This window comes from Mesorhizobium sp. M1143 (assembly GCF_040318435.1).
Taxonomy (GTDB): domain Bacteria; phylum Pseudomonadota; class Alphaproteobacteria; order Rhizobiales; family Rhizobiaceae; genus Mesorhizobium.
On the sequence record NZ_JAMYMJ010000035.1, the window covers coordinates 1 to 57224 of the forward strand.

The 57224-nt window shown below is 63.9% G+C and carries 51 protein-coding genes, 1 other RNA gene and 2 pseudogenes (1 of these 54 running past the window's edge); 12 read left to right on the top strand and 42 right to left on the bottom strand.

The window, feature by feature from the left end:
• The first annotated feature begins 229 nt into the window (after nucleotides 1-229).
• Entirely contained in the window at nucleotides 230-1936 is a 1707-nt protein-coding gene (locus NKH35_RS21280; RefSeq protein ID WP_352916283.1) for an ATP-dependent helicase, read from the top strand.
• A 318-nt stretch (nucleotides 1937-2254) separates the two neighbouring features.
• On the opposite strand, the gene NKH35_RS21285 is transcribed toward NKH35_RS21280, so the two are convergent.
• The 5 genes from NKH35_RS21285 to NKH35_RS21305 all read right to left on the bottom strand — a co-directional run bounded on the left by NKH35_RS21285 (nucleotide 2255) and on the right by NKH35_RS21305 (nucleotide 7242).
• A complete protein-coding gene (locus NKH35_RS21285) occupies nucleotides 2255-3295 on the bottom strand; it encodes an ABC transporter permease (RefSeq protein WP_023668309.1) in 1041 nt (346 codons plus the stop codon).
• Entirely contained in the window at nucleotides 3292-4089 is a 798-nt protein-coding gene (locus tag NKH35_RS21290; protein ID WP_023668308.1) for an ATP-binding cassette domain-containing protein, read from the bottom strand. The genes NKH35_RS21285 and NKH35_RS21290 overlap by 4 nt, the downstream gene beginning before the upstream one ends.
• Nucleotides 4090-4175: 86 nt before the next feature.
• Nucleotides 4176-5189 (bottom strand): substrate-binding domain-containing protein, encoded by a 1014-nt coding sequence (locus NKH35_RS21295; RefSeq protein WP_023682113.1) that lies wholly within the window; start codon nucleotides 5187-5189, stop codon nucleotides 4176-4178.
• Between the two features lie 116 nt (nucleotides 5190-5305).
• A complete protein-coding gene (locus NKH35_RS21300; protein WP_023690893.1) occupies nucleotides 5306-6211 on the bottom strand; it encodes a sugar phosphate isomerase/epimerase family protein in 906 nt (301 codons plus the stop codon).
• Nucleotides 6211-7242: a Gfo/Idh/MocA family protein gene (locus NKH35_RS21305; protein WP_352916285.1), complete on the bottom strand. Its 1032-nt coding sequence runs from the start codon at nucleotides 7240-7242 to the stop codon at nucleotides 6211-6213. The genes NKH35_RS21300 and NKH35_RS21305 overlap by 1 nt, the downstream gene beginning before the upstream one ends.
• Before the next feature lie 194 nt (nucleotides 7243-7436).
• On the opposite strand from NKH35_RS21305, the gene NKH35_RS21310 reads away from it, so the two are divergent.
• Nucleotides 7437-8462: a LacI family DNA-binding transcriptional regulator gene (locus NKH35_RS21310; protein ID WP_023682116.1), complete on the top strand. Its 1026-nt coding sequence runs from the start codon at nucleotides 7437-7439 to the stop codon at nucleotides 8460-8462.
• Between the two features lie 27 nt (nucleotides 8463-8489).
• On the opposite strand, the pseudogene NKH35_RS21315 reads toward NKH35_RS21310, so the two are convergent.
• Nucleotides 8490-8805: pseudogene (locus NKH35_RS21315) on the bottom strand (ferritin family protein).
• Between the two features lie 224 nt (nucleotides 8806-9029).
• Here NKH35_RS21315 and NKH35_RS21320 point away from each other — a divergent pair.
• Nucleotides 9030-10493 (top strand): annotated as a pseudogene (locus NKH35_RS21320) (esterase-like activity of phytase family protein); the annotation flags it as partial.
• Between the two features lie 90 nt (nucleotides 10494-10583).
• On the opposite strand, the gene NKH35_RS21325 reads toward NKH35_RS21320, so the two are convergent.
• The gene (locus NKH35_RS21325) at nucleotides 10584-11372 is read right to left on the bottom strand and encodes a L,D-transpeptidase (RefSeq protein ID WP_023668302.1); all 789 of its coding nucleotides are present in this window, start codon (nucleotides 11370-11372) and stop codon (nucleotides 10584-10586) included.
• 198 nt (nucleotides 11373-11570) lie between these two features.
• On the opposite strand from NKH35_RS21325, the gene NKH35_RS21330 reads away from it, so the two are divergent.
• Complete coding sequence (locus tag NKH35_RS21330) at nucleotides 11571-13043, top strand: MATE family efflux transporter (protein ID WP_352916288.1); 1473 nt, start codon at nucleotides 11571-11573, stop codon at nucleotides 13041-13043.
• A gap of 3 nt (nucleotides 13044-13046) precedes the next feature.
• Here NKH35_RS21330 and NKH35_RS21335 read toward each other — a convergent pair whose 3' ends face one another.
• Nucleotides 13047-14255 carry an MFS transporter gene (locus NKH35_RS21335; protein WP_023682119.1) on the bottom strand — a complete coding sequence of 403 codons (1209 nt, stop codon included), beginning with the start codon at nucleotides 14253-14255 and terminating at the stop codon, nucleotides 13047-13049.
• 153 nt (nucleotides 14256-14408) lie between these two features.
• Here NKH35_RS21335 and NKH35_RS21340 point away from each other — a divergent pair, with 153 nt between their 5' ends.
• Nucleotides 14409-14984, top strand: a complete 576-nt coding sequence (locus tag NKH35_RS21340) for a TMEM175 family protein (protein ID WP_023682120.1) — start codon at nucleotides 14409-14411, stop codon at nucleotides 14982-14984.
• Between the two features lie 12 nt (nucleotides 14985-14996).
• Here the strand turns inward: NKH35_RS21340 and NKH35_RS21345 are convergent, their stop codons facing one another.
• Entirely contained in the window at nucleotides 14997-15278 is a 282-nt protein-coding gene (locus NKH35_RS21345; RefSeq protein ID WP_023668298.1) for a hypothetical protein, read from the bottom strand.
• A gap of 131 nt (nucleotides 15279-15409) precedes the next feature.
• Here NKH35_RS21345 and NKH35_RS21350 point away from each other — a divergent pair, with 131 nt between their 5' ends.
• Nucleotides 15410-16276 carry an SDR family NAD(P)-dependent oxidoreductase gene (locus NKH35_RS21350; RefSeq protein WP_352916291.1) on the top strand — a complete coding sequence of 289 codons (867 nt, stop codon included), beginning with the start codon at nucleotides 15410-15412 and terminating at the stop codon, nucleotides 16274-16276.
• Nucleotides 16277-16302: 26 nt separating this feature from the next.
• Here the strand turns inward: NKH35_RS21350 and NKH35_RS21355 are convergent, their stop codons facing one another.
• The 3 genes from NKH35_RS21355 to NKH35_RS21365 form a co-directional block, all read right to left on the bottom strand.
• Complete coding sequence (locus NKH35_RS21355) at nucleotides 16303-16734, bottom strand: low affinity iron permease family protein (protein WP_023750938.1); 432 nt, start codon at nucleotides 16732-16734, stop codon at nucleotides 16303-16305.
• A 382-nt stretch (nucleotides 16735-17116) separates the two neighbouring features.
• Nucleotides 17117-17758, bottom strand: a complete 642-nt coding sequence (locus tag NKH35_RS21360; RefSeq protein WP_023733062.1) for an LbetaH domain-containing protein — start codon at nucleotides 17756-17758, stop codon at nucleotides 17117-17119.
• A gap of 60 nt (nucleotides 17759-17818) precedes the next feature.
• Nucleotides 17819-18337, bottom strand: coding sequence for a CreA family protein (locus tag NKH35_RS21365; RefSeq protein WP_023753104.1), 519 nt, complete (start codon nucleotides 18335-18337; stop codon nucleotides 17819-17821).
• A 182-nt stretch (nucleotides 18338-18519) separates the two neighbouring features.
• On the opposite strand from NKH35_RS21365, the gene NKH35_RS21370 reads away from it, so the two are divergent.
• From NKH35_RS21370 to NKH35_RS21380, 3 genes are all read left to right on the top strand, one after another.
• Nucleotides 18520-19095 (top strand): SCO family protein, encoded by a 576-nt coding sequence (locus tag NKH35_RS21370; RefSeq protein WP_023712445.1) that lies wholly within the window; start codon nucleotides 18520-18522, stop codon nucleotides 19093-19095.
• Nucleotides 19096-19177: 82 nt separating this feature from the next.
• Nucleotides 19178-20050 (top strand): 50S ribosomal protein L11 methyltransferase, encoded by an 873-nt coding sequence (locus NKH35_RS21375; RefSeq protein ID WP_023821774.1) that lies wholly within the window; start codon nucleotides 19178-19180, stop codon nucleotides 20048-20050.
• A gap of 105 nt (nucleotides 20051-20155) precedes the next feature.
• Nucleotides 20156-22000 (top strand): aminopeptidase P family protein, encoded by a 1845-nt coding sequence (locus NKH35_RS21380; RefSeq protein ID WP_352916295.1) that lies wholly within the window; start codon nucleotides 20156-20158, stop codon nucleotides 21998-22000.
• A 155-nt stretch (nucleotides 22001-22155) separates the two neighbouring features.
• Here the strand turns inward: NKH35_RS21380 and NKH35_RS21385 are convergent, their stop codons facing one another.
• Nucleotides 22156-22452 (bottom strand): AzlD family protein, encoded by a 297-nt coding sequence (locus NKH35_RS21385; protein WP_023741691.1) that lies wholly within the window; start codon nucleotides 22450-22452, stop codon nucleotides 22156-22158.
• Nucleotides 22449-23177 (bottom strand): AzlC family ABC transporter permease, encoded by a 729-nt coding sequence (locus NKH35_RS21390; protein ID WP_352637157.1) that lies wholly within the window; start codon nucleotides 23175-23177, stop codon nucleotides 22449-22451. Before NKH35_RS21390 ends, NKH35_RS21385 begins: the two co-directional genes overlap by 4 nt.
• A gap of 112 nt (nucleotides 23178-23289) precedes the next feature.
• Between NKH35_RS21390 and NKH35_RS21395 the strand changes: the two genes are divergently transcribed.
• A complete protein-coding gene (locus NKH35_RS21395; RefSeq protein WP_023688040.1) occupies nucleotides 23290-24048 on the top strand; it encodes an SDR family NAD(P)-dependent oxidoreductase in 759 nt (252 codons plus the stop codon).
• 22 nt (nucleotides 24049-24070) lie between these two features.
• Here the strand turns inward: NKH35_RS21395 and NKH35_RS21400 are convergent, their stop codons facing one another.
• From NKH35_RS21400 to mraZ, 21 genes are all read right to left on the bottom strand, one after another.
• Nucleotides 24071-24763: a DUF2461 domain-containing protein gene (locus tag NKH35_RS21400; RefSeq protein WP_352637159.1), complete on the bottom strand. Its 693-nt coding sequence runs from the start codon at nucleotides 24761-24763 to the stop codon at nucleotides 24071-24073.
• Complete coding sequence (gene ligA, locus NKH35_RS21405) at nucleotides 24763-26967, bottom strand: NAD-dependent DNA ligase LigA (RefSeq protein ID WP_352637161.1); 2205 nt, start codon at nucleotides 26965-26967, stop codon at nucleotides 24763-24765. The genes NKH35_RS21400 and ligA overlap by 1 nt, the downstream gene beginning before the upstream one ends.
• Nucleotides 26968-27078: 111 nt before the next feature.
• Nucleotides 27079-28752: a DNA repair protein RecN gene (recN, locus tag NKH35_RS21410; RefSeq protein ID WP_023690878.1), complete on the bottom strand. Its 1674-nt coding sequence runs from the start codon at nucleotides 28750-28752 to the stop codon at nucleotides 27079-27081.
• Between the two features lie 218 nt (nucleotides 28753-28970).
• Nucleotides 28971-29840, bottom strand: coding sequence for an outer membrane protein assembly factor BamD (locus NKH35_RS21415; protein WP_023668284.1), 870 nt, complete (start codon nucleotides 29838-29840; stop codon nucleotides 28971-28973).
• Nucleotides 29841-30103: 263 nt separating this feature from the next.
• The gene (gene lpxC / locus NKH35_RS21420; protein WP_023668283.1) at nucleotides 30104-31051 is read right to left on the bottom strand and encodes a UDP-3-O-acyl-N-acetylglucosamine deacetylase; all 948 of its coding nucleotides are present in this window, start codon (nucleotides 31049-31051) and stop codon (nucleotides 30104-30106) included.
• Between the two features lie 271 nt (nucleotides 31052-31322).
• Nucleotides 31323-32981: a cell division protein FtsZ gene (gene ftsZ, locus NKH35_RS21425; RefSeq protein ID WP_023744605.1), complete on the bottom strand. Its 1659-nt coding sequence runs from the start codon at nucleotides 32979-32981 to the stop codon at nucleotides 31323-31325.
• Between the two features lie 66 nt (nucleotides 32982-33047).
• A complete protein-coding gene (gene ftsA / locus NKH35_RS21430; RefSeq protein ID WP_023688034.1) occupies nucleotides 33048-34355 on the bottom strand; it encodes a cell division protein FtsA in 1308 nt (435 codons plus the stop codon).
• Nucleotides 34352-35293, bottom strand: coding sequence for a cell division protein FtsQ/DivIB (locus NKH35_RS21435; protein WP_023682134.1), 942 nt, complete (start codon nucleotides 35291-35293; stop codon nucleotides 34352-34354). The genes ftsA and NKH35_RS21435 overlap by 4 nt, the downstream gene beginning before the upstream one ends.
• Entirely contained in the window at nucleotides 35281-36207 is a 927-nt protein-coding gene (locus tag NKH35_RS21440) for a D-alanine--D-alanine ligase (protein WP_023668279.1), read from the bottom strand. Before NKH35_RS21440 ends, NKH35_RS21435 begins: the two co-directional genes overlap by 13 nt.
• A 303-nt stretch (nucleotides 36208-36510) precedes the next feature.
• Nucleotides 36511-37476, bottom strand: a complete 966-nt coding sequence (gene murB / locus NKH35_RS21445; protein WP_352812621.1) for a UDP-N-acetylmuramate dehydrogenase — start codon at nucleotides 37474-37476, stop codon at nucleotides 36511-36513.
• Nucleotides 37473-38879, bottom strand: a complete 1407-nt coding sequence (murC, locus tag NKH35_RS21450; protein WP_023668277.1) for a UDP-N-acetylmuramate--L-alanine ligase — start codon at nucleotides 38877-38879, stop codon at nucleotides 37473-37475. Before murC ends, murB begins: the two co-directional genes overlap by 4 nt.
• Nucleotides 38879-40003: an undecaprenyldiphospho-muramoylpentapeptide beta-N-acetylglucosaminyltransferase gene (gene murG / locus NKH35_RS21455; protein WP_023699607.1), complete on the bottom strand. Its 1125-nt coding sequence runs from the start codon at nucleotides 40001-40003 to the stop codon at nucleotides 38879-38881. The genes murC and murG overlap by 1 nt, the downstream gene beginning before the upstream one ends.
• 1 nt (nucleotide 40004) lies before the next feature.
• Nucleotides 40005-41156 (bottom strand): putative lipid II flippase FtsW, encoded by a 1152-nt coding sequence (gene ftsW / locus NKH35_RS21460; protein ID WP_023668275.1) that lies wholly within the window; start codon nucleotides 41154-41156, stop codon nucleotides 40005-40007.
• Nucleotides 41156-42556: a UDP-N-acetylmuramoyl-L-alanine--D-glutamate ligase gene (gene murD, locus NKH35_RS21465; RefSeq protein ID WP_352812623.1), complete on the bottom strand. Its 1401-nt coding sequence runs from the start codon at nucleotides 42554-42556 to the stop codon at nucleotides 41156-41158. Before murD ends, ftsW begins: the two co-directional genes overlap by 1 nt.
• A gap of 8 nt (nucleotides 42557-42564) precedes the next feature.
• A complete protein-coding gene (gene mraY / locus NKH35_RS21470; protein WP_352916300.1) occupies nucleotides 42565-43647 on the bottom strand; it encodes a phospho-N-acetylmuramoyl-pentapeptide-transferase in 1083 nt (360 codons plus the stop codon).
• 18 nt (nucleotides 43648-43665) lie between these two features.
• Complete coding sequence (locus NKH35_RS21475) at nucleotides 43666-45099, bottom strand: UDP-N-acetylmuramoylalanyl-D-glutamyl-2,6-diaminopimelate--D-alanyl-D-alanine ligase (RefSeq protein ID WP_023741697.1); 1434 nt, start codon at nucleotides 45097-45099, stop codon at nucleotides 43666-43668.
• Nucleotides 45096-46550: a UDP-N-acetylmuramoyl-L-alanyl-D-glutamate--2,6-diaminopimelate ligase gene (locus tag NKH35_RS21480; protein ID WP_352916303.1), complete on the bottom strand. Its 1455-nt coding sequence runs from the start codon at nucleotides 46548-46550 to the stop codon at nucleotides 45096-45098. Before NKH35_RS21480 ends, NKH35_RS21475 begins: the two co-directional genes overlap by 4 nt.
• Nucleotides 46551-46604: 54 nt before the next feature.
• Complete coding sequence (locus NKH35_RS21485) at nucleotides 46605-48329, bottom strand: peptidoglycan D,D-transpeptidase FtsI family protein (protein WP_352712346.1); 1725 nt, start codon at nucleotides 48327-48329, stop codon at nucleotides 46605-46607.
• Nucleotides 48330-48343: 14 nt separating this feature from the next.
• On the bottom strand, nucleotides 48344-48736 hold the full coding sequence (gene ftsL, locus NKH35_RS21490; RefSeq protein WP_023682142.1) for a cell division protein FtsL: 393 nt from the start codon (nucleotides 48734-48736) through the stop codon (nucleotides 48344-48346).
• A 4-nt stretch (nucleotides 48737-48740) separates the two neighbouring features.
• Nucleotides 48741-49757, bottom strand: coding sequence for a 16S rRNA (cytosine(1402)-N(4))-methyltransferase RsmH (gene rsmH / locus NKH35_RS21495; protein WP_352668065.1), 1017 nt, complete (start codon nucleotides 49755-49757; stop codon nucleotides 48741-48743).
• Nucleotides 49754-50227 (bottom strand): division/cell wall cluster transcriptional repressor MraZ, encoded by a 474-nt coding sequence (gene mraZ, locus NKH35_RS21500; protein WP_023682144.1) that lies wholly within the window; start codon nucleotides 50225-50227, stop codon nucleotides 49754-49756. Before mraZ ends, rsmH begins: the two co-directional genes overlap by 4 nt.
• 402 nt (nucleotides 50228-50629) lie before the next feature.
• Here mraZ and NKH35_RS21505 point away from each other — a divergent pair, with 402 nt between their 5' ends.
• Nucleotides 50630-51745 (top strand): cystathionine gamma-lyase, encoded by a 1116-nt coding sequence (locus NKH35_RS21505; RefSeq protein ID WP_352916306.1) that lies wholly within the window; start codon nucleotides 50630-50632, stop codon nucleotides 51743-51745.
• Between the two features lie 8 nt (nucleotides 51746-51753).
• Here NKH35_RS21505 and NKH35_RS21510 read toward each other — a convergent pair whose 3' ends face one another.
• From NKH35_RS21510 to NKH35_RS21540, 7 genes are all read right to left on the bottom strand, one after another.
• Nucleotides 51754-52047, bottom strand: coding sequence for a type II toxin-antitoxin system RelE/ParE family toxin (locus NKH35_RS21510; protein ID WP_023668265.1), 294 nt, complete (start codon nucleotides 52045-52047; stop codon nucleotides 51754-51756).
• Nucleotides 52044-52328 (bottom strand): type II toxin-antitoxin system ParD family antitoxin, encoded by a 285-nt coding sequence (locus NKH35_RS21515; protein WP_023688026.1) that lies wholly within the window; start codon nucleotides 52326-52328, stop codon nucleotides 52044-52046. Before NKH35_RS21515 ends, NKH35_RS21510 begins: the two co-directional genes overlap by 4 nt.
• A gap of 180 nt (nucleotides 52329-52508) precedes the next feature.
• Nucleotides 52509-52906, bottom strand: an RNA gene (gene rnpB, locus NKH35_RS21520) — RNase P RNA component class A.
• Nucleotides 52907-52957: 51 nt separating this feature from the next.
• Nucleotides 52958-53662, bottom strand: a complete 705-nt coding sequence (locus tag NKH35_RS21525) for a lytic transglycosylase domain-containing protein (RefSeq protein ID WP_352758104.1) — start codon at nucleotides 53660-53662, stop codon at nucleotides 52958-52960.
• A 184-nt stretch (nucleotides 53663-53846) separates the two neighbouring features.
• On the bottom strand, nucleotides 53847-54614 hold the full coding sequence (locus NKH35_RS21530; RefSeq protein WP_352916309.1) for an N-acetylmuramoyl-L-alanine amidase: 768 nt from the start codon (nucleotides 54612-54614) through the stop codon (nucleotides 53847-53849).
• Nucleotides 54611-55330: a J domain-containing protein gene (locus NKH35_RS21535; protein ID WP_023668261.1), complete on the bottom strand. Its 720-nt coding sequence runs from the start codon at nucleotides 55328-55330 to the stop codon at nucleotides 54611-54613. The genes NKH35_RS21530 and NKH35_RS21535 overlap by 4 nt, the downstream gene beginning before the upstream one ends.
• Before the next feature lie 209 nt (nucleotides 55331-55539).
• Entirely contained in the window at nucleotides 55540-55737 is a 198-nt protein-coding gene (locus tag NKH35_RS21540) for a hypothetical protein (RefSeq protein WP_023668260.1), read from the bottom strand.
• Between the two features lie 177 nt (nucleotides 55738-55914).
• Here NKH35_RS21540 and NKH35_RS21545 point away from each other — a divergent pair, with 177 nt between their 5' ends.
• Nucleotides 55915-57224, top strand: the beginning of a protein-coding gene (locus NKH35_RS21545; RefSeq protein ID WP_352761917.1) for a hydantoinase B/oxoprolinase family protein. The gene runs 2650 nt beyond the window's last position; 1310 of the gene's 3960 nt are visible here — the first part of the coding sequence; it begins with the start codon at nucleotides 55915-55917; the stop codon falls past the right edge of the window.

The window sequence follows — 57224 nt, forward strand, 5'->3', positions numbered from 1 at the left end:
CGGGCCCACCTCACCGCCCCCACGCGCCCGGGCGCGGGGGGGGGGCGCCGCGCCCCCCGGCGGCGCGGGGGGGGGGCGCGCCCGCGCCGGCGCCTGTCCCCCCGCCCCGCCGCTTCCGGCCGACCCTCCCCATCCAGGGGAGGGTAAAGCGCGCTCGGCCAAAGGCCGCATGCCCGACCGGGCGTCCGAGCCGTTGCGAGGGCCCGCGCCGGCAGGCGCGGAACGGCCCGTGAGCGAAAACAAAGTCAACATCTGCTGCGTCGGCGACGACGACCAGTCCATCTATGGCTGGCGTGGCGCCGAGGTCGACAACATCCTGCGCTTCGACAAGGATTTCCCGGGCGCCACCATCATCCGGCTGGAACGCAACTACCGCTCGACGGCGCACATCCTCGGCACCGCCTCGCACCTCATCGCCCACAATGAGGGTCGCTTCGGCAAGACGCTGTTCACCGAGAAGGTCGCCGAGGACGACGAGAAGGTGCATGTCCACGCCGCTTGGGATTCCGAGGAGGAAGCGCGCGCCGTCGGCGAGACCATCGAGACCTACCAGCGTGCCAAGCACAATCTCAACGACATGGCCATCCTGGTCCGCGCCTCCTTCCAGATGCGCGAATTCGAAGACCGCTTCGTCACGCTCGGCCTCAACTACCGCGTTATCGGCGGCCCGCGCTTCTACGAGCGCATGGAAATCCGCGATGCGCTGGCCTTTTTCCGCGTCGTCGCCCAAGGCGCCGACGACCTCGCCTTCGAGCGCATCGTGAATGTCCCCAAGCGCGGCCTGGGTGAAGCCACCATCCGGCAGATCCACGACACGTCGCGTGCGTTGCGCATCCCGATGCTGGAGGCCGCGGCCAAGCTCGCAGAAAGCGATGAGCTGAAGCCCAAGCCCCGCGCCGCTCTGCGCGAGGTCACGGCCAATTTCGAGCGCTGGCAGAAGGCGCTGGAAACCACGCCGCACACCGAGCTCGCCGAGACCATTCTGGAGGAGAGCGGCTACACCGACATGTGGAAGAACGACCGTTCGGTCGAGGCGCCGGGCCGGCTGGAAAACTTGAAAGAGCTGATCCGCTCGATGGAGGAGTACGAATCGCTGCGCTCCTTCCTCGAACATGTCGCGCTGGTCATGGACGCCGAGCAGAACGCCGAGCTCGACGCCGTCAACATCATGACGCTGCATTCGGCCAAGGGCCTCGAATTCGAGACGGTTTTCCTGCCCGGCTGGGAGGAAGGCCTGTTTCCGCACCAGCGCGCGCTGGACGAAGGCGGCCGCTCCGGCCTGGAGGAAGAGCGCCGTCTCGCCTATGTCGGCCTGACCCGGGCCAAGAAGAACCTGCATTTGTGGTTCGTCTCCAACCGCCGCATCCACGGCCTGTGGCAGTCGACCATCCCGTCGCGCTTTCTGGACGAACTGCCGGAAGCCCATGTCGAGGTCGCCGAAAGCGGCAACTCCTATGGCGGCTACGGCAATTCCTATGGCGGCGGTTCGTTCGCGTCGGGCCGTGGCGGCCAGGGCGCAGGACGGCAGAACCCCTACGGCGCCTCGCGCTTCGACAATGTCGGCGCGGAAAAATCCGGCGCCTTCTCCAACACCTATGCGACGCCCGGCTGGCAGCGCGCGCAGGCCAACCGCACCGAGGCCACCGACCGCAACTGGGGCTCGCGCTCTGGCCACCAGGTCGAGCGCATCGGCTATGGCGAGACCGACAGCGGCTACGGCGCCGGCCGCACCTCGGTCAAAGGCCGCACCATCGACGGCGAACTGGTCGCCAAATCCGTCGCCGACACGCCGTCAGCCTTTAGTGTCGGCGACCGCGTCTTCCACCAGAAATTCGGCAACGGCAACATTTCCAACATCGAAGGCAACAAGCTGACCATCGACTTCGACAAGGCCGGCCAGAAACGCGTGCTCGACGGGTTCGTCGCGGCGGTGTGAGCGCCCGCTTGTCCTGTTGTCCTACAAGCGACCACATTGTTGTAGTCTGGCGGAGCCCTCCCCGCCTCGTCATCCACGGGCGGAGCAAGGAGCGTAGCGACGCAGCGTAGCGACGAGGATCCATCCCGCGTCTTCAACGCGTTGCCACGGTGCGGAATCCTGCGCAGCTGCACTCCAAGGTCGCGGAATGGATTCCAGGGTCTACGCGACGGAGCTTCGCTCCTGCTCCGCCCTAGAATGACGAAGCGACGGGCGTCTGCCCAGTCGTCGGGGCATGCGGTCCGCAACATGAGCGTCCCCGTCAATTTAGCCCGCCCCTCACCTGTACCGCGCCTGGTTCCACTTGTGCCCCAGCAGCGACAGGATGATGATCAGCCCGTTGAAGAACTGGACGTAGAAGCCGCTCAGGCCCGCCGCCACGACGCCGGTCTGGATGAACGACACGGTGACCGCGCCGATCGCTCCACCGGCAACCGTACCGATGCCGCCCCAGGTCGGCGTGCCGCCGACGAACACCGAAGCCAGCACCGGCAAGAGATAGCCGTCGCCCGCGGTCGGCCACCAGGTGAAGTTGATCATCACCGAAAACGTGCCGGCGATCGCGGCCCCGATGCCGGTGAAGATGAACACTTTCACCCGCACACGCTTGACGTCGATGCCCATCTGCTGGGCGCTGTCGGGGTTGTCGCCGACGACCCTCACCTGCGCGCCGAAGCGGTGCCGGTTGTAGAGCATTGCCGACAAAATGACGAAGGCGAGTGCCCAGAAGACCTGTACCGGAAAACCCCACACCTGACCGGAGAAGATGGTGTACGCCCAGCTGTCGCTGAGACCGGTCAATGCCGTCGATCTGCCCTCGTTGATGATCTGGATCAGTCCCCGCAGCAGGAAATTCATGCCGAGGGTGGCGATCAGCGACGACAGCCCGCCATAAACGACCAGGGATCCGACGAGAAAGCCGAGCAGCGTGCCGGTGAGAATCGCCGCTGCGATGCCGAGAAACGGATCGTAGCCGGCCTGCACCACCAGCGCGAACACCCAGGAGGCAAAGCCCATGGTTGCGGGAAACGACAGGTCGATCTCGCCGCAGGTGACGACGAAGACCAGCGGCACCACCACGAACAGGGCAACCGGCAGCGTGGTCAGCACGGATCTGTAGAGATACCAGGTGGTGAACACGGTCGGGTTGGCGATCAGGAACGCCGCCATCATGATGATGAACACGGCGAGCGTGCCGAGCGCTGCGCGGTTGTCGATGACGAAACCGCGCAGCCAATGGTCGGACGGGTGCTTCCACTCAGGCCGGGCTGCCTTGCCGCCGAGCGGGCTCTGCAGATCGGGTTCCATGGTCTTGCTCATCGTGCTGCCCTCTCCGCGTCGCCGGCCTCGTGCAGCCCCGGCAATCCTCCGGGATGCGCAACGTCTTCCATGAAATTGATCAGCTCTTCGGCCGACTTGACCTCGGTGCGATCGGCGGTCAGCGCCACCTTGCCGCGGTCAATCACCACGAAGCGGTCGGCGATGTCGAAGACATGGTGGATGTTGTGGCCGATGAACAGGATCGAACGGCCGCTCGCCCGCACCTGGCGCACGAAATGGAAGACCTTGGCGGTCTCGGTCAGCGACAGCGCCGTCGTCGGCTCGTCGAGGATGATCAGCTCGGCCTGCTTGTAGATGGCGCGCGCGATCGCCACGCCCTGGCGTTCGCCGCCGGAGAGCTGGCCGACGATCGAATGCGGCGTGAACACTTTCGAGGTAAAGCCGATCTCGCGCATCAGCCGGCTCGCCTCCTCTATCTCTTTATTGACCTTCAGAAAGCCCATGAAGCCGGTGAGTTCGCGGCCCATGAAGATGTTGCGCACGATGGTCTGCTGCACGGCCAGCGCCCGGTCCTGGAAGACCGTCTCGATGCCGGCGTCGCGCGAGCGTGCCGCACTCCAGCCGGTCACCGGCTTGCCGCGCACCAGGATCTCGCCGCTGGTCGGCTTGACGACGCCGGACAGGATCTTGATCAGCGTCGATTTGCCGGCGCCATTGTCACCGATCAAGCCAACCACCTCGCCGCGGTCGACCGAGAGATTGACCCCGCCCAGCGCATAGACCTGGCCATAGGATTTGCTGATGTCGCGCAGTTCGATGATGCGTTCGGCCATGGCGATCCTCGCTCCTGTGGTATCATCCCGGCCTGGTGCCGGCGGTCCTGCCGGCCGGGCTTGCGCCCAGCCGGCAGTTTGGGAGGTCAGCGCAGCGCCTGCTTGGCGAGCTCGGCGACGATCTCGTAATTCTGCGGCGTGACGAAGCCGGCGCCAGTGTCGACATTCATCGGCGCCAGGCCCAGCACCACCTGCTGGCAAAGGCTGAGGATCGGCAGATAGCCTTGCAGAAACGGCTGCTGATCGGCCGTCAGTTGCACCCAGCCGCCCTTGAACGCCTCGACGATCTGCGGGCTGGTGTCGAAGCCGAAATTGAAGATGTCGCCGGGCTTGCGCCCCGCCGCCTGCATGTAGGTGGCGACGTTGCCCAGCATCTGGCCGCCGGGATAGCCTACCGCCTTGACGTCGGGATTGTTGAGCAGGGCCGCGGTGATCACCGGTATCGCCAGATTGGGGTCGGACGCCCATTCGCCGCTCGGCGGCGACGACAGCTGGATGACCTCGACGCCGGCTTCCTTGAGTGCTGCCACCGTGCCGCGCTCGCGCGCGCCGCGGGCCTCGTTCTCGAACGGGCCGATCATGATCGCCTTGTCGCCGGACTTGAGATTGCCGAGCTTGAACGCTTCGACGCCGAGCGCGCGGCCCTGCTGCTCCTGCTGGGCGCCGACATAGCCGCCGCCGAACGCAGCCACCACCGTCGGCACCGGCACGTTCTGGTACATCATCTTGATGCCGTCCTTGTGCGCCTGTTCGGCCAGCGGCATGATCGCGGCGTCGCCGGGATGGCCCATCATGGCAATGCCGTTGGGCTTCACGGCGACGGCCTCGCGCAATTGCTGAACCATCTTCTCGACGTCCCACTGCGAGAAGATGTAGTCGACCTTGGGTCCGAGATCGGACGCCGCCTGCTTGGCGCCATTGTAGACGATGGTGCCGAAAGCGTCGCCCTCGGCGCCGCCGACGAAAAAGCGGATGTGGACATCCTTGCACCACTGGGCGTCGAGCGCCTGCGCCGGCAGAGTGGAGATGGCAGCGCACAGCGCCGTGGCGGCGGCCACGACGGTCGAGCGCAGAAGTGTCGTTCTCATTGCGATGCTCATGCACGTTCCTCCCTTTTGTCCTCGGTGAGCCGAGGGGTTTCGTCGTTCGCCTGTCGGCAGTGCTTGTCGGCAGTGCTTGGCAATCTGTCAGGCCGGCTCCTCCCACCGGCCCTCGGTCACGCTGGGTTCGGCAGGTAGGTCGCTCCTCCCCGGCATTGCTTGAGGTATTCCAGCCCGCGCACCTGACCTGTGATTTCGAGGTCGCCGCGATAGACCGGGTCATGCCAGCCCTCGATGTCGATGGCGCCCTTGTAACCGGCCAGCCGCAATTCGCTGATCACCCGCGTCCAGTCGCTGTCGCCAAACCCGGGTGTGCGCATCTGCACGAAGGGCAGCTTGCCGAACACGCCGTGCTCGCGGATCACATCCCAGCGCACCGTCGCGTCCTTGCCGTGGACATGGAAGATGCGCGGCGCCCATTTGCGGATCTGCGGCATCGGGTCGATGAGGTAGACAAGCTGATGGCAGGGCTCCCATTCCAGGCCGAGATTGTCGTCGGGCAATTCGTTGAACATCAGCTCCCAGGCGTCCGGATTGTGGGCGATGTTCCAGTCACCGGCGGCCCAGTTGCCGTCCATGGCGCAATTTTCGAAGGCAATGCGCACGCCCTTGTCGGCGGCGCGTTTGGCCAGTGGTCCCCAGACCTCACGGAAGCGCGGCAGGCTGTCGGTCAGCTTCTTGCCGCGAAGGCGGCCGGTGAAGCCGCTGACCGTCGAGGCGCCGAACAGATGCGCATTGTCGATGACGGTTTCCCATGCCGCGAGCACGCCGCGATCGACCTCGCCATCCTCCAGCGGATTGCCGAACACGCCGATCGACGACACGGCGACATCGGCATCGCCGATCGCCTCGCGGATCTCGCCGGCGAGCCGCGCCAAATCCTTGCCGCCCAGCGTCTGCCAGAAGAAGGGCTGGATGCTCTCGAAGCCGAGCGGCAGAATCTCTTTGATGTAGGCGGCCGGGTCTTCGAGATTGGCCCGCACCATGGTGCCGATCCGGATGTCGAGAAGCGGGTTTGGCATCATGATGCTTCCTGTGTGATTGCGACGCGCCGTCCGGTCTCGGCGCTTTCGATGGCGCCAAAAACCATGGCCAGGCTTTTGATGTTGTCGCTGCCACGGGTTTCCGGCTCGCTGCCGGTCTCGATGGCGTGGATGAAATCCTTGATGATGCCGAGATGACCGCCGATGCGGTCGGCGGGATCGAGCGGCGGCACTGTGATGGGTTGGGTCAGGTCGAACAGGCCGTCGCGGACCGACAACACAACCTCGGCCTTCAGCCCGTCCTCGCCGTCCCAGAGCAGGCTGCCGTGCTCGGCGACGATGCGCCATGTGCTCTCCCAACTGGTGCGGAAGCCCGCCGCGCACCAGGAGCCTGCATAGGTGAAGCGCTTGCCGCCACCGAGATCGAAGATAGCGCTGGCCGACGATCCCTGCCGGTACCAGGAATTGGCCGGCTCCCATTCCTGGCAAAAGACACCGGCGGGATCGCCTGCGACCATGTAGCGGGCGGCGTCGAATGTGTGGATCGCCATGTCGAGCAAGAGCACATGGGCCATCTCCTCGCGAAAGCCGCCGAAATGCGGCGCGACGAAGAAGTCGGCATGGATGCTGGTCGGCTTGCCGATGGCGCCGGAGTCGAGAAAGCGCCTGATGCGCCGGACATTGGCGACGTAGCGGCGGTTCTGCACGACCGCATGGACGCGCCCCGCGTTACGCGCCGCATCGACGATGGCGCGCGCATTTTCCGGAGTATCGGCCAGCGGCTTTTCCGTCAGCAGATGGCAATTATGGGCAAAGGCGGCAAAGGCGACATCACGCCGGGCGGCTGGAACCACGACATCGAACACCGCGTCGGGCCTGGTCTGGTCGAGCACCGCGTCGAGGCTGGTGCCGATGACCGCGCCGTCGAGCCCGTATTCGTGCGCCCTCGCCTTCGCCCGTTCGGCGTCGAGATCGACAAGGCCGACAATGGCCAGCCCGTCGATCTGCCTCGCGGCATCGAGCCAGGCCTTGCTCATCGCACCACAGCCGACGAGGACGGCATTCATCATCCGGCATTCCTCCCGTCCGGTCCCTCCAGACCGAATGTCACGGCATTTCCGGCATCACCGTAAACGTTTCTCCGTAAACGTTTACGAGAACACACCCGATGGCGTAGAATGTCAATCGGCTGTCAGCGAAAATCATCCCGAAGCCTTGGCCTGGGCGGCAGCCGGTGCTAGCCAAGACAGGGGGAGAACTGTCCTTGGCGTCCAGCATCCATGACCTCGCGCGTCACCTGAACATTTCGATCGGCACCGTGTCGCGGGCGTTGAACGGCCGCGCCGACGTCAATGCCGACACCCGCCAGCGCGTGCTCGCCGCCGCCAAGCAATTGAACTATTCGCCCAACCAGTCCGGCCGCAGCCTGCGGCAAGGCACCACCCATTCGATCGCCTTCATGCTGCAGCCGCATCCGGGCGACCAGCAATATGGCGAACCGTTCTTCATCCCGTTCCTGATCGGTCTGCAGGGCCGGCTGGCCGAGGATGACCTGGATCTGATGGTCGTCATGGGCGAGCCCGGCCAATATCAGCAGGAGAGGCTGCGCCGCGTGGTTGAGACGCGCCGGGCCGACGCGGTCGTGTTGGCCAATACACGGCGGGAAGACGATCGGATCGACTATCTCAGCAAGGCCGGCTTTCCCTTCGCCACGCTTGGCCGAAGTCAATCCGGCGACGACACCTATCCTTCGCTCGATATAGATTTCGAGAGGGCGGGTGATGAAGCCGTCGACCGGCTGGTCGCGCGCGGCCACCGCCGCATTGCCGCCATCCGCCCTTCGCTTGATCTCAACTTCGGCTACCTTTTCCTCGACGGCTACCGCAAGGGGCTGGAGCGGCATGGCATCGAAGTCGACCCCGGCCTGATCGCCGACGGCTTCATCAACGAGGCAGGCGGCTACCAGGTGACGCCGCGCGTGATGCTCTCCAAGGACCGGCCCACAGCCATCATCTTCAACAATGACGCAATGGCGCTCGGCGGCTGCAAGGCACTGGCCGAGATGGGCATCAGGCCCGGCCACGACATCGCGGTGATCGTCATCGTCGACACGCCGCTCTGCCGTTATTTCTCGCCGGCGCTGACCGCCTTCCGTCCGTCGCTGGAGCCCATGGGCCGGCGGCTGGCCGAAATGCTGCTGGCATCGCTTCCGGCCTTTGCCGGCCCGGAAGGCCCGCGCATCATCCGCGAAGTCTGGCCCCTGGAGCTGATCGCGCGCGACAGCGATTGATCCGCCGCGGAGGAAGGCCGGCGGGCCTCAATCCACCTTCTTCTCGCCCCGCTCGCCGGCCTTGACGATGTCGCCGGTGGTGAACAGGATTTCCTTCAGTTCCGCGCGCCAGTCTCTCTTCTGGCGCAGCAGGAATTCCAGATCCATGCCGAAATGCTTGAACTCCTCGCCTTGCGCGTTCTTCATGATCGCCTTGGCCTGAGGGTCTTTCTCGACCGACATGCGCTGTTCGTACCAGTTGATCGCCTCGGCCTCTTCGATCAACTAGGTGATCATGCGGGCAAAGGTCCGCACCTCCTGCGGTCAGTTCTTCCGGTGGCTCGTGATACTGATCGAAACCCATTTATCCCTCCTGGGCCCGGGGCTCGACCGGCCATCGCAGGCGACGCTTGGGCTCGCGTGCAACGGCTCAGGCTGGAAAATGGTTCCGGAGCGCGTGCGACACGGTCTGTCACGCAACTATCATCTTCGCGTCCTAGACCGCTCATCGGTGGGCGCGGCATCGTCGATTGCGGCGGCTTCGTCATCCGGCCGTTCCGGCCCGTTCCGTCACAAAGAGGTTATCCCATGAAAAATCTGCACCGAACCGTGTCGCTCGGCGCCGCACTGGCGCTGTTTACCGCCCTGACCCCTGCCCTTGCCGACAGCACCGCCACCGTTGGCGGCTTCGTCAACAAGGGCCTGGTCGGCGTCGGCCGCATTCCGGCCGATCAGAAGGACAAGTTCGGCGAGACCTTCGGCTCCGGCTCCGGCATGTCGATCGACGCCGCAAGCTGGACCCGTGGCGCGGACGGCTACAAGGGCTCGCTCTGGTTGCTGCCCGACCGCGGCTACAATGTCGTCGGCACCACCGACTACCGGCCGCGCCTCAACACTATTCGTATCGAATTCACGCCGACCGCACTGGGCGCCAAGCCCGCCGCCGGCCAGGAACAGACAGGCGTCAAGGCGACGCTTGCCGATTGCCTGCTGCTCACCGACGACAAGGGCGCAGACGCCACCGGTCTCGATCCGCTCAACGGCGTGCGCGCGGCCAATGGCGACCTGCCGATCCTGCCCGAGGCCAATGGCAAGCTGGCGCTCGACAATGAGGCGATCGCGCGGCTGCCCGACGGCACCATGTTCATCTCTGACGAATACGGCCCCAACATCTACCGCTTCTCGGCCGACGGCCATCTGTTGTCGGCAACGCAGCCGCCGGCCGCTTTGGTGCCGATGCGCAAGGGCGGGCCGAACTTCGCCTCCGACAATCCAGGCCCCGGTGCAGCCGAACCCGATCCGAAGGATCCCGAAACCGGCCGCCAGAACAATCAAGGCCTCGAAGGCATGGCGCTGACGCCGGACGGCAAGTCGCTGATCGCTGTGCTGCAGTCGGCGCCCCGCCAGGATGGCGGCGATTCGCCCGCGACGCGCCAGAACACCCGGGCCCTGGTCTACGACGCCTCCGACCCGGCCCATCTCAAGCTGGTGCATGAATATGCCGTGCCGCTGCCGGTGTTCAAGGACGCCAAGGACAAGACCAAGGTCGCCGCGCAGAGCGAAATCGTGGCGCTGTCCGACAAGACCTTCCTGATGCTGGCGCGCGACAGCGGCAACGGCCAGGGGGTGAAGGGCGATACTTCGCTGCTGCGCCAGATTTTCGTCGTCGACGTCTCTGGCGCCACCGACATTGCCGGCGGCGCCTTCGATGCCGCCGACAAGCCGCTGGCGCCCAAGGGCGTGCTCGACCCCTCGGTGACCCCGGCCAAGCTGACGCCGTTCATTGACATCAACGACAACAAGGAACTCGGCCGTTTCGGCCTGCATGACGGCAAGCCGAACGACAAGAACAATCTCTCGGAGAAGTGGGAAGCAATGTCTGTGGTCAGCCTGCTCGATCCGGCGCTGCCCGACGACTATTTCCTGTTCGTCGGCAACGATAACGACTTTCTCACCCAAGACGGTTTTCAGGTCGGCGCGCCCTACAAGGCCGACGACGGCGCCGATGTCGACACCATGTTCCTGGTCTATCAGGTCACGCTTCCGGGCCTCGCCAACAAGTACCCGAATAGGGAAAGCCGGCCGCGCCCGGCGCGTCCGCCTCTAAACGTTTGTCGGCGATCAGCGATGCCGTGAAGGCACCTATTTCAAAATCTCCGCATCCCTTGGCACGCCGGCATCGATCGGCTCGGCGGTCCGGCTCGACACGGCCATGATCTTGCCTGCGGCCGACAGGTTCGGGCGCACATAGACCTGGGCTACGCCGTTGACCCGGCTGTAGAGGTCGATAATGTCCTGGTTCATGAAGCGCACGCAGCCCGACGACGCGTTCTTGCCGATGGAATCCCATTCCGGCGTGCCGTGCAGCCGGTACATCGTGTCCTTGCCGTCGCGGAACAGATAGAGCGCACGCGCGCCGAGCGGGCTCTGCGGTCCCGGCGGCATGCCGTCCTTATATTTCGCCAGTTCCGGCCGGCGCTGGATCATTTCGGGCGGCGGCGTCCACACCGGCCATTTCTTGCGCGCCTGGATCACGGCGCTGCCGGTCCAGCCAAACCCGGCCTTGCCGAGGCTGACCCCATAGCGCATTGCCTTGCCGCCGTCGCGCACCAGATAGAGAAAATGCTCGGATGTATCGACGACGATCGTGCCGGGTTTTTCGCCGGTCGGATCGTCCACGATCTGGCGCACGAACTTCGGATCGAGCTTGGCCACGGGGATTGCCGGCAATGAAAAGCCCTCATCGACGCGCGCCGAATACATGGTGGCGGCATCGCCCAGAGCCGGTTCGGGCGCCGGAGCGGGCGTTGGCGGCACCACGACGTCGGTCGTGGTGCAGGCTGAAAGCGCCATGGAAGCGGCACCCAAAGCGGATATTCCAAGAAACGCGCGCCGGTTCAGGCGCTCGGAAAAAAGCGGATTGTCGGACATGATCCCCCCAGCCTATTCATCATATCCAACAGGATATGCGACCCCACGCGGCGACGACCCATATCCCATTCCGAATGTTTTGAGAACTGATTAGCTTGAAGCCGCCAGGTGGCATGTTCCAATGCCGCATCGACCTTGTCCGTCAAATCGGCGATCATTGCCGGGCGGACTTTGAGATGAACCTTCGCCGAACAGCCCATGGACGAAAAAATACCACCGCGCCGGCGCACCGGCGATCTCACCAGCGGCCCAATCCCTCGCACGCTGCTGTTGTTCGCGCTTCCGGTGCTCGGTTCCAATGTGCTGCAGTCGCTCAACGGTTCGATCAACGCCGTCTGGGTCGGCCGCTTCCTCGGTGAATCGGCGCTGACGGCGACCTCAAACGCCAATCTGGTGCTGTTCCTGATTCTTGGCACCGTGTTCGGCATCGGCATGGCCGCCACCATCCTGGTGGCGCAATCGGTCGGCGCCCGCGACCTGCCCGAGGCGCGGCGCATCGTCGGCACCAGCGCCAGCTTCTTCTTCCTCGTCTCGGCTATCTTCGCCGTCTGCGGCTGGATCTGGGTCGACGCCATCCTCAACACACTGGGCACCCCGCCCGATGCGCTGCCGCTGGCGCGCTCCTATCTGCGCATCATCTTCGTCGCCGTGCCGATGATGAACCTTCTGTCCTTCGTCATGACGGTGCTGCGCGGCGCGGGTGATTCGCGCACGCCATTTTTCTTCATGGCGCTCGCCGTCGTGCTCGACATCATCCTCAATCCGCTGCTCATTCGCGGCATCGGCCCCTTCCCCGAACTCGGCATCGCCGGCTCCGCCACCTCGACGCTGATCGGCCAGACGGTGAGCGTGATCGCCATCCTCGTCGTGCTTTATGCCAGAAAGCATCCGTTGCGGCTCGCCGGCGCGAACCTCGCTCTGCTGCGGCCGGATCCGGCGCTGCTCAGGATCGTCGTCTTCAAGGGCGTGCCGATGGGCCTGCAGATGATCGTCATTTCGGCGGCGGCGCTGACCGTGATGGGCATCGTCAACTCCTACGGCTCGCAGGTCGCCGCCGCCTACGGCATCGCGGCGCAGCTGTGGACCTATATCCAGATGCCTGCACTGGCGATCGGCGCCGCAGTCTCGTCGATGGCGGCCCAGAATGTCGGCGCAGGGCGGTGGGACCGCATCGGTCGCATCGCGGCGTCCGGCGTCGGCTTCAACCTGGTGCTCACCGGCGCCCTGGTGGCGCTGCTGTTCTTCTTCGACAGGCCGGTACTCGGCCTGTTCCTTAGCGGGGACAGCACCGCAATCGACATTGCAGCCCACATCAACAAGGTGGCGTCCTGGTCGTTCATCCTGTTCGGCATCACCATCGTGCTGTTCGCCACCGTGCGCGCCACCGGTGCCGTGATGCCGCCGCTGATCATTCTGGTGATTTCCGTGCTGGTCGTGCGCACCGGCTTTGCCTACTTCTTCAGGAGCTACCTCGGCGAGGAAGCGCTGTGGTGGAGTTTTCCGGCGGGATCGATCACCTCGCTGGTGCTGGCCGCCGCCTATTATCGCTTCGGCCGCTGGCGCACCACGCACATGATCGAGGACCGGCCGGCCGCCGGCGAGCCGCCCGACACCGGCCTCGGCATCCCGCGCGGACGGGCAAACATGGCGCCCGAGACGCCAAACGGGTGAGGCTCAGCGCGCGTATTTGACGCCGAACCCCAGCGCTACGACAGAGAACAGCGTGATCATGCCGGCGAAGGCCAGGCTTGCCGTCGTCGGAGTGGCCCAACTCGACAGCAGCCCAATGCCGATCACCGGCAGCGCATTGCCGCAGAAGCAGCAGATGAAGAACGCCGACACCAATTCGGCGCGACGCTCGGCAGGTGCGATCTGGCTCACCACCTGCAGGCCGCCGCGATAGCCGAGCGCCGCCGCCACGCCGCACACAGCGGTGGCGGCAACCATCAGGGACATCGACGCGAAAAACTGAGCAGCAACCATCAGCCCTACGGCCGGGATCATCAGCGCCAGCGCGGCCAGCATGCCGGCGCGACTGGACAGTCGGGTCGTGGCCAGAATGGTCGCGGCCGCAACGATCGACAGTTCAAAGAACAGCCCGCCGGCCTCGGCATGGTTGGCCACATGCAGCTGCTGCGCCAGGATGCTCGGCGCCAGGGCTGCATAGAAGCCGACCAGCGCCATGGCGCCGAAGCCGGTGACGGCCGGCGCCACGAAAGCGGCGCGGATATCAGCGGGCACCGACAGCCGCGGCCGCAGCGAAACGTCGGCCAGCCTTCCCGGCCGCGAAACGGTTTCCCTGGTGCGCCAGATCAACAGCGTCACCACCACGAGCAAGGCAAGATAGACCGCAAACGTTAGTCTCAACGGCCAGGGCGCATATTCGGCGAGCAGGCCCGATGCCAGCGCGCCGAGGCCAAGGCCAACGAAGTTGGTGCTGGTGGCGATGATTGCCGCGCGCGATTTGTCCTTACCCTCGATCAATTCGGCAAGCCAGGCCGTGCCGGTTCCCGCGCCGACGCCGATGCCAAGGCCGCTCAATATGCGGGCGACATCGAGCCATGCGACGTTCTCGGCCAACAGGAACACCAGCGCGCTGACCACCGCTATGGCCATCGACGCCAGCGCCGCAGGACGGCGGCCAATGCCGTCGGACAAGCGCCCGAACATCAGCAATGCGCCGAGATTGCCGACGACATAGACGGCGTAGACCAGCGTCAGCGTGATCTGCGAGAAACCGAAGGCCTGCTTGTAGATGACGTAAAGCGGCGTCAGCACCGTGCTGCCGGCGAACAGAGCGGCGATCATGGCGGCAACCGCGGCCATCGCGGGCCGGCCATCGAGTCCGTTGTCGCGCGTTATGGTCTCGGCATAGCTGGTCATGGCTACCTCCGGCCAATCGCCCAACGCCCAATTGCGCCCCAACGTCCATGTAAGGATGGCCGTTCCACGCGCCGAACTTCATCCTGACAACCTTGTCAGGATGGTCTTGCCCGAAATCCTCGCTTAACGTCTTTCCATCGAGAAGGAGAATCCATGGGAAAAGGCAGAGTCGAGGCATTCACTGATGGGGTGGTCGCCATCATCATCACCATCATGGTGCTGGAGCTGAAAGTGCCCCATGGGGAGGATTTTTCAGCGCTTCTGCCGCTGTGGCCGATCTTTTTCAGCTATGTCTTGTCGTTCATCAATGTCGGTATCTACTGGAACAATCTGCACAACATGTTCCACACCGTCCAAAGGGTCGACGGCCGCGTGCTGTGGGCCAACCTCAACCTTCTGTTCTGGTTGTCGCTGATGCCGGCGACGACGGCCTTCATGGGCGAGAACCATTTCGCGCCGGTCCCCGTCGCCGTCTATGGCATCGACCTGGTGCTGTGCGCGGTCGCCTACACCTTTCTCGCCACCAAGCTGCACCATTTGCACGGCAACGACACCGCCTTCGCCAAGGCGCTGGGCAATGACCGCAAGGGCAAGATCTCGGTGGCCCTCTACGCCGCCGCCGTCCCGCTTGCCTTCGTCAACCAATGGATCGGCGTTGCGATCTTCGTGCTGGTGGCCGCCGTCTGGTTCGTTCCGGACACGCGTTTTTCGCGGGTGCTGGAAAAGTAGCGTAGGACGCCTCTACTTGCGCATCGCCTTCAGCTTTTCGGCAACCGACGCGGCTAGGTCGGCATAGCGCTCCTCCAGCCGCTCGGCCGCCTTGATGATCGAAAAATCATGGCCGAATTTTTCCAGCGCCATGCGCAATTTCTCGACGAACTCGGCCTGTTTTTCGAGTGCCGAAAACAAGGTCTTCACCTGCGCTTCGCTTATGTCCGGATTGGCAAGCATCTGTGGCACCTCGCGGCCCATCTGGTCGCCGGTGGCGGTCTGCTCCTTCAGGATCGCAACCCAGTCGGTCAATCGGCAGTCTCCTGTTCAGCCGCAGCATGCACAGCCGCCGTTGATGCGGTCAACCCGAACACGCGGGACGGCCTTGCACGATGCGCGTCCCGCGCTAAGTTCGGCGCCACCCGAACCCTAGGAAAAAGATCATGACCTCCGACGCCGAAATCCAATCCGCTTTGCCCGCCCTCAGCCGAGGCAACGTCGCCGTCATCACTGGGGGCGCCAGCGGCATCGGGCTTGCCGCCGCCAAAAGCCTGGCGGCTATGGGCATGAGACTGGTGCTGGCCGACATTGGCGGCGCGCGCCTCGATGCGGCCCGCCAGGCAGTCGCCGCGATCGCCGGCGAGAATGCCGTGCTTGCGGTCGCCACAGACGTCTCGAAGGCCGACGAACTCGGCCGGCTGGCGGAAAAGACGCATGCCGCTTTCGGCGCCGTATCGCTGCTGATGAACAATGCCGGCGTCGGCAACAATCCGGGAAAACCGTGGGAGAACGGCGACGCCTGGAAGCGGCTGATCGACATCAATTTCTGGGGCGTCGTACATGGCGTCGAGGCCTTTGCGCCGGCCATGCTGGCCTCCGGAGAGCCGGGCCTGATCATCAACACCGGCTCCAAGCAAGGCATCACCACGCCACCCGGCAATCTCGCCTACAACGTATCCAAATCGGCATTGAAGACGTTCACCGAAGGCCTGGCGCACGCATTGCGCAACGAGCCGGGCGCGAAGGCCGCGGCGCATCTTCTCATTCCCGGCTTCACCTTCACCGGCCTCACCGAAGGAGCGGTCGAAAAACCCGCTGGCGCCTGGACCGGCGAGCAGGTAGTCGACTTCATGCTGGCTTCGCTGGCGCGCGGGGACTTCTACATCCTGTGCCCCGACAATGAGGTGATGCGGCCGACCGATGAAAAGCGCATGGCCTGGGCGATCGGCGACATCATCGAGAACCGGCCTGCTCTCTCGCGCTGGCACCCCGACCATAAGGACGCTTTCGCGGCCTTTATGGGAAACTGATCGTCGAACTCAGCCAAAGCCGAGACTCAGGCGGGCGCGCGTTTTTTCGCGGTGCGCTTTTGCGCGACGGCCTTCTTGCCCGCCAGTTCGGCGAGCTCGTGGTCATGGCGTTTTGCCGCCCGCTCGCATTTGTCTCTGATCTCCTCGACCTCGGATTCGGTCAGGTGCTCGATGCCGATGAAATGATTGTGGCCCTCGCTGACGCGGATCAGTTCGTCGAGCTTGGCCTGAACCGCGGCGCCGTCGCGGTTCTGGGTGTTCTGAATCAGGAACACCATCAAAAAGGTGATGATCGTCGTTCCCGTGTTGATGACGAGCTGCCACGTATCGGAGAAGCCGAAGAATGGCCCGCTTACCGCCCAGACGATAACGATGGCGCAACAGGCGATGAAAGTCGGCGGCAGGCCCGCCAAGTGCGAAACGGTGTTGGCGATTCTGGTAAACAGCTTTTCGATCATTCACATCCTCAACCGTTCAAAGCGCGACGAGCTGACCAAGGCCGCATTCATCGCTCCAACAATAAACAACCGGCAGCCGCTTCCGGTTCCCTGTCGCAGAGGGCATCGCTGGTGCAATTGTATGCACGCCAAAGGCGCAGCGCCGTGAAAAGCCGCCTTATCGGTTTGTTGCCATTAGTCACCATGCAGGCCAAAACCTGTTCGTTCCGCTTCACGGCGGATTTGTCTCCAAGCCCCTTCCGCTGCGCCACCCCCGCATGGCGGAAGGGGTCCGTTGCGTTGCCGCAGACCGGCGGAACTCTTCCCGACACGTGCCGTTCAGAATTTTGGCGCCAGGATTTCGGCCAGCCAGTCGATGAAACCGCGCACGCGCGGCGAGCTCTCAGGAATGCTCTTGCTCCCAACGATCGAGGAAATCCTCAATCGGCAAGGCCTGCATGTCGGGAACCGCTTTGGCGAGTTTCTCCGGCGGCCAGTCCCACCAGGCAAGGCTTTCGATCCGCGCCGCGATCTCGGAGGGAAAGCGCATGCGCAACGGCTTCGCCGGTACGCCGGCGACGATTGTGTAGGCCGGCACATCCCGCGTCACCACCGAATTGGCGCCGATGATGGCGCCATTGCCGATGCTGATCTCGGGCATGATGACGGCGCCATGGCCGATCCAGACATCATTGCCGATGCCGACCGCCTTGGCCTGCCGCCGCGCGCGGAACGCCGCGTCGACGCCCAGCCAGCGGAAATACTCGTTCGGCCGGTAGCTGAGCTTGTGCTGCGTGATCCGCTCGATCGGATGCTCCAAGGCATTGATGCGGCTGTTGGCGGCGATCGAGCAGAATTTTCCGATCGTCGTGTAGATCGCCTCGGCGTGGCGCTCGAAATAGGAGAAATCGCCGACATTGACCTCGCGCAGCACCACCCGTTCGCCGATCGAGGCATAGCGGCCAAGCTTGCACGCTTTCAGCTCCGCGGTCGAATGGATGCGCGGCTCGGGATCTTTCAGGACGAGGTTTTCGGTACGGTCCATCTGGCGGATTTACCCCCGCGCAATTGCGGAAGCAATTGTCGCGTTGCGCCCGGAGGATCGTTATTTCGGCTTGCCGCCGGTCCACACCACGTTCTGGCCGAACAGCGGCACGGTCGTCACCGACATTTTCGCCGAGCCGTCCTGCACTTGGCGCGAATGCGAGAGATAGATCAGCGTCTCGTTCTTCTTGTCGTAGATGCGGTTCACCACCTGCTTCTTCCAGATCAGGCTGATGCCTTGCTTGAACACCTCTTCGCCGCCCTCGCTCATGTCGATGTCGCCGATGGTGATCGGCCCGGTCTGGCGGCAGGAGATCGAGGAATCAGACGGATCCTCGAACCAGTTGCCCTTGTGCAGCCGGTCGATGACGCTGCGGTCGAAATAGGAGACATGGCAGGTCACGCCGTCGATCTTGGGATCCTTGATCGCCTCGACGATGATGTCGTTGCCGACCCAATCGACGCCGACCTTGCCGACTTCCTCTGCCGCTGCGGCACCGGCGCCAAGGGCAATGCATGCGGCCAGCGCGCCGCCGATCAGTTTCTGCCCAATCCGTCTCTGCCCAGTCCGTCTTTGCAAGGGAGCCTCCTCAGGTTCAGTTTGCCGGTCTCAGGTGGGATAAGGGCCAGCTGTTTGCAAGGTAGCGCCCAGCCCGGTTGCGGCAACGCGGCATCTTTGCCTTGCCCCCTGCGACCGGCTAAGACTGCCGGCAGAGAGGCGCCGATCCGGCGCTCGATGATTTCTGCTACGGACAATTCCTGATGATGCGTTCAATTCTGGTCGGCATTCTCGTTCTGATGGCGGCGGGCATCGGCTGGCTCACCTTTGACTTCTATCGCGGCCACTATGGTGGCGAACCGTATGGCGCGCCATTCACGCTGGTCGACCAGAAAGGCGCGCCAATCACCGAAGCCGCCTTCCGGGGAAAACCCAGCATCGTCTTCTTCGGCTTCACCCATTGCCCGGAAGTCTGCCCGACCACTTTGTTCGAAATGGCCGGCTGGCTGAAGACGCTGGGCAACGACGGCAAGAACCTCAACGCCTACTTCGTTACAGTCGATCCAGAGCGCGACACGCCGCCGGTGATGAACACTTACGTCAGCAATTTCTCCGACCGCATCGTCGGCATATCGGGCGATCCCGACAAGGTGCACGCCATGGCGAAGTCCTTCAACATCTATTGGAAGAAGGTCGACACCGGCGACGGCGATTACACGATGGACCACACCGCCTCCGCGCTGCTGCTCAACGCCAAGGGCGAGTTTTCGGGCACCATAGCCTATGGCGAAAGCGCCGATACCGCGATCGCCAAGCTGAAGCGGCTGGCGGCAGGCTAGGCATGATCCCGAAACGTGGATTCCGGTTTTCCCGGACAGAAAAGTGTTGTCCAGAGATCATGCTCAAACAAGAGACCAGCTGATGGGTCAGACCAGGCTCCACTTCATCGCTGGGAAGATCGAGGCCGACCGCATCTTTGCCGCGCTCGAACCGGCTTTCGAGGATGAAGGCCTGCCGATCGCCGTGCTCGAAGTCGATGAAGACCGCGACATCTATGAGGTTTCGCTCTACACCGACGGCAATGTCGACGCGGTTGAGGCGCGGCTAAGGGACAGCCTTGCCGGACTGTCCCTGTCGAAGCCGATCGAGCGCGAGGTTCTGCCCGACATCGATTGGGTGGCGCGCTCGCTGGAGGGACTGAAGCCGGTGCGCGCCGGACGTTTCTTCGTCCATGGCGGGCATGACCGCCGGAAGCGCCACAGCGGCGAACTCGCCATCGAGATCGAGGCCGGCCTTGCCTTCGGCACCGGCCATCACGGCACCACTGCCGGCTGCCTCGAAATGCTGGAGCGGGTCGTGCGCCGCGAACGTCCCAGGAATGCCCTCGACCTCGGCACCGGCAGCGCGGTGCTCGCGATCGCGGTCGCCAAGCTGGCGCATATTCCGGTGCTGGCGACCGACATCGATCCGATCGCCGTCAGGGTCGCCGCCGCCAACGCCCGCCTCAACCACGTCAAGGCGCTGGTTGAAACGGTGACGGCGCCCGGCTTCCACCACCCGATCTTCGGCAAGCGGGCGCCTTTCGACCTCATCGTCGCCAACATATTGGCGCGGCCGCTGATGCGGCTGGCGCCTGAGATGGCCAGGCACATCAGCCTCGGCGGCTCGATCGTGCTGTCCGGCATCCTCGAGCGCCAGTGCAATGCGGTGATCTCAGCCTATGTCGGCCAGAATTTCCGCCATGTCAGGACCTTGCATCGCGAAGGCTGGGTAACGATCCACCTGAAGCACTGAGACGCAACGCGCTTTGGACCATCCGAGGCTGTTTGCGATTGGCGAAAATCGATTCCGGTTTTCCGGGTCATGCGCTACGGTCGCGCCCGATACAGGAGGCATACGATGTTCCAGACCTTCGATTCCGCAGGCGACCCGAGCGTCGGCAAGCCGCGCGTGACGTTGCTGCGGCGATGGCTGGCGGATAATGGCCTCGACGGTTTCCTGGTGCCGCGCGCCGACGAGCACCAGGGCGAGTATGTCGCCGACCGCTCGGCGCGGCTGAAATGGCTGACCGGCTTCAGCGGTTCGGCCGGCGTCGCGCTCGTGCTGCGCGACCGCGCCTTCATGTTCGTCGATGGCCGCTATACCTTGCAAGTGCGCCACGAAGTCGATCTCGACATTTTTGCAATCGAGAGTCTCGTCGACAACCCGCCGGCCTCCTGGATCAAGGACAATCTCGGCAAGGGCGCCAGGCTTGGCTTCGACCCCTGGCTGCACACGATCGCTGAGGTCAAGGCGCTGAAGGCTTCGGCCGAGCAATCCGGCGCGACGCTGGTGCCGCTGGACAATAACCCGATCGACATCATCTGGAAGGATCAGCCCGAGCCGCCGGTGGCGCCGGTCGAGATCCACCCGATCGGCTTTGCCGGGGAACTCGCCAAGGACAAGCTGGCGCGGCTGGCGGCGGCAATCGGCAAGGACGGCGCGACGCACGCCGTGCTCACCGACCCCTCCTCGATCGCCTGGGCCTTCAACATCCGTGGCGGTGACGTGCCGCACACGCCGCTGGCGCTCGGCTTTGCGATCCTCGCCGCCGACGGCAAGCATCAGCTGTTCATGGACAGCCGCAAGTTTTCGCGCACGGTCGCCGCCTATCTCACCCAACTCGCCGATCTGTACGAGCCCGGCGAATTCGAGGCGGCGGTCGCAGCCCTTGCCAAGGGCGGCGCCAAGATCGCGCTCGATCCGGTGCTGGCGGCGGAAAAGCTGAGAATGCTGGTCGAGGACAATGGCGGCACATTTGTTTCAGCAGCCGATCCCGCCCGCATTCCGCGCGCCACCAAGAACCAGGCGGAAATCGCCGGCAGCCGCGCCGCGCACCGCCGGGACGGCGCGGCGGTGGCGAAACTGCTGTGCTGGCTGGAACGGCAGAAGCCGGGCACGCTCGACGAAATAACCGTTGTCACCAAGCTGGAGGAAACGCGCCGGCAGACCGGCGAGGAAACGCAGATGCCGCTGCGCGATGTCTCCTTCGACACCATTTCCGGCGCCGGGCCGAACGGCGCCATCATGCACTACCGCGTCTCGCGCGCCACCAATCGCAAGCTGGCAAACGGCGAGCTGTTCCTGCTCGATTCCGGTGCCCAGTATCAGGATGGCACCACCGACATCACCCGCACCGTGCCGATCGGCCAGCCGACCGAGGAGATGCGCGAGCGCTTCACGCTGGTGTTGAAGGGCATGATCGGCATTTCCACGCTGCGCTTTCCCGCCGGCACGCGCGGCTCGGAAATCGACGCGGTGGCGCGCATGGCGCTGTGGAAGCATGGCTGCGACTTTGCCCACGGCACCGGCCACGGCGTCGGCTCGTATCTGGCCGTGCATGAAGGGCCGCAGCGCATCGCCCGCACCGGCACCGAAAAGCTGCTGGCCGGCATGATGCTGTCCAACGAGCCCGGCTATTACAAGGAAGGCTCCTACGGCATCCGCATCGAGAACCTGATCCTGGTGACACCGGCTGAACAGGTGGAGGGCGGCGACATCGCCATGCACGGTTTCGAGACGCTGACGCTGGCGCCGATCGATATCAGGCTGATCCGCACCGACCTGTTGACGCGCGAGGAGTTGCACTGGCTGGATACTTACCATGCCTGGGTGCTGGCCGAGATCGGCCCGATGCTCGACGGCGAGACGCTGGCCTGGCTGGAGAAGGCAACAGCGCCGCTGCCGCACGACGCCAAGATCTGAAATGAGCTTCTTTCTCCCCGTCACTATACGGGGAGGTGAGGAGCGGTCCGCGAAGCGGACGAAAAGCCAATTGCTTGGCTTTTCGAGTGACGAACGCCCGGCAGGGCAATGAGCGGCGGCGCCGACAGTTCGAAACTGTTCCGCGCGCAGGCGCCCTATGCCACAAACTGCCGCGCGAGGACCAGCACCACCGCCCCGGCCAGAAACATCGCCATCAGGCCGCCGCGCAGCGAGACCACAGCGGCGACGACCAGTGCCGCCCATTCCGCCGGTCCGGCGCTGAGTGCGGCGGGCGCCACCAGCGTCGTCAACACCGCCGCCGGCACGGCGTTCAAGCCAGCCTCGACGCGTGGATGGATGTGGTCGAAGCGCGAGATCACCAGATGGCCGCCGACGCGGGTGAGATAGGTGGCGATCGCGCCGGCAATGATGATCCACAAAGTCGCGCTCATCGTTTTGCCTCCACACCGCTATGGTGCGGCGGCAGGATGACGGCCAGAAGCACGCCTGCAACGGCGCCGATGGAGACGTGCCATGGCGATCCCACAGTTTTGTAGGCGATGATCGACGCCGCGGCGCTGGCGATCACCACCGGCAGCCACAGTGGCCGGTTGCGAAAGCCCATGACCAGCCCGAGGAAATAGATCGGCAGCAGGAAATCGATGCCGAGCGCATGCGTGTCGGGGATCAGCTTGCCGAACACCGCACCCAACGCGCTTTCAATCCCCCAGAACACATAGACCGGCAGGCCAAGGCCCATATACCAGGCAAAACCGACGGTCTCGCCGGCTTCGGCCCTGCGCTCGGCCACCGCGAATTGCGGATCGGTGAGCACGAAATAGCCCAGCCCCTGCTGGATGACCGGCCAGTGCGCGATTCGCCGGCCGATGCTGGCGGAGTAAAGCACGTGACGGAAGTTTACCGCGAAGATCGACAGCACGACCAGCCATGGCGCGACATGCTGGCCGAACAATTCGATGCCTACCATCTGGCTGGCGCCGCCGAAGATCAGCGCGCTCATTAAAAAAGCTTCGAGAACGGAAAAGCCGTTGTCGACGGCGATGGCGCCGAACAGCAGCCCAAATGGCGCCGCGGCGACAACCACCGGCATCGACAGCCGCACGCCGTCCCAGAATTCGCTGGCCACAGAATTTTCGCTTAAGGTCTCTGCCGACATGTCACATTCCCATCTCGCGCTGCTATGTAGGAGCCGGCGTTTGAAAAGTCAGACGAATTCGCTTGAGCCAACAAATCAGCGAAACTGATGTTGTAAAAAATGAGGGGTTCGGATGATCGCTTATGATTTCACCGGCAGGCACGCGGTCGTCACCGGCGCCGGTGGCGGTATGGGCGAGGCGATCTCGCTGGCGCTGCTCGAGGCCGGCGCCTCGGTCACCGCCATCGACGTCAAGCCGCGTCCGGCGTCGCTTGCCGCCTATGACGACCGGCTCACCTTTGCCCAGGGCGACCTCACCGACGCCGCCTTTGTCGAGCAGACCATCAACGCCGCGGGCCGCAAGCGCGGCGGCATCGATTATCTCGCCAATGTCGCAGGCGTGCTCTGGTTCGGCCGCGACAAGTCGGCCCTCGAGATGGACCTTGATGTCTGGGACCAGGTCTTCAACATCAATCTGAAATCCTTCGTCCACACCGCGCGGGCGGTGGTTCCGCATATGCGGGCCGGCGGACGCGGCGGCGCCATGGTGCACTTCTCCACCATCCAGTGGTATCGCGGCGATCCGACCCCGCAGGATGCCTACCAGGCATCGAAGGCCGGCGTCTGTGCGCTGTCGAAGTCGCTCGCCATGCAGTTGGCGGGCGATGGCATCCGCTCCAATTCGATCTGCCCGGGCATGGCGTTGACGCCGCTGCAGGCGCGCTGGGACACCGAGGAGAAACGCGCGGCCGTTGCCAATTATGCGCCGCTCGGCCGCATCGGCACGCCGCAGGACATGGCCAATGCCGCGCTCTTCCTGCTTTCCGATGCGGCAAGCTACATCACCGGCATCGAACTGGCAGTCGACGGTGGGCTTTTGATGCGGATGTAGCCGAGTAGCGCGCCGGGCTGATTTAGCTCCGCGGTGCCGTGCCCTGGATCGCCCTGCCCCAGTCAAGCAGCGGCTTGGCGCGCAAGGCGAAATCGACAAGCTCGTCGACCAGCGTCGGCGCGTGAATTCCAGCCGGATCGATCATGTGCTGGACATAGAAGTGCCGGTTGCGGATGGCGTCGACAAGATCGGGTTCGTTGACCTGTTCGAAGCCGCGCGGCGTGCGCTTCATGCGGCCCTCGGTTTCGAGTTCGAAGCCGTTTTTCTTCAGGGTTGAAAGCAGTTTTCGGAACTCGGCCGGCCGGGCGATAATCGCCTTGCGCATCGCCAGCAGCAGGGACGCCTCCGGATTCCACCAGGCGACATCGGCAAAGCAGCGGTCGATCCCGACATAGACGAAGAACACGCCCTGCTCCATCTTGGTGCCATCCGGCGACAGCATGGCCGACAAATGCTGGTTGTAGGGCCGCTTGTCCTTGGCGAAGCGCACGTCGCGGTTGATGCGAAACAGTGACTTCTTGCGGTCTCCGCGCAAGCCCAGACCCGCCGCCGCGAAGCGCTCCGTCAGCGTCTCGACCAGATCGCAGAACGGCTCATGCAACTCGCTGTCGTAAAGCGCGCGGTTTTCCTGGAACCATTCGCGGCTCTGGTGGAAGTCGAGCGCCTTGAGGAACGGGATGGCTTTTTGCCCGAACCCTTTGAACGAACCGGCCATCACGCCTTGCCGACCCGTTGCAGCCAGGTGTCCTCGTCGATGACTTCGACGCCGAGTTCACTGGCCTGCTTCAGTTTGGAGCCGGCGCCCGGCCCGGCCACCAGCAGATCGGTCTTCGCCGACACCGAACCCGCCACCTTGGCGCCGAGCCGTTCGGCCATCGCCTTGGCTTCGGAGCGTGTCATCTTTTCCAGCGTGCCGGTGAAGACGATGGTCTTGCCGGCAACCTCGCTGTCGGTCGACACGGTGACGACATACGGCTTCGGCTTGACCTGTTCGAGCAGTCTGTCGAGCACGTCGTCATTGCGTTCATTGCCGAAGAAATCGCGCAACGCATCGATCACTGTATCGCCAATGCCGTTGATGGAGGGGAAGACGCTGTGCGGATCCTCAGCCGCCGCCGTTTCCTTGCCGACGCGGATCAGCTCCTCGATGGTCGAAAACGTCCGGGCAAGCACGGCCGCCGTCGTTTCGCCGATATGGCGGATGCCGAGTGCGAAGATGAAGCGGTCGAGCTCCGGCTCGCGGCGCGAATCGATGGCCGCGAACAGCTTGTCGAGACCTTCATAATTGCGGTCCTCGACACCACGCACATTCTTGCGCGCCTTGCCCGATGCCGCCTCGCGCAGCCGCGCCTGCTCCTCGCGCCGCTCGGCCAGCGCCCTGGTGACGGCCGGGCGGCGATCCCTGAGGGTGAAGATATCGGCGGCGGTCTTGACCAGTCCCGAATTGAAGAACAGGTCGATATTCTCCGCGCCCAGCCCCTCGATGTCGAGCGCGCCGCGCGATACGAAATGACGCAGCCGCTCCACAGCCTGCGCGGCGCAGATCAGCTCGCCGGTGCAGCGCCGGCGGGAATCCTCCTTGCCGGTCTTCTCGTTGATTTCGCGCGTCGCCGGCGAGCCGCAGACCGGACAAATGTGCGGGAATTCGTAAGGCACCGCATCAGCCGGCCGCTTGTCGACGACCACGCTGACGATCTGCGGAATGACATCGCCCGCCCGTTGTATGACAACCGTGTCACCGATGCGGACATCGATGCCGTCGCGAATCGGCAGGCCGTTGCTGTCGAAGCCCTTGATGTAGTCCTCATTGTGCAGCGTGACGTTTTCGACCACCACGCCGCCGACCGTGACCGGCGCCAGCCGCGCCACCGGCGCCAGCGTACCGGTACGGCCGACCTGGATGTCGATCTTCTGCACCGTCGTCATCGCCTGTTCGGCCGGGAATTTGTGCGCAACGGCCCAGCGCGGCTCACCGGTGACAAAGCCCCAGCGACGCTGCAATTCCAGCTGGTCGACCTTGTAGACGACACCGTCGATGTCGTAGCCGAGCGACGAACGCAGCTCCTCGATCTTGTGGTAGTGCGCGATCAGCTCCTCGACCGACTTCGCCCGCACCATCAGCGGGCTGACCTTGAACCCCCATTCGGCGAATTTCTGCACCGAATCATATTGGGTCGGCGCCGGATCCGCTGTCGTGTAGCCCCAGGCATAGGCAAAAAATTTAAGATTGCGGCTGGCGGTGACGGACGCATCCTTCTGTCGCAAGGAGCCCGCTGCCGTGTTGCGCGGATTGACATAGTCCTGGCCGCCCACCGCCGCCGAGCGTACCTTCAGTGCCTCGAATTCCGCATAGGTCATGTAGACCTCGCCGCGGATCTCGATGGTCTCGGGCCAGCCCGATCCTTCCAGCTTGGCGGGGATGTCGGCGATGGTCCTGAGATTGGCGGTAATATCCTCGCCGACAGTGCCGTCGCCGCGCGTAGCACCCTGCACGAACACACCGCGTTCATAGCGCAGCGACGCCGACAGGCCGTCGATCTTCGGCTCGGCCGTAAACGCGATGTCGAGATCCTTGTCGCGGTCGAAGAAGCGCCGGCCACGCTCGATGAAATCGGTGACGTCCTCGTCTGTGTAGGCCTTGGCAAGGCTGAGCATCGGCACCGCATGGCGCACCTTGGCAAAGCCTTCCGCCGGCGCGGCGCCGACCCGCAGCGAGGGCGAATCCTCCCGCACCAGACCGGGAAACCGCTCCTCGATGGCAAGGTTGCGCCGCCGCAGCGCGTCATATTCCGCGTCCGTAATCGTCGGCGCGTCCTCGGCATGATAGCGCCGGTCATGACCGGCGATCTCCTCGGCCAGCCGCTGGAGCTCATCCGCGGCTTCGCTTTCGCTCAACGATTCGACTGGTTTTTCAGACATGCAGCGGTCCCTGGACAGTGGCGCGACACCATAAATCAGGATTTCGGAAAAAGCATTCCTGAACAGCGGGATGGAGCCATATCCTGACTCAGTCCGAAAGCCTTGCGACGACTACGCTGCAGCAATATTCTCGCGTAGCAGCCGTTCGGCGGCTGCGCGCGCCTCTTCGGTGATGGTGGCGCCGGCCAGCATGCGCGCAATCTCTTCCTGGCGCGCCGCCCGGTCCATCTCGGCAATGCCGGTGGCAACCTTGTCCGAGCCGCCGGATTTGGAGATCAGGAAATGCGTCGCAGCACGTGCCGCCACTTGCGGAGCATGCGTGACCGACAGCACCTGCACGCGCTTCGACAGCCTGGCCAGCCTTTGGCCGATCGCATCGGCCACGGCGCCGCCGACGCCGGTGTCGATCTCGTCGAAGACCAATGTCGGCGCCGAGCCACGGTCGGCCAGCGCCACCTTGAGCGCCAGCAGGAAGCGCGACAGCTCGCCGCCGGAGGCGACCTTCATCATCGGCCCAGGCCTGGTGCCGGGATTGGTGCGCACCCAGAACTCGACCTGGTCGATGCCTTCTTCCATGCGGTTCTCGCCATCGCTGGCCAGTTCGACGATGAACTCAGCCCGTTCCAGCTTCAGCGCCGGCAATTCGGCCATCACAGCCTTGGTCAGGCCGACCGCGGCCGCATGGCGAAGGGCGGAGAGCTGGGCTGCGGAAATATCGTAGGCTTCGCGCGCCGCTGAGGCCTGCTTTTCCAAGAGATGCAGGCGCCCCTCGCCGGCATCGAGATCGGCGAGATCGGCCAACATGGTGTCGCGCAGTTGCGCCAGATCGTCGACAGCGACACTGTGCTTGCGTGACGCCGCACGCAGCGAAAACAGCCGCTCTTCCGCCTTCTCCAGCCGCTGCGGGTCGTATTCGGTGGCGCGCAATGCCGCCTCGACGCCCGATTGCGCGGCATCCAGCGACAGCATCGCCTCATCCAGCGACTTCACCACATCCTCGAGCAGGCCCGGCGCTTCGCTGGCCTTGCGCTGCAGGCGCCTGAGCAAACTGGCCAGTTGCGGCAGTGGCGAGGACGGGCCTGACAGCACATCCTGCGCATCGTGTATTTCCGAGGCGATCTTTTCGGCCCGCATCATCGTGGCGCGCAATTCGGCCAGTTGCGTCTCTTCGCCGGGCTGCGGATCGAGCTTTGCCAGTTCCGCCACCGAGGCCCTGAGATAATCGGCCTCGCGCGCCGCTGCCTCGACCTTGGCGCGGTGCCTGGCAAACTCCTGCTCGGCGCCGCGCCAGTAGCGCCACGCCTCGCCGGTCGCGCGGGCGGCGCCGAGATGGCCGCCAAAACTGTCCAGCAATTCGCGATGCGCGCCTGGATCGACCAGGGCGCGCTCGTCATGCTGGCCGTGGATCTCGACCAGCGCGTGGCCGATGTCGCGCATCAGCGTGACGCTGGACGGCTGGTCGTTGACGAAGACACGGGTACGGCCATCCGCCGTCTGCAGCCGGCGCAGGATGATGTCGCCGTCATCCTCGATGGCGTTCTCGGCCAGCAGCGCGCGCACCGGGTGGTTGCGCGGCACATCGAAGACGGCAATGACCTGGCCCTGGGCAGCACCGTGCCGCACCAGCGAGGCGTCGCCGCGGGCGCCAAGCGCCAGCGACAGCGCGTCGAGAAGGATCGATTTGCCGGCGCCGGTTTCACCGGTCAGCACGGAAAGGCCGGGCTGGAAGTCGATATCCAGCTTCTCGATCAGGACGATATCGCGGATCGACAGTCTGGAAAGCATCAGAACCCGGACCTCAAGCAATTCCAGGAAAAGTGCGTAGCGGTTTTCCGTCCGGAATTGCGTAGAACAAAAAGTTAGGACGGTTCAGCGCCTCAATCAAACCACTGAACCGCTGTGAAGCGGCATGCGACCGATGGAGTCGCAGCGCCGCACTATCTTTTTGTTTGAGCGTCGGATCAATCCGAAAAGCGCGTTCCGCCTCAGTCGATGCTCGGGCGTCAGGCGCCGGTGATCAGCTTGCCGGCCTTGGATATCCACGATCCGGCATTCTCGCGCGGCTCAAGCCCGTTGCTCTGCAACAGCTTGTAGGTATCCTTGTACCATTGGCTGTCGGGATAATTGGTGCCGAGCACCGCAGCGGCGGTTTGCGCTTCCGAGGTCAAGCCCATCGCGTAGTAGCTTTCGGCCAGACGCGCCAGCGCCTCTTCGACATGGCGGGTGTTGGAATAGTTCTCGACCACGTTGCGGAAGCGCTTGACGGCAGCAATGTATTCGCGCCGCTCGAGATAATAGCGGCCGATCTGCATCTCTTTGCCGGCCAGCTGGTCGTTGGCGAAACGGATCTTTTCCTTGGCGTCGTCGACATATTCCGACGTCGGCCAGCGCGTCACCAGATCCTGCATCGTCTGCACGGTCTGGCGTGCTTCCTTCTGATCCTGGGTGACGTCCTTGATCTGCTTGTAGTAGCTCAGCCCGATAATATACTGGGCGTAAGCCGCGTCGTCGGTCGACGGATAAAGCGTCAGATAGCGCTTGGCCGAGCCGATTGCTTCGTCATAACGGCCTGCGCGATAGTCGGCGAAGGCGCCCATCACCATCGATTTGCGGGCGAATTCCGAATAGGGGTGCTGGCGGTCGACGGCGTCGAACTTCTTGCTCGCCTCATCCAGGCGGCCGGCATTGAGATTGGCAAGGCCTTGATTGTAAAGGACGTCGGCCGGTTCGGTCTGGTCGACATAGGTCGACAGGTCGACGTCTTTCTCGGACGACATGCAGGCCGAGAGGAAGAGCGATGGCACAACCACCGAAAGCGCCAGGAAAACAGCCCGATACGGCGCTTTCGATTGACCAACTCGCTTGAAGAACATGATTGGATTGCGCCCTTTCGGCGTTAGTTGAATGCCTTTCGCATGGTGTTCCCTCAAAACTGATCCCCACTTTTGAGCGACATGCGCCTAACAGACGGCAGCAGCCATAAACCATAACTGCCTTGCCCAGCAACGCTATGTCTAGCCAATCGCACATTTTTGTGGCGGCTTGGTGTTGCCCCGAATGCTACGCACTTTCACTGGCCGGTGATGCTTTCGTGCAACACCGGCCAGCGTTCAGAAAGCCAGAAAATCGTTAAGAATCAGATCACCCAGGGCGCAAAGACAGGGCCGGTGACGGCGCTCATCTCGGCGGTGCGGCCGCGCTCGCGGCGCGTGGTCTCGACGACCTCGAAGGCCGAACGGTCGGACAGAAGCCGCCGCAAAGCGGCCGCATTCATCCGGTGACCGCCGCGATAGGAGCGGAAACAACCAATGAAACGGGCGCCGGCCAGCGCCAGATCGCCCATCGCGTCCATCGTCTTGTGGCGAGCGAACTCATTGGGGTAGCGCAGGCCGCCCATGTTGATCACCCGGTTGTCGTCGCCGATCACCAGCGAGTTCTCCAGCGAGGAGCCCAGCGCATAGCCGGCCGCCCACAGCCGCTCGACATCCTTCATGAAGCCGAAGGTGCGGGCGCGCGCGATATCCTGGCGAAAGATGTCGGGGTTGATGTCGGAGGCGAATAGCTGGCGGCCGATCGCCGGGCTTTCGAAATCGATCTCGACCTCGAAGCGCGTGCCGCTATAGGGCCTGAACTCGGCCCAGGACGCGCCATTCTCGATGCGGACGGGCTTGACCACCCTGATGTAGCGGCGCTTGACCGCCAGCGTCTCGATGCCGGCTTGGTCGATGGCTTCCACGAACGCCACCGCACTGCCATCGAGGATCGGAACCTCATGACCGTCGATCTCGATGACGATGTTGTCGATGCCGAGCCCGAAAAGCGTCGCCATCAGATGTTCGACGGTGGCGATATGCTCGCCTGCCGGATCGCCGAGCATGGTGCAGAGATCGGTCGCGCCGACTTCAGCAACCAGCGCGCGGAACTCGCGGCTCTCGCTTCCGTTCGAAAGGTGGAAGAGCACGCCGGTGTCAGCGTCCGCAGGGAGGAAATTGACGGTGACCGGTTTGCCGCTGTGAACGCCGGTACCGGTCAGCGTTGCACGCGATTTCAGTGTCGTCTGATAGTCTTGCAAGACAAACCCCATAGCCCAAACGCCTAAGTCCGCTTTAACCCAAAAGGCGCGGCTCTTTTTTATCGGCAGGCAGGGCCACTTCCCCGAATCCCAGCACACCGAAAGTGCTGCGGCAAAGATAATGGTCTGTCAGGGAGACTCCAAATCACGGTTTCTTACTCTGTGTAACCGCGCCAGACCTTGAGCGTCACATCGTAACGCCTTGTTATTAAACCCCTTTAAACGTTAACAGGCAGACAATCTCTCGTCTGCCTGTTAACAAGTGTTACATACCGTTAACGGCTCAGTTGGCCTGGCGGCGCAGGAAAGCCGGTATCTCCAGCTGGTCGTCTTCCTGGGTCGACCTGGTCTGCGGCGTCAACCGGCCCTGATCGTCGAGCTGGCCGCGGCGCGGCGCGTAAAGCTGCGGATCCTGGCTGGCAAGGCGGCGCATTTCCGGCGCCGCCTGGCGCAGTTTCGGTTCGCGCGGCTGTGCCGGCTGCAACCGGGCCGGCTCTTCTTCGCGGCGCGTCAGTCCGTTGGTCAGCCGCTTGAGCAGCCCCATCGGCCCGCTGTTTTCATGGTCGGCCGGACGGCCCTTGGCTTCCACCTCGGCCCGCACCACCGGCGGAAAATCCTCCACCCGCGGCATGCGCTGCGGTGCGGCAGCCACCGGCTGCGGCATTTCCCGCAGCGGCGCCGGTTGCATCACCTGCTGCACGACAGGCTGCGGCTGGGCAGGCGGGGCCTGGAAGATCTTGCTCTGCGGGCGGAAATCTTCCGCCTGGGCCATCGGCGCCGGACGAGCCATTGCCGCCGCATTGGCCTCGGCAAGCTGGATCGCCTCGGCCACCGGATCGGCCGCGCGCTGCTCATAGGTCTGCTGCTGGACCGGTGCCGGACGGCCTTCCGCCCCCGAAGCCGCTGGGCGGCTGACCGGCTTCTGCTGCGGCGGCACGGCCCGGATCGAGATCGGCGCCGCGGCAATTTCAGCTGCCGATTTGTCGATGCCGGTGGCGACCACCGAGACGCGGATGACGCCTTCGAGTTCCTCGTCGAAGGTGGCGCCGAGGATGATGTTGGCGTCCTGATCGACTTCCTCGCGGATGCGGGTCGCGGCCTCGTCGACTTCGAACAGGGTCAGGTCGCGGCCGCCGGTGATCGAGATCAGCAGGCCCTTGGCGCCCCTCATCGAGGTCTCGTCGAGCAACGGATTGGCGATCGCCGCCTCGGCGGCGGCCATCGCGCGGCCCTCGCCCGAAGCTTCGCCGGTGCCCATCATCGCCTTGCCCATTTCGCGCATCACCGAACGCACGTCGGCGAAGTCGAGATTGATCAGACCTTCCTTGACCATCAGGTCGGTGATGCAGGCAACACCGGAGTAGAGCACCTGGTCGGCCATGGCGAAGGCGTCGGCAAAGGTGGTCTTGTCATTGGCCAGCCGGAACAGGTTCTGGTTGGGGATGACGATCAGGGTATCGACACATTTCTGCAGCTCCTCGATGCCGAGATCCGCCGTCTTCATGCGGCGCTGGCCTTCGAAATGGAACGGCTTGGTGACGACGCCGACGGTGAGGATACCCCGTTCGCGCGCCGCGCGGGCAACCACGGGAGCCGCACCGGTTCCGGTGCCGCCACCCATACCGGCGGTGACGAAGCACATATGGGTGTTGGAGAGATGATCGATGATCTCATCGATGCACTCTTCCGCCGCCGCACGGCCCACTTCAGGCTGCGAGCCGGCGCCGAGCCCCTCGGTGACATGCGCGCCGAGCTGGATCAGCCGCTCGGCCTTCGACATGGTCAGCGCCTGTGCATCGGTGTTGGCCACGACGAACTCGACACCGCGCAAGCCCGCGGTGATCATGTTGTTGACGGCATTGCCGCCGCCGCCGCCGACACCGAATACGGTGATCCGCGGCTTGAGCTCGGTGATGTCCGGCTTTTGCAGATTGATCGTCATTGTCTCCGTCCTTTGCCTTTCCCGCCGCTTCGCCGCCGCGGCCGCCTATGGGGCTGTCCCCGTCAATTAGAAACTGTCTCTCAACCACTGACTCATGCGATGCAGTTTTCCGCCCGTCCCGGTCATCCTGAGACCGGAAATTCCTTTCGCCGGATGGCTCTCGAAGCTCGCCATCTGCGGATAGATCAGCAGCCCGACCGCCGTCGAGAAAGCCGGCCCCTTGGCAGCTTCCGGCAGGCCCGCCACGCCGAGCGGGCGTCCGATGCGCACATTGCGTCCCAGAATGCGGCGCGCCGCCTCGGGGAGACCCGCAAGCTGGCTGGCGCCGCCGGTCAGCACGACGCGTTTTCCCACGGCATTGCCGTAGCCCGACTTGTTCAGCCGGTCGCGCAACAGTTCCAGCGTCTCGTCGATGCGGGCGCGGATGACGCGCGTCATCACCGAGCGCGGGATCTGCAGCGGCATCTCGCCGTCTTCGCCGATCGGCTGGATCGAGACCAGGTCGCGATCGTCGGCACTGCCAGGCAGCGCCGAACCATGCATCACCTTCAGCCGCTCCGCGGCGTCGAGCGAGGTCGACAGGCCCTTGGCCATATCGAGCGTCACATGATTGCCGCCGATGGCAATGGCATCGGCGTGGACGAATTTGCCTTCCGAAAACACCGAGATGGTCGTCGTGCCGCCGCCCATGTCGATGCAGGCCGCACCCATTTCCAGTTCGTCGTCGACTAGGGCCGCAAGCCCGCTGGCATAGGGCGTCGCCACCATGCGCTCGACCGAAAGATGCGAGCGGTTGATGCAGAGCTCCAGATTGCGCAGCGGCGCGGCATCGCCCGTCAGCACATGCATATCGACGCCGAGCTGGTCGCCGACCATGCCGCGCGGATCGCGCACGCCGCGCTCGGCGTCCAGCGAAAAGCCGACGGGCAGCGAATGGATCACGTCGCGTTCGGCCTTGAGCGCCTGCTTGGCGCCGGCGGCAAGCACGCGCTTGATGTCGGCTTCGTCGGCCTGATGGCCACCAAGATTGATGGTGGCCGAATAGGTTTCGCTCTTCAGCCGGCCCGCCGTCATGTTGACGATCAGCGAATCCACGGTCAGTCCCGCCATGCGTTCGGCTGCGTCGACGGACAGGCGAATGGCGTGCTCCGCGCGGTCGAGATCGACGACCACGCCCGACTTCACGCCTTGCGATTTCTGGTGGCCGATGCCGATCACCTGGATGCGGTGCGAGCGGCCGCGCAACAGCTTGCCGTCCTCGCGCGGCTTCAGTTTCGCCACCACGCAGCAAACCTTGCTCGAGCCGACATCCAGCACGGTGAGCGTGCCGGAACGCCGCGAAGAGGCATCGCTGTTGCCGCCAAGCCAGCTCATATCTTCGTCCCCGACTTGCGCTTCAGATTTTGCGGCTTTTCATTGAGCGCGGCCTGGCGCTGCGTCGCCGCTTCCGGCGTCAGCTGCACCACCAGGCGATCGGAGATGCGCATGTCGACGGCGGCGATGTCCCGCGTCAGAAGCCCGTTGTCGTGGTCCATCCGAACCAGATCGGCGATCGCCTGATCCTCGCCATCCTCGGGCAGCTTGATCGTGATGCCGTTTTCCAGCTTAAGGTCCCAGCGCCGTTCGCCGATGCGGATATAGCCTTTGACCCGAGCCGCGAGCTCGGGAAATTTGTTGATCTTGGCCACGAAGTCGGGGGCCTTGGCCGGCGCGCCGGTGCCGATGATCAGCGGCAGCAGCGCCTGCTTGCCGCCGGAGAACGGCGCGATCACCGCGCCGGAGCGTTCGATGACCGAAAGCTCCGCGCCCTGCTGCCAGAGCGCGAAGGGCTCGCGCTCCTCGACACGCACTTCCAGCGTATGTGGATAGACCTTGCGCACCGCCGCCACCTCGACCCAGGGCAAGGTATCAATACGTTCACGCGCGGCCTCGGCATCGAAGCCGATCAGTGACGTCCAGCCGTCGAGCTCGAGCCGGTCCAGTATGTCGATCTCCGAAGTCTGGCGGTTGCCGACCACCTTGATCTGGTCGACGGCAAAGCCGGTCCGGGCGGTGATGCTCTGGACGATGTCGTCGGCATGACCGCCGAGAATGGCGCCGTAGAGGCTGCTCGATGCAATGAGCGAAGCCGAAAGGATGGCCGCGGAAAAGCGCGGCGCGACGAAGTCACCGCCGCCCAGGCGCGCCAGCACGCGCACCGGCCGGCGCAGCACGCGCGGCAGCACGAAATGGTCAAACGACAACGACATGCCGAACAGCGCCGGCCCGGCGCCGCCCCTGCCCTTGTCCTGTCCCCATTTCAACGCAGACACGAAGCGTCCTCCACCATCCAACTCAACAATTCGCCAAACGAGTGCCCGGCCTGGGCGGCGATTTCAGGCACCAAAGACGTCGGCGTCATGCCCGGCTGAGTGTTGATCTCGAGCCAGACAATCTCGCCGTTTTCGGAGTGACGGTCGTCATAGCGGAAGTCCGATCGGGAAACGCCCCGGCAGCCGATAGCCAGATGTGCCTTGAGTGCCAGTGTCTGTATTTTTTGGTAAATATTTGATGAAATTTTAGCAGGGATTTCGTGTTTTGATCCGCCGGCGACGTATTTTGAATCATAGTCGTAGAAGGAATGGCCGGTCGGAATGATCTCGCAGACGCCGAGCGCCACGTCGCCCATGACGGCGCAGGTCAGCTCGCGCCCATGGATGTAGCGCTCGACCATGACGGTCTCGCCATATTTCCATTCGGACGAGCCGATGACCTGCGGCGGATGCGACTGCCCTTCATGCACGATGACGACGCCGAAGCTTGAGCCTTCATTGACCGGCTTGACCACGTAGGGCGGCTTCATCGGATGCTTGTTCTGGATGGCAAAGCGGCTGGCAACCTTCGATTCCGCCACCGCGATGCCGGCAGCCTTGGCGACCTTCTTGGCTTGCTCCTTGTTCATGGCGAGCGCCGAGGCGAGCACGCCCGAATGGGTGTAGGGAATGGCCAGATATTCGAGGATGCCCTGGATGGTGCCGTCTTCACCGAACGGGCCGTGCAGTGCGTTGAAGACGACATCGGGCTTGAGTTCGGTGAGCACGGCGCCGACATCGCGCGCAACATCGACGCGGGTAACCTGGTAGCCTTCATTCTCAAGCGCATCCGCACACGCCTTTCCCGAAGACAGAGACACGGGCCGCTCGGACGAGAATCCGCCCAGGAGGACAGCCACATGCTTGTTCTTCATATCCCGTCATCCCTCTCACGGCGGGCCCGCAACCACGCATTCAGCGACCAGATTGAGTCCGAGTCTCCCGGCAGGTTGCCCCCCCAGACGGAAAACGCGGTCGACGCGTCGAACGACTCAAATCAGGAAACGCTTTAAGGCAGAGAATCAGAGAGTTGATTCGCTGGCAAGTGCTTATGATTCCGACAGATTCACTTTCCGCGAAAACGGCCGGAAAAAGCGTGTTGTGAGTCTTTGGAGCAACGGTGGCGCTGTTGTTTCAGACCGTTTGAAGTTCAAGCATCACATGAACTTCAGCTTGCGCTAAAGAAGCTGTCCGAGGAATTCCTGCACGGCATGGCCGGGGCGGAAATTGCCGAGCCGCTTGATTTCCCACTGCAGGCGGATGCCTGAATTTTCAAGCACGCGGGCGCGCACCGTCTCGCCGAGATATTCGAGGTCGTATCCGGTCGCTGTTCCGGTGTTGATCATGAAGTTGCAGTGCATCGGCGACATCTGCGCGCCGCCGATCATCAGCCCGCGGCAGCCGGCCTTGTCGATTTCCTTCCAGGCCGAGGTGCCTTCCGGATTCTTGAAGGTCGAGCCGCCGGTCTTCTCGCGGATCGGCTGCACCGTCTCGCGATGCATCTGGACGGCGTCCATAGCCGCCTTGATCGCCTCCTGGTCTTCCAGAACACCTTCGAAAACCGCGGAGGTGAAGATCAGCCCGGCAGGTGCGGCCGAGTGACGATAGGCATAGCCCATGTCTTCATTGCTGAGGGTGTGGAGATTGCCCTTGCGGTCGAGCGCCCGAACCTCGACGACACGTTCCCGCGTCTCGACGCCATTGGCGCCGGCATTCATCCTCAGCGCCCCGCCGATGGCGCCGGGAATGCCGTGATAGAAATGAAAGCCGCCAATACCGGCCTCATAAGCGACGGCCGCGACGCGCTTGTCGGGCGTCGCAGCACCGGCCTTGATGACGGTCGGCGAAACCACCTCGGCCTCGCCAAAGCCCTTGGCCGAAAGCCGGATGACGAAACCTGGAATGCCGCCGTCGCGCACCAGGAGGTTGGAGCCGACACCGACGATGGTGAGCGGGATGTCTTCCGGCACGGCGCGCAGGAAGGCAGCCAGATCCTCCTCGTCGGCCGGCTGGAATAGGGCGTCCGCCAGACCGCCGGCGCGGAACCAGGTGATCTTGTCCATCTCGGCATTGGGCGTGATGCGGCCGCGCAGGCCGGCAAGCCGGTCGCCAAGTTTGTCGAGCAGGTCCTGGCCGCGCATCATGAGACGGTACCGCCGAGTTCCCCAGGCAGCGCATAGGCCCATTGGGTGATGTTGCCGGCGCCCAGGAAGATGACGAAGTCGCCCGGTTTCGCCAACGCGCGGATGACGGGCGAAATCGCGGCAGGGGTTTCGACGTAGCGCGCATCGCGATGGCCCCCGGACCGGATGCGCGACACCAGCGCCTCCGAGGTCACGCCGTCGATCGGCTCCTCGCCCGCCGCATAGACCGGCGCCACCATCACCGTGTCGGCATCGTTGAAACAGACCGAAAATTCGTCGAACAGATCGTGCAGCCGGGTGAAGCGGTGCGGCTGCGCAATGGCGATGACGCGGCCCTTGGTAGCGCTGCGGGCCGCCTTCAGCACCGCCGTGATCTCGACCGGGTGGTGGCCGTAATCGTCGAAGATGTCGACGCCGTTCCACGAGCCGGTGTGGGTGAAGCGCCGCTTGACGCCGGCAAAGGACGACAGCCCCTTCTTGATCGCTTCGGCCGACAGGCCGAGTTCATGCGCGACCGCGATTGCGGCGGTGGCGTTGGAGACGTTGTGGCGGCCGGGCATCGGCAGCCGCAGATCAGATATCGTCGTCTGGCCGCCGGTCTTGCGGTCGCGGATCACCACGTCGAATGCCGAGACGGCACCGGCCATGCGGTGGTTGGTGAAACGCACATCGGCCTGTGCGTTCTCGCCATAGGTGATGACGCGGCGGTCCTCGATGCGGCTGACCAGCGCCTGTACTTCCGGATGGTCGGTGCACATCACGCCAAAACCGTAGAACGGCACGTTCTCGACGAATTGCCGGAACGCCTCGCGCACCTTGTCGAAACTGCCATAATGGTCCAGATGCTCGGGATCGATGTTGGTGACGACGGCGATCTCGGCCGGCAGCTTGAGGAAGGTGCCGTCGCTTTCGTCGGCTTCGACCACCATCCACTCGCCATCGCCCATACGGGCATTGGTGCCATAGGCATTGATGATGCCGCCATTGATCACCGTCGGGTCGAGCCCGCCGGCATCGAGCAGCGTCGCCACCATCGACGTGGTTGTGGTCTTGCCATGCGTGCCACCGATCGCGACCGCCTGGCGGAAGCGCATCAGTTCGGCCAGCATCTCGGCCCGGCGGACAATTGGGAGCAACTTCTCCCGCGCGGCCTTCAGCTCGGGATTGGATTTCTTGATCGCGGTGGAGACGACCACCACTTCGGCGGCGCCGATATTCTCGGCCTTGTGGCCGACAAAGCATTCGATGCCCTTGTCGCGCAGCCGCTGGACATTGGCGCTGTCGGCCTGGTCCGAACCCTGCACCTTGTAGCCGAGATTGTGCAGAACCTCGGCGATGCCGCTCATGCCGATGCCGCCAATGCCGATGAAATGCACAAGGCCGATGGTCTGCGGCATCTTCATCAATGCGTCCCTTTCCTGAAATCCGAAACGGTTTTTCTGGACGCAATAGCCTCTGTGAGATCAGCGAGCAACCGTGCCGCGTTCGGCCGGCCAGCCGACTTCGCTCCGGCAGCCATGGCCGTCAGCCGCTCGGGAGTGTCCATCAGCCCGCCAATGAGAGCCGCGATGCGCTCCGGCGACAGTGACGATTGCGGATGCACCTCGCCGCCGCCCGCCGCGGCAAGGGCGGCTGCGTTCGCCGCCTGATCGTGATCCAGCGCATAGGGATAAGGCACCAGCAGCGCCGGCCGGCCGATGACGGCGATCTCCGAAACCGTCGAGGCGCCGGAGCGCGAGATCACCAGATGCGCCGCGCCCATGCGCTGTGCCATATCGGTGAAGAAGGGCGAGACCTCGACATGGACGCCGAGTGCCGCATAGCCAGCCTTCACCCGCGCCACGTCGTCGGCGCGGGCCTGCTGGGTGATCACCAGCCGCTTGCGCTGCGCCTCCGGCAGAAGTGCGATCGCCGTCGGCATGGCGTCGGAAAAGAACTGCGCGCCCTGGCTGCCGCCGAACACCAGGAGCCTGAACGGATCCGCCCCTTTGGATGCGGTGTAGGGCGTCTTGGCCGCCTCCAGGATTGGCGGCCTGACCGGATTGCCTGTCGTCACCGTCTTGGCGCCTGTGGCACTTTCATCTTGCGGCAGGAAGCCGCCGGCAATGGCATCGACGCGCCCGGACAGCGCCCGGTTGGCGCGGCCCATCACTGCGTTCTGCTCATGGATCAGCGTCGGCAGCTTGCGCCGCGTCGCGGCATAGAGCGGTGGCAAGGTCGGATAACCGCCAAAGCCGACGACCGCATCAGGCTTGATCCTGGCCATGACGGCGGAGGCCTGGCGCACGCCGCGCCAGATCTTCCAGAACGCGCCAAGCAGCGCGACAGGGTTTTTCGAGCCCATCGTCGCCGACTGGATCGGATGGATGGCGGCGGCCGGGAAATGGCCGGCAAAGCGCTCGGCGCGGTCGTCCGTCGCCAGATGCACGCCCCAGCCGCGCTCGATCAGCTCATGCGCCAGCGCCTCGGCCGGAAACAGATGTCCACCGGTTCCGCCAGCCGCGAGAAGGATCACACCCCGCGCCATATCACTCCGCCGGCAGGGCGCGCTGCGACAGGGCAAAGCCCATCTGCTTGCGCTTTTCCGGTCGCTTGCGGGTCAGCGCCAGCACCATGCCCATCGAGATGGCAATGGCGATCTGCGAGGAGCCGCCATAGGAGATGAAAGGCAGCGTCATGCCCTTGGCCGGCATCAGCTGCAGGTTGACGCACATGTTGATGACCGACTGCAGGCCGAACACGGTGACGAGACCGCCGACGGCGTAGCGGGTGAAATCATCATGTTCCTTCAGCGCCGTGCTGAGGCCGCGCAGCACGATGAAGGCGAAGATCGACATGATGAAGAAGCACATGATCAGCCCGAACTCTTCGCCGGCGACCGAAAAGACGAAGTCGGCATGCGCGTCGGGGATGACGCGCTTGACCGTGCCCTCGCCCGGGCCGACGCCGAACCAGTGGCCGTTGATCAGCGCCTCGCGGCCCATGTCGACCTGGAACGTGTCGCCTTCGCCGGTCAGGAATTTGTCGATGCGGGCGGCGACGTGCGGGAACACCGTATAGGCGGCAAACAGGCCGCCGGCGCCGGTGGCGCCAAGCGCGATGATCCATAGCCATGGCAGGCCGGCCATGAAGAACATGACGCCCCAGGTGCCGGTCACCAGCATGGTCTGGCCGAGATCGGGCTGCGCCACCAGAAGCGAGATGACCAGGATCAGCAGCAGCATGGCAAACAAATTGCCCGGGATGTCGGGCTGGCGCTTGTGTTCGGCGAACAGCCAGGCGCAGACGATGACGAAGGCGGGTTTCAGGAATTCCGACGGCTGGATCGACATGCCGACAAACGACACCCAGCGCCGCGCGCCCTTCACCTCGACGCCGATGTAGAGCACGGCCACCATCAGCACCAGCATGATGCCCAGGATGATCAGCGCCATGCGCCGGATCTGCCGCGATTCCAGGAAGGAGACCGCCAGCATCACGCCGAGCGCCGGCACGGTGAAGATGATCTGCCTGGTGGCAAAGTGGAAACTGTCGAGGCCGATGCGTTCGGCCACCGCCGGGCTTGCCGCAAAGGACAAGACGATGCCAAGCCCCATCAGCGACAGGAACGCCGCCAGGAACCAGCGATCGATCGTCCACCACCAGGTTGCAACCGGGCTTTTGTCGAGACGGCTTTGCATTATCGTGCCCCTCCGATGGGTTTCACGCCCTCGATAGCATTCGCAGCTTGCCTGAAGGCTTCGCCGCGAACTTCGAAATTCTTGAACTGGTCGAAACTGGCGCAGGCCGGCGACAGCAGCACCACCGCCTCGCCGCTGTCATCCTTGGCCGCGTCTTTCGCGGCATGGTCGACCGCGGCGGCCAGCGTGCCCGAGATTTCATAGGGCACGGCTTCGCCGAGCGTCGCCGAGAACGCGGGCGCCGCCTCGCCGATCAGATAGGCCTTGGCGATGCGTGGGAAAGAACCGCGCAGCGGCTCGATGCCGCCTTCCTTGGGCAGTCCGCCGGCGATCCAGTAAATGCGCGAAAAACTCGACAGCGCGGGTGCCGCCGCATCGGCATTGGTCGCCTTGGAATCGTTGACAAACAGCACGTGGTCCTTGCGTCCGACCTGCTCCATGCGATGCGCGAGGCCTGGAAAGCTCTCCAGTCCCGCCTGGATCTCGCCCAGGCTCAAGCCGACCCTGAGGCAGGCGGCAACAGCGGCAAGCGCGTTCTGCGCATTGTGCTGGCCGCGCAACGAACCGATGCCTTCGAGGAAGGCGACGCGGCTGTAGCGGCCATGGACGGCTTCCATCAGATCGGAACCGTCTGCGAAATAACCGTCGGTCAGCGGCAGCCGCTTGGAGATGCGGATCACCTCCCGGCCCGCCCTCTCCAGCCGGTCAGCGATCTGCGCGCACCAGGAATCGTCAACGCCGACGATCGCCGTCTCGCTGCCGGCAACCAGCCGCTCCTTGATCGAAGCGTAATGCTGCATGGTGCCGTGGCGGTCGAGATGGTCGGGCGTCAGGTTGAGCAGGATGCCGGCCGTCGGGTTGATCGAGGGCGCGAGATCGATCTGGTAGGACGAACACTCGACGACATAGTCCCGGTCAGCCTGCGGTGGATCGAGCGTCATGATGGCCCGGCCGATATTGCCGCCCATCTGCGTGTCGCGCCCTGCCGATTTGAGGATATGCGCGGTCAGCGCCGTGGTCGTCGACTTGCCGTTGGTGCCGGTGATAGCGATGAACGGCGCATCAGGCGCGCGCGCAATCCGCTCGCGGCAGAACAATTCGATATCGCCGATCACTTCGACGCCGGAGCCACGCGCCAGCTCCACCGTCCAGTGCGGCTTGGGATGCGTCAGCGGCACGCCGGGCGAGAGCACGAAGGCCGAGAATTTCGACCAGTCGGCGCCGCGCAGATCGGCGGTCGCAATGCCTTGGTCAGCGGCCTTGGCGACGCTATCGGGATTGTCGTCCCACGCCAGCACGTCGGCGCCGCCCTCGATCAGCGCGCGCGCCGTGGCGATCCCCGAGCCACCGAGCCCGAAGAGCGAAACGCGTTTGCCCGAAAAGGATGCGGCGGGAATCAAGCGGGTTCCTATCTCAGCTTGAGGGTCGACAGGCCGACCAGCGCCAGGATGACGGCGATGATCCAGAAGCGGATCACCACCTGGCTTTCGGTCCAGCCGAGCTTTTCGAAATGATGATGGATCGGCGCCATCAGGAACACGCGCTTGCCGGTCATCTTGAAGTAGCCGACCTGGATGATGACCGACAGGATTTCCACGACAAACAATCCACCGACGATGACCAGCACGATCTCGTGTTTGGTGGCGACGGCGACCGTACCGATCAGGCCGCCCATGGCCAGCGAACCGGTGTCGCCCATGAAGATCGCCGCCGGCGGCGCGTTGAACCAGAGGAAGCCGAGGCCGGCGCCGTTGACGGCGCCGAGCACGACGGCCAGTTCGCCGGTGCCGGGCACGAAATGGATCTGCAGGTATTCGGCGAACACCGCGTTGCCGGAGAGGTAGGCGATGACGCCAAAGGATGCCGCCGCGATCATGATCGGCACGATCGCCAGCCCGTCGAGGCCATCGGTCAAATTCACCGCATTGCCGGCGCCGACAATGACGAAGCAGGAGAACGGCACGAAGAACCAGCCGAGATTGATGATGAATTCCTTGGCGAAGGGGAAAGTCAGCGACGATGAGAACGGCGCCTGGCCATTATGCATGATCGCCCAGGCGGCGATGCCGGCGATGACGAATTCCAACGCCAGCCGCGCCTTGCCGGAAAAGCCGAGATGCGACTGCTTGGTTACCTTGAGATAGTCGTCGTAAAAGCCGATCGAACCGAAGCCCAGCGTCACCAAGAGCACCACCCAGACATAGATCGAGGAGAGGTTCGCCCATAGAAGCGACGAGCCGACGATGCCGCACAGGATCATCAGCCCGCCCATGGTCGGCGTGCCGGCCTTCTTGAAATGCGTCTGCGGGCCATCGGCGCGGATCGGCTGGCCCTTGCCTTGCCGCAGCCTCAGCGAATTGATGATGGTCGGCCCGAAGATGAAGACGATCAGCGCCGAGGTGATCAGCGCACCGCCGGTGCGGAAAGTTATGTAGCGGAAGACATTGAAGACCGAGACCTTGTCCGCAAAATCGACGAGCAATGTAAACATACGATTCCGTTCCCCGGACTAGTTCTGTTTCGTGCCTGCGGCTTCCGCCGGATATTTGCCGAGCAAGGCCTCGACCAGCTTTGAAAAGCCGATGCCTTTCGACGATTTGATCATCACCACGTCGCCGGCCTTCAGCGTCGACAACAGCAGCGGCTTCAATTCCTCGGCGCCGGCGCGGTATTCCGTTTTGATCTCGTCGGGCAGGATGTCTGCCAGCGCCCGCATTTCCGGACCGCCGAGAAAGACCGTGTTTGTGCCGGTGCCGACGATCAACTCGGCAAGGGCTGCATGGAGCTTGGCCGAATGGTCGCCGAGCTCGAGCATGTCGCCGAGCACGGCGATGCGCCGGCCCTCGCCCGTGACAGGCGTCGCGTTGAGCAGCGCCATGGCAGCAGCCATCGAGGCCGGATTGGCGTTGTAGCTCTCGTCGATCAGTGTGATCGGTCCCTTGGGGTGGCGAAGCATATGGCGCTTCCCACGGCCACGCTCGGCCGACAGATCGGCCAGTGCCAAGGCCACCTTGCCGATGTCGGCTTCAACCAAATGCGCGGCGCCGAGCACCGCCAGGACGTTCTGTACCATGTGGCGGCCGGGCGCGCCGATGCGCGCCGTCACATCCTGCCCGCCGATCCTGGCGGTGATGTCGGAATGATCGGCATGCAGCTCGCATTTGGTCAGCTTGTAGGTCGACCGTGCATTCTCGCCGAAGCCAAAGACATGTTCGACGCCGGCGGCTCGCGCCATCTTGTCGAGCAGCTTCCATCGCGCATCGTCGCGGTTGAGCAAGGCCGCACCGCCGGGCTCGATGCCTTCAAAAATCTCGGCCTTGGCCTTGGCGATCTCGTCGAGATTTCTAAAGAAGCCGAGATGCGCGGCGGCGATCATCGTGACGATGGCCACATGTGGCCGGACCATCTTGACCAACGGCCGGATCTCGCCGGGATGGTTCATGCCGATCTCGAACACCGCATAGTCGCAATCGCCGGGCATGCGCGCCAGCGTCAGCGGCACGCCCCAATGATTGTTGAAGGACTGCGCCGAAGCATGCACCGTGCCGACGGCCGACAGCACATGACGCAGCGCCTCCTTGGTGGTGGTCTTGCCGGCCGATCCGGTCACCGCGATGATTTTTGCGCTGGAACGGGCGCGGGCGGCAACACCGAGTTTCTCCAGTGCTGCCAGCACATCCTGCACGACGATCATCGGCGCCGTCAGCCGCCCAAGCGACGGCAATTTGCCCTCGGCGACGACCAGAACGCCGGCGCCGGCCTTGATCGCCGCGGTCGCGAAGTCATGGCCGTCCATCGCCTCGCCCTTGATGGCGAAGAAGGCGTCGCCCGGCTGCAGGCTGCGGCTGTCGATCGAGATCCCCGAAATTCCCTCCGGCATCGGCCCGAGCGGCCGACCGCCCATGGCGTCGACCAGCGCCTCGGAAGTCCAGAGCACGCTCATGCGGCCCGCTCCCGCAGCGCCGACCGGACTTCTTCGTGGTCGGAGAACGGAAAAGTCTCGGCGCCGATGGTCTGGCCCTCTTCATGGCCCTTGCCTGCAACGATCAGCGTATCGCCCGCTTTCAGCATGGCGACCGCTTCGTGGATCGCCTTGCGGCGGTCGCCGATTTCAATGGCGCCGGGTGCGGCTGCCAGGATCGCGGCACGGATCGTTTCCGGCACTTCCGAGCGCGGATTGTCGTCGGTGACGATGACGACATCGGCGAGCCGCGTGGCGATTCCGCCCATGATCGGCCGCTTGCCCCGGTCGCGGTCGCCGCCGCAGCCGAACACGACGATGACGCGGCCGGTGGTGAATGGGCGCACGGCGGCCAGTACATTTTCCAGCGCATCCGGCTTGTGGGCATAGTCGACATAGACGGGCGCGCCATTGGCGGTGGCGCCGACAAGGTCGAGCCGTCCCGGTGCCCCCTGAAGTTTCTCTAATGCCATCAAAGCTTTGGCGACCGGCGTTCCAGTGGAAATGGCCAGCCCGGCCGAAACCAGGGCATTGGCGATCTGGAAGTCACCTGCGAGCGGCAGGTCGATCTCGTAGAGCACGCCGTCGGCTTCGACCTCGGCGCGCTGGCGGTGGCGCTCGTGCTCGACCCGCTTCAGGCGCAGGAAATCGCCATGGCGGCCGACCGTCAGCACATTGAGCCCGGCGGCCGGCGCAGCCTGGATGGTCGGCGCCGACCACGGATCGTCGGCAAAGATGACCGCTGGCGCGCCTTTCGGCAGCAGCGTGTCGAACAGGCGCAATTTGGCGCGATGGTAGTCCTCGACCGTCGGATGATAGTCCATATGGTCGCGGCCGAGATTGGTGAAACCGCCCGCGGCGAGCTTGACGCCATCAAGGCGGCGCTGGTCGAGACCATGGCTGGAAGCCTCCATCGAGGCGTGGGTGACGCCGGCCTCCGCCAATTCCTTGAGCAACTGGTGCAAAGCCACTGGATCGGGTGTGGTCAACGAACCGTAGTCGTTGCGGCCCGGCGCCACCACGCCGGTGGTGCCAATGGACGCGGCGGCAAAGCCGGCCTGCTCCCAGATCTGCCTGGTGAAGGCGGCGACCGAGGTCTTGCCTGCGGTGCCGGTAACCGCAACCATGGTCTCCGGCTGGCTGCCGAAGAAACGTGCTGCGCTCAGCGCCAGCGCCAGGCGTGGGTCGTCGACGCTGAGCACCGGGACGGACAGGCCGGAAACGGCGCTGGCGTTGCCAACGACAACCGCCGCTGCGCCGCGCTTTGCCGCATCGGCGGCATAGGCCGAACCATCCGCCTTGCTGCCGGCGAGCGCGAAAAAGACCACGCCGGTCTTGACCGTGCGGGAATCCGACGAAATCCCGGTTACCTCCACATCGCGGGAAGATGTTCCCTCGACAGGCAGGATACCGGCTAAATCTCTCAGGTGCATCGAACCCCGTTTATCTCAACAAAATGGCGCGCAGTTGCCGGCGCGCCCTAAGAATCACTGATAGGAAACCAGCGTTGCGCCATTTTCATGGCTGAAATCTGGCTTCACGCCAAGCATGGCGGCTGCCCGCCTGATGATGTTTCCGGCCATGACACCCGCATTGTTGGCGGCGACGTCGGTCATTCCGGGCTTTTCCGGGTGCGGAGCGTCAGCGATCGTAAACACCAGATACTGCGGATCGTCCATCGGGAAGGCGGCGACGAAGGTGTTGAAATTCAGTTCCTTCGAGTAGCGGCCATTGATCACCTTCTCGGCGGTTCCGGTCTTGCCGCCAACGCGGTAGCCGGGGGCCCTGGCGTTTCTGGCCGAGCCTTTCTCGGCATTGAGCGTGTAGAGGTAGCGCATGCCCTCCACAGTCTTCTCGCTGACCACTCTCTTGGCCACCGCCATGGCATCCTGCTCGCTGCGGACCAGGAAAGTCGGCGGGATCAAATAGCCCTGCATCAGCGCCGCGCAGCCGACGGCGGCCTGCAGCGGCGTCGTCGACACACCATGGCCGAAGGCGATGGTGAAGGAGTTGACCTGTTTCCAGACCTTCGGTTCGGTCGGGCGCGCGACCTCAGGCAGTTCGGTCTGCATCCTGTCCAGAAGGCCAAGGCGATGCAGGAATTCGCGGTGCCCCTCGATGCCGACCATTTCGGCCTCACGGGCCGATCCGATATTGGAGGAGTAAAGGAACACCTCCGGCAATGACAGCACGCGGTTCTTGCCATGGAAATCGTGGATGGCCTGATGGCCGACCCGGATCGGATGCGAGGCGTCGAAACGGCTGTTCATATTCGCCTTGCCGGAATCGAGCGCCATGGCCGAGGTAAAGCTCTTGAAGGTCGAGCCCATCTCGTAGAGGCCGGCCGACATGCGGTTCAGCCGATCCTTGTCCTGCGCATTGAAGGGATTGTTCGGATCGAAATCCGGCACCGAGGCCATCGCCACCACTTCGCCGGTCTTGATGTTGAGCACGACGGCGCCGGCGCCCATGGCGCGATAGCGCTCGAGGCCGGCGGCAATCTCGTCGCGCACCACATGCTGGACGCGCAGGTCGATCGACAGCTGAACCGGCTTCAGATCCTTGGCGATCGCAAGGCCTGAGGCCTGCAGGTCGCTCAGGCCCTGCTCGTCAATGTATTTCTCCATGCCGGAGATGCCCTGATTGTCGATGTTGGTGAGGCCGACAATGTAGGACGAGGTCACGCCGGCCGGATAGAAGCGGCGCTTTTCGGTGCGAAAGCCGATTCCGGGAATGCCGAGCTGCATGATGTCGGCCTGCTGCTTGGGCGTCAGCTGCCGCTGCAGCCAGACGAAGCCGGCGCCGCTCTTCAGCTTGTGATAGGTCTGCTCGGGGTCGATATCTGGCAGAATGGTCGACAGCTTTTCGATCGCCTCGTCGGCATCGACGATGCGGCGCGGCTCGGCAAACAGCGATGCCGTCTTGATGTCGGTCGCCAGCACCTCGCCGTTGCGGTCGACGATGTCGGGACGCGACGCCGTCACCCGGCTTTGCGGCCCATTCGACATGTCGGGGGACTGAAAACCGAGATAGACCAGCCGCCCGGCGATGGTCGAATAGATGCCGAAGAACACCGCCATGGTCATCACGATGCGGGTCTTGGCCTTGCCGCCGGTCGCCTTGCGCGCGCCCTCGACGACGATGGAGCCGTCCTCGCCGGTCCGTGCGCGGCGCTTCAGCAATTTGCCGATCGACGGAAGTTTGGGGCGCATTGGAAATCCAGCGATCATTGGACGATGGCTCCGGTGACCACGGGATCCTTGTCGGCTGGTCCTTTGCCGGAATTGTCTGCCATGCCGCCAAGCCGCTGCGACGACAGGTCCTCGATGTTGAGCGGTTTTGCCGGCAGGTCGTCGAGCCCGACGATCTGCCGCGCATTGACCGGCTCGAGTGCGAGCTGCGATTTGTAGATTTCAGCCAGCTTCTGCAGGCGCGACGGCTGGGTCAGCAGGCTCCAGTCGGCCTTGAGCAGGTCGATCGTGTCCTCCTCATAGCGGATCTGCGCCTCGATCTTCTGCACCGAAGCCAGCTGTTCCTCGGCCTCGCGCTTGGCCTTGTAGGTCAGAGCCGCGGCCGAGACCATGACGGCGATCAGGACTATGTCGCTGGTTCGAAACACGTATTCACCTCTCTCGCGGCGCCTGGATGCCGGGAAGTTTTGGAAGGCCGAAAATGGTGAGATCCCCGGCGCGCGCCGGCGCCTCGGTGCGGATGGCGGCGCGCAGCCTGGCCGAGCGCGCCCGCGGATTGGCAGCGACCTCCGCATCGCCTGCCGTCACGCCGCCACCGGCCTTGCGGAAGGTCGCGGTGCGCGCATGCGCCTCGGGCAAATGACGTGAGCCGGTGGCGACGTCGGCGCGGTCGGCGATGAACCGCTTGACGATGCGGTCTTCCAGCGAATGGAACGTCACCACGGCAAGCCGCCCGCCGGGCTTCAATATCCGCTCCGACGCCACCAGAGCCTTGGCCAATTCGCTCAACTCGTCATTGACGAAAATGCGCAGCGCCTGGAAGACGCGGGTGGCCGGATGAATCTTGTCCTTCGGCGCGCGGCCGATATGCGTTTCGATGGCGTCGGCGAGATCGAGCGTGCGCTCGAACGGACGTTTTTCGCGGCGTGACTCGATCATGCGGGCAATGCGGCCGGCATTCCGCTCTTCGCCGAGGAAGCCGAAGATGCGGGCAAGGTCGCCTATCTTGAACGAATTGACGACGTCGGCAGCACTCAAGCCCGCCTGCGCCATGCGCATGTCGAGCGGCCCGTCGGTGCGGAACGAAAAGCCGCGCTCGGGCTGGTCGACCTGCATGGAGGAAATGCCGATGTCGAGGACAACGCCGTCGGCGCTTTCGACCTGCTCGTCCAGCGTCGAAAATGGCGCCTGCACCAGCCTTAGCCTGCCGCCGGATTGCTGTTCCAGGCCGCGCCCGGCGGCAATCGCATCGGGATCGCGATCGATCGCCACCACCGAGGCGCCGCTCGCCAGGATCGCCTTGGTGTAGCCGCCGGCGCCAAACGTGCCGTCGACGATCACATCGCCGGCTTTGGGTGAGAGCGCCTCCAGCACTTCGGCGAGGAGGACCGGAATGTGGCGGACCGGTCCGCCAACGGCGCTGAGATCATCGCCGTGATCCGCCATCATTCCGGCCGCTCCCCAGCCTTGGCCTCGTGAGCCTTCGTCCCCTGCCGAAGCTGCAAAAGCCGAGCGCGCGCCTGCGCCCCATAGGCGGCCAGCCGTCCAGGCTCCCAAACTTGAAAGAAATTGCCACGGCCGACAAAGGCCACTTCGCTCGTGATGCCCGTATGCTCGCGGATGAAATCGCTCATCGTGATGCGGCCATCCTGATCGAGCTTCAGGAACGTCCCGTCGCCATGGCAGAAGAACGACATATCGTCCGCCGTCTGCAAAAAAGGGTCTTCCAGCGCGATGCGCTGCTCGTAGCGGTCGAGCAGATCGAGCCCGCCGACATCCATCGCAGGCACGTCCAGGCCGCGCAGCGCGTAGAGCTCCGAATAGCCGCGTTTCTGCACGACAGCGCGGAAATGCGCCGGAACGGAGACCCGCCCCTTCGCATCGATCCTGTTCACCGCGCTTGACAGAAACCGGTCCATGACACGCTGCAGCCGCTTCCGCCGCCGCACCCCTCTCCATGTTTTCGTCCGCGCCGAAGCGCGTCCCCTGCCGAAAATCCGCTTCGATCCCAGCGGCAAAACCCCGCAAACGCACAGCCGCCGCGGCTGCCCGATTGGCGTACGCTTTACCCTGACGCGGAACGAAGGCTTTGGTATCGAAATGGGATATCATGGGGCACTATGGGCGTCAACGGGAACAGGCTTCACAAACGCGCGCGCCACAACCGGTGAGAGCAGCTCTGACAACACTCCCGTCTTTATCTCCCATTAAGCCTAACGAACCGTTTAGAGCGGGCTGGCCCAAGCGGAAGCGGCTTGCCGCGCATCACTGCCGCGAATAGCGTCGTCAGTCTTTTCGCTGAGCAACAAGGTCAGAAATCCATGTCCGAAACAGCCAGGTCCCGCGCGGCCTCCCTTGCCCATCTGCGTCGCGACGGACTTGCCAAAGGCGACCCCATCCCATTGCCGCTGACCATGGCCGCTATTTTCCACAACCCGGGCGACGGCGCCGGCTACAGTCAGTACGGCCGTTACAGCAACGCCACCTGGGATGCAGTCGAGCACATGCTGGCGCATCTCGAAGACGCGCCATGCGTCGGCTTCCCCTCAGGAATGGCGGCAATCTCGGCGGTGTTTTTCGGCCTGTTGAAATCCGGCGACCGCGTGCTTTTGCCTTCGGACGGCTACCATGCCACACGCGCGCTGGCCGAACGTTTCCTCAAGCCCTTCGGCGTCGCCTATGATCTGCGGCCGACAGCTACATTCCTCGACGGCGGCTTCGACGGCTACCGCCTTGTCTACGTTGAAACCCCGTCAAATCCGCGATTGGACATTTGCGACATCACAGCGGTCGCCGAGGCCGCGCACCAAGCGGGCGCGATCGTCGTCGTCGACAACACCACGATGACGCCGTTCGGCCAGCGCCCGCTCGATCTCGGCGCCGACATCGTCGTTGCTGCCGACACCAAGGCGGCCAACGGGCATTCCGACGTGCTGTTCGGCCATGTCGCCAGCCGCAATCCAGACATCATCGCGGACGTCACCGGCTGGCGCGAGACCGCGGGCGGCATTCCCGGCCCGTTCGAGGCTTGGCTGGTGCATCGCGGCCTGGAGACGCTGGACGTACGCTTCGACCGCATGTGTTCTTCTGCCGAGGTGATCGCGAAGCGCCTGAAAAACCATCGCGCCGTTAGCGGCTTGCGCTACCCCGGGCTGGAGGGCGACCCGTCGCACAACCTCGCCCGGGCGCAGATGGAGCGCTTCGGCTTCCTCATGTCCTTCGAACTTCTCTCCCAGGAAAAGGCCGAGGATTTCATCAACAACTGCACGCTGATGCAGGCGGCAACGTCGTTCGGGGGTGTCCACACCTCCGCCGAGCGGCGGGCCAAGCGAGGAGATTCGGTTCCACCCGGCTTCGTGCGCCTGTCGGTGGGCTGCGAGCCGGTGGAAGAACTCTGGCAGGCGATCGAGGCATCGCTGGACAAGATCGGCATCTGAGCTGGCGGTTAGGTCACCAAGTCGTCGGCGCCAATATCGCGCCTGCCGTGCAAAACGCGGACGATCTCGATCGCGTCTTCGCCCATGCGATACAGAGTGACATATTCGCCGACGATCAGATGACGAATGCCGGGCGCGATATCATCGCGCGGCGCACCTGAGAACGGGTGCAAGGTGAGCAGTGTCCAGCGCCTCTCCAAAGCGTCCACAAGGCGCATGGCTCCCTTTGGGCTATGTTCCGCAATGTAGTCACCGATGCCTTCGACATCTGATATCGCCTGAGGAAGCAGCCGATATTTCACTCTTCCGAGCCTGCAGCTTCCGACATCCTCTGATATTTGGCTCGCAGCCGGTCCATGAAGGGCTGGCCGTCCACCGCCGGTCCGCTGTCGATCCCCTCCTGAACCAGCCTGCGCAATTCCTCGACCGTGTAGCCGAGAAGATCGCGGCGGTCTTTCCATTGCCGCAGCGCATCACGGATGACTTCGCTGGCCGAGGCATATTCGCCGGCGGCCACGACATCGTCGACTGCCGCCGCCAGTTCCGGCGAAAGCGTGATGCTGCGTTTGTCGACGTGACCCATGATGCGCTCCTGATCAAACCATGACAATCATGGTACGATTAAATCGTACCAGCTTCAAGGATGCGTTTGTCTCGACCCCAGCATGCGTACTTGATTCAATCGCTCAAGCACCTGAATCGCCAGCTGCGCCCGAAGGCGCAGACTGCTGATCCAAAGGATTAATCGCGATATGGGGGAGAAATTGCCAGCTGGCCTGTAAGCCGGGTTTTGTATGGCCCTCGCCCCTTTCGGGGCGAGAACGTGGCGGCCATTCATCTTGGGCGCATGTTGCCATGCGCCTCACGCAACCTACCCGGACGGTGAGCCGGAAACAGCCCTCGAAGGTTTCCCCTCGCACCGTCCCTATTCGGTCTTGCTCCCGGTGGGGTTTACCGTGCCGCTCCTGTTGCCAGTCGCGCGGTGGGCTCTTACCCCACCCTTTCACCCTTGCCCCGATAAATCGTGGCGGTTTGCTTTCTGTGGCACTTTCCCTGGGGTCGCCCCCGCCGGCCATTAACCGGCACCGTGTTTCCATGGAGCCCGGACTTTCCTCACCCGCAGCCTTTCGGCTTTGCGGGTGCGGCCGCCCGGCCAGCTGGCAGAGCGTATAAAGGGGTTCACGTTCCAAAACGCAAATGAAAAAGCAGACTTTATGCCGGCGATCCCAATGCCGCCAACTGCACCTTGACCTTGCCGCAATACGCCGCCGACACCGGGTTCATCCGCGTCGCGGCATGGCCGGCATTGTATTTCAGGATCGTGCCGCAGGTGGTGCCGCCGCCGAGATTGCGCGCCATGGCAAGGTACTTCATGCCGTATTTGATGTTAGTGTCGGGATCGAACAGACCCTTGGCCGAGCCGCTATACCCCATCATCCGCGCCGTTGCCGGCTTGATCTGCATCAGGCCGATTTCACCCGCGCTGCCGACGATGTTCGGCCGGTAGTTGCTCTCGATCTTGATGACCGCCTGGGCCAGCGACACCGGCACGCCTTCGGCCGCAGCATAGCGGGCAATGATTGCCGAATACTGGCCGCCAAGCGCGGCTGCCGCAGTCGACTCCGCAGCGGTGCTTGGGCGGATCGATGCGGTCGTCGTCAGGTCGACGCTCTTCCTGTTGCGCTTAAAATGCCTCTTGGCCGTGGCTTTTCTGGCCTTCACCACGGCTGCTTTGCGCACTTTCGCGGTGATTGCCCTTTTTGCTTTCGGGTTTGCCTTCGTCATGGTGGCTTTGGCGGGTGCGGCGATGAAGCCCTGGTCTGCCCTCTGGCTCAGTGGTGCGGCATCGGCCGTGCTGAAGGCAAAAGTCATTACGCCGGCAGCAATAGCTGCCGTTACAACGGTCAATTTCTGCATGTGGTCCTGTTCTGTTTGGCCGCGCGAAGATCTTCACGCAGCAACGCCTAATCAATATCGGAGCATCCGAGGGGCTCGAGGTCCGATAACTTGCACGAACTGCCTTTGAGGGCGGAATTTGTGTCGAACAAGGCGAGGCAATTCACTTTCAGTGACAGGCTGTAACTTGAATATCAGGAAAAGATTATTTAGACGAAACTGACCTAAGGGAAGTCAGCAGGCTTTGCAGCGTGCTAGACGTAGAGCCGTCGGCGACGCCATCCACCAGGCGTGGTCGGAAATGCCGCTGAAAAGCTTCGACGACGATTTCGGTCTGGCGGTCGAAGACACCTGATATCTCGACGCCATAGCCATAGAGCGCCAGCATCGACTGCAGTGCCTCGACCTCGGCGCCGGTATCGCCGGCTTTCAGCACCGCGCCGCGCCGGACCGGCGCCGCAGGCACGAGATGGCCGACCCCGGCCGCAAACAGCGCATTCCAGGGGAATTTCTCGCCCGGGTCGATCTTGCGCCCCGGCGCGATGTCGGAATGGGCAAGCACCCTTTGCGCCGTAATGGAATGGCGTGCGATGATACCAAGGCAAAGCCCGATCACCGCTTCCACCTGCCGCTTGGGAAAGGCCGAATAGCCGAGCGAATGGCCGGGATTGACGATTTCGATGCCGACCGAACAGGAGTTGATGTCGCGACGACCGAACCAGGAACTTGCACCGGCGTGCCAGGCGCGGTCGCTTTCGCGCACCATCTGGATAATGCGACCGTCCTCATGGACGAGGTAGTGCGACGAGACTTCGCTTGCGGGGTCGCACAACCAGGCTTCCGCGGCAGCACCCGTCGCCATGCCGGTATAGTGCAGCACGATCATGTCGGGCCTGAGCGTTTCGCGTCGCGGGCCGAAATTCGGCGACACCCTGACCTCCGCGCTTGGCTCGTCGGGCGGGAAGCCGCTCATGCGTGCCTGAGGCCCCGCTCGATCATTTCATAGGCCGCGTTGATCGCCGCGACCCTGGTCGTTGCAATCTTGATGAATTCCTGCGGCAGGCCGCGCGCTATCAGCCGGTCCGGATGATTGTCGGAGACCAGCTTGCGGTATCGTTTCCTGACCTCCTCGAACGGTTTGCCGCGCTCAATGCCGAGCACGATATAGGGATCGCCGGCGCCGAGATTGACGTGCCTGGCCATGATGGCTTCGTAGTGCACCTCGTCGATGCGGAAAATCTCGGCAATACGGTGCAGGAAAATCCCTTCGCGCTCATGCACCAGCCCATCCGCCTTGGCGATATGGAACAGACCGTCGAGTATGTCTTCCAGCATGACGCAGTTCGAATGGCCCGAGCCGCACATCTGCGCCATACTCTCGGCATAGGTCTCGAACCCGGCGACGTCGCGCTTGGCCAGATCGTAAAGCCGCGCCACATTGCGGGTCTGTTCTCGCGGCACCTCGAATATTTCCTGGAACGCGCGAACCTCGTCCTGGGTGACGATGCCATCGGCCTTGGCCATCTTGGCTGACAGCGCAATCATCGCCACAGAGAAGGCGACGCGCCGGCGCAGATCGGCGTCACCGGAGAAAACCGTGCGCACGGCCTCGACCACATCGGCGACGCCGGACGTGGCTGAAGATGAAACGCGGGTGATGAAGTCGCCGAGGCGATCCCAAATCGACATGAGCGCTTATTAGGGCCGCCGGCCATTGCTATCAAGCCAAGACAGCGCCGCAGAGTGGATCGAATTTACGCAAGCAACCGACGCGCCAGATCCCAAACCGTAGGAAAGAGCCGGTTCAAGGCCCTTGAGCCCCGAATCGACCTAAACGCAGGAAGGCCGGCGCGAAGCCGGCCTCCTCTCTCGTCACGTCAAAGTGACCGAGACTGCTGCTACTGCGCGGGGGCAGGAGCAGGTGTTGCCGGAGCCGGTTCTGCAGGCTTCGGTGCATCCGGCGTCGCCGGCTTCATGGGCTCGGCGGCTGGCGGATTGGTGCTCTGGGTGGTGGTGTTATCCGTACCGCTGTCGCTGCAGGCGGCAACGCCGAACAGGGCCAGGGCGGAAACGGAAGCAAGAATGAGCTTTTTCATGACATCTCTCCTTCAACACACGCTCACGTTGCGGTGAACGGTCGAAGGCAAAATGCATCAAACGGCCATGAGTTTCGTAACGTTGCGTTTCCTGATGTAACATCCGCGCACTACCGATTGCGGGCCGGGCGATGCCGAACTAACAGTCTGGACCCAAATGCAATGCCGGAGTTCTGCGTGGACAAGAAATGGGATTTTTGGATCGACCGCGGCGGCACCTTCACCGACGTGATCGGACGTGATCCGCAAGGCGGTTTGCATCCCAGGAAATTCCTGTCGGAAAATCCCGAAGCCTATCCCGACGCGGCCATAGCCGGCATCCGCGAGCTTCTGGGGCTGAAATCCGGCACCGCTATTCCTCCGGGCCTGGTCGGTGACGTCAAGATGGGTACCACCGTTGCCACGAATGCGCTGCTGGAGCGCAACGGCGACCGTGTGCTTTTGCTCATCACCAAGGGCTTTCGCGATGCGCTGAAGATCGCCTATCAGGCGCGGCCGGACATCTTCGCCAAGGAGATCATCCTTCCGGAACAGCTCTACGAGCGGGTCGTCGAGATCGACGAGCGTGTGCGCGCCAATGGCGAGGTCGAGCGCCTGCTCGACATCGCCGCCTGCCGCCCCGCCATCGAACAGGCGAAGGCTGACGGCATCGATGCGGTGGCCATCGTCTTCATGCATGCCTGGAAATATCCCGACCACGAGAAGGCGGTGGCGAAAGTCTGCCGCAAGATCGGGTTCAGCCAAGTCTCGGTCAGCCATGAGGTCTCGCCGCTGATCAAGCTGGTCGGCCGCGGCGACACCACCGTGGTCGATGCCTATCTGTCGCCGATCCTGTCGCGCTATGTGCAAAGGGTGGCGGGAGAACTGGGCGCGACGCCAATCTCCCCACTTGTGGGGGGTGAGGAGCGGTCGGCCAAAGGCCGAGAAAAAGCCAACGATTTGGCTTTTTCAGCGACGAACGCCCGGAGCCATAGCGAAGGGCAGTCCGCAAAGCGGCCAGAGGGGGTCCTCTCGGAAGGCACCGCCAATGCGCTGAGCCCGGTCGATCCAACCCCACCCGGCGGCTCCGCCGCCACCCTCCCCTCGAGGGGGAGGGAAAACCCTCGCCTGATGTTCATGATGTCGTCGGGCGGGCTTACCGCCGCCGACATGTTTCAGGGCAAGGACGCGCTGCTGTCCGGCCCGGCGGGCGGTGTCGTCGGCATGGTCGAGACGGCGAAACTCGCCGGATTCGAGAAAGTCATCGGTTTCGACATGGGCGGCACCTCGACCGACGTCGCCCATTATGACGGCGAGTATGAGCGCGCCTTCGACACCGAGGTCGCCGGCGTGCGCATCCGTGCGCCGATGATGCGCATCCATACCGTCGCTGCCGGCGGCGGCTCGATCCTGCACTACGAAGCCGGCCGTTTCCGCGCCGGCCCGGATTCCGCCGGCGCCAATCCTGGCCCCGCCGCCTACCGGCGCGGCGGCCCGCTGGCCGTCAC

Bases quoted from the DNA above. Each gene is read 5' to 3' on its own strand.
- mraY (WP_352916300.1), bottom strand. From the start codon at position 43,647: ATGTTTACATTGCTCGTCGATTTTGCGGACAAGGTCTCGGTCTTCAAT.
- NKH35_RS21295 (WP_023682113.1), bottom strand. From the start codon at position 5,189: ATGAGCATCGCAATGAGAACGACACTTCTGCGCTCGACCGTCGTGGCC.
- murG (WP_023699607.1), bottom strand. From the start codon at position 40,003: ATGGCGCGGGGTGTGATCCTTCTCGCGGCTGGCGGAACCGGTGGACAT.
- NKH35_RS21390 (WP_352637157.1), bottom strand. From the start codon at position 23,177: ATGTCGGCAGAGACCTTAAGCGAAAATTCTGTGGCCAGCGAATTCTGG.
- NKH35_RS21385 (WP_023741691.1), bottom strand. From the start codon at position 22,452: ATGAGCGCGACTTTGTGGATCATCATTGCCGGCGCGATCGCCACCTAT.
- mraZ (WP_023682144.1), bottom strand. From the start codon at position 50,227: ATGGACCGGTTTCTGTCAAGCGCGGTGAACAGGATCGATGCGAAGGGG.
- NKH35_RS21540 (WP_023668260.1), bottom strand. From the start codon at position 55,737: ATGAAAAAGCTCATTCTTGCTTCCGTTTCCGCCCTGGCCCTGTTCGGC.
- rsmH (WP_352668065.1), bottom strand. From the start codon at position 49,757: ATGATGGCGGATCACGGCGATGATCTCAGCGCCGTTGGCGGACCGGTC.
- NKH35_RS21475 (WP_023741697.1), bottom strand. From the start codon at position 45,099: ATGAGCGTGCTCTGGACTTCCGAGGCGCTGGTCGACGCCATGGGCGGT.
- NKH35_RS21525 (WP_352758104.1), bottom strand. From the start codon at position 53,662: ATGCAGAAATTGACCGTTGTAACGGCAGCTATTGCTGCCGGCGTAATG.
- NKH35_RS21325 (WP_023668302.1), bottom strand. From the start codon at position 11,372: ATGTCCGACAATCCGCTTTTTTCCGAGCGCCTGAACCGGCGCGCGTTT.
- NKH35_RS21290 (WP_023668308.1), bottom strand. From the start codon at position 4,089: ATGGCCGAACGCATCATCGAACTGCGCGACATCAGCAAATCCTATGGC.
- NKH35_RS21440 (WP_023668279.1), bottom strand. From the start codon at position 36,207: ATGAAGAACAAGCATGTGGCTGTCCTCCTGGGCGGATTCTCGTCCGAG.
- ftsW (WP_023668275.1), bottom strand. From the start codon at position 41,156: ATGCAAAGCCGTCTCGACAAAAGCCCGGTTGCAACCTGGTGGTGGACG.
- NKH35_RS21505 (WP_352916306.1), top strand. From the start codon at position 50,630: ATGTCCGAAACAGCCAGGTCCCGCGCGGCCTCCCTTGCCCATCTGCGT.
- ftsZ (WP_023744605.1), bottom strand. From the start codon at position 32,981: ATGACGATCAATCTGCAAAAGCCGGACATCACCGAGCTCAAGCCGCGG.
- ligA (WP_352637161.1), bottom strand. From the start codon at position 26,967: ATGTCTGAAAAACCAGTCGAATCGTTGAGCGAAAGCGAAGCCGCGGAT.
- NKH35_RS21400 (WP_352637159.1), bottom strand. From the start codon at position 24,763: ATGGCCGGTTCGTTCAAAGGGTTCGGGCAAAAAGCCATCCCGTTCCTC.
- NKH35_RS21330 (WP_352916288.1), top strand. From the start codon at position 11,571: ATGGACGAAAAAATACCACCGCGCCGGCGCACCGGCGATCTCACCAGC.
- NKH35_RS21395 (WP_023688040.1), top strand. From the start codon at position 23,290: ATGATCGCTTATGATTTCACCGGCAGGCACGCGGTCGTCACCGGCGCC.
- NKH35_RS21305 (WP_352916285.1), bottom strand. From the start codon at position 7,242: ATGATGAATGCCGTCCTCGTCGGCTGTGGTGCGATGAGCAAGGCCTGG.
- NKH35_RS21355 (WP_023750938.1), bottom strand. From the start codon at position 16,734: ATGATCGAAAAGCTGTTTACCAGAATCGCCAACACCGTTTCGCACTTG.
- NKH35_RS21285 (WP_023668309.1), bottom strand. From the start codon at position 3,295: ATGAGCAAGACCATGGAACCCGATCTGCAGAGCCCGCTCGGCGGCAAG.
- lpxC (WP_023668283.1), bottom strand. From the start codon at position 31,051: ATGGGGTTTGTCTTGCAAGACTATCAGACGACACTGAAATCGCGTGCA.
- NKH35_RS21360 (WP_023733062.1), bottom strand. From the start codon at position 17,758: ATGGACCGTACCGAAAACCTCGTCCTGAAAGATCCCGAGCCGCGCATC.
- NKH35_RS21300 (WP_023690893.1), bottom strand. From the start codon at position 6,211: ATGCCAAACCCGCTTCTCGACATCCGGATCGGCACCATGGTGCGGGCC.
- NKH35_RS21480 (WP_352916303.1), bottom strand. From the start codon at position 46,550: ATGCACCTGAGAGATTTAGCCGGTATCCTGCCTGTCGAGGGAACATCT.
- NKH35_RS21485 (WP_352712346.1), bottom strand. From the start codon at position 48,329: ATGCGCCCCAAACTTCCGTCGATCGGCAAATTGCTGAAGCGCCGCGCA.
- murB (WP_352812621.1), bottom strand. From the start codon at position 37,476: ATGATGCGCGGCCAGGACCTGCTCGACAAACTTGGCGACCGGCTTGCC.
- murC (WP_023668277.1), bottom strand. From the start codon at position 38,879: ATGAAGATGCCGCAGACCATCGGCCTTGTGCATTTCATCGGCATTGGC.
- NKH35_RS21530 (WP_352916309.1), bottom strand. From the start codon at position 54,614: ATGAGCGGCTTCCCGCCCGACGAGCCAAGCGCGGAGGTCAGGGTGTCG.
- recN (WP_023690878.1), bottom strand. From the start codon at position 28,752: ATGCTTTCCAGACTGTCGATCCGCGATATCGTCCTGATCGAGAAGCTG.
- NKH35_RS21535 (WP_023668261.1), bottom strand. From the start codon at position 55,330: ATGTCGATTTGGGATCGCCTCGGCGACTTCATCACCCGCGTTTCATCT.
- NKH35_RS21350 (WP_352916291.1), top strand. From the start codon at position 15,410: ATGACCTCCGACGCCGAAATCCAATCCGCTTTGCCCGCCCTCAGCCGA.
- ftsA (WP_023688034.1), bottom strand. From the start codon at position 34,355: ATGAGCTGGCTTGGCGGCAACAGCGATGCCTCTTCGCGGCGTTCCGGC.
- NKH35_RS21335 (WP_023682119.1), bottom strand. From the start codon at position 14,255: ATGACCAGCTATGCCGAGACCATAACGCGCGACAACGGACTCGATGGC.
- NKH35_RS21380 (WP_352916295.1), top strand. From the start codon at position 20,156: ATGTTCCAGACCTTCGATTCCGCAGGCGACCCGAGCGTCGGCAAGCCG.
- NKH35_RS21375 (WP_023821774.1), top strand. From the start codon at position 19,178: ATGGGTCAGACCAGGCTCCACTTCATCGCTGGGAAGATCGAGGCCGAC.
- NKH35_RS21515 (WP_023688026.1), bottom strand. From the start codon at position 52,328: ATGGGTCACGTCGACAAACGCAGCATCACGCTTTCGCCGGAACTGGCG.
- NKH35_RS21370 (WP_023712445.1), top strand. From the start codon at position 18,520: ATGATGCGTTCAATTCTGGTCGGCATTCTCGTTCTGATGGCGGCGGGC.
- NKH35_RS21415 (WP_023668284.1), bottom strand. From the start codon at position 29,840: ATGTTCTTCAAGCGAGTTGGTCAATCGAAAGCGCCGTATCGGGCTGTT.
- NKH35_RS21340 (WP_023682120.1), top strand. From the start codon at position 14,409: ATGGGAAAAGGCAGAGTCGAGGCATTCACTGATGGGGTGGTCGCCATC.